The organism is Mycobacterium sp. KBS0706, from assembly GCF_005938675.2.
Taxonomy (GTDB): domain Bacteria; phylum Pseudomonadota; class Alphaproteobacteria; order DSM-16000; family Inquilinaceae; genus Inquilinus.
On sequence record NZ_VCCH02000039.1, the window covers coordinates 1 to 54531 of the forward strand.

Below are 54531 nucleotides of genomic sequence, written 5' to 3' on the forward strand. Positions count from 1 at the left end.
GTTACCGACCCGGCTTTTGCAACCTTCTTTTGGCTGCTCTCCGCTGCGTCGCTCTCTTTCGAGTTCGTCGCCGCGGCGTCGCCGTCGGTGGAGCGGTTTATAGGGGGGTGATCCGGGGCACGCAAGAGCTTTTTTGCACTTCCGTGAATTTCTTTTCCGAGCCCTCGGACGCCCCGCTCAGAGCAGCCCGAGGGCCCTGAGTTCCTGCTGCAGATGGGCCGGCAGGTCGCTCTCCGACGCCGCCCCCAGGTCGCGCGGCGCGGCGTCCGGGTCGAGATAGCGCCAGCCCTGGAAGGCGCGCAGCGGCCGGGCCTCCACCGCCGTCAGCTCCGGGTCGTAGAGCAGCCGGCAATAGGTGTCGCCGTCCTCGTCGGTCACCATGAACATGTCGAGGATCGGCTGCCGCACCAGGATGACGTGGCGGATCACCCAGAAGATCGAGCCGCCGCCGATCAGGTCGTCGCGCCGCGTCGGCATGCGCTTGGTGTAGCCGTAGACGACTTCGCGCCCGTCGACGACATGGCGCCGGCCCTGCTGGACCGTGGCGAGCTGGGCCGGCTCGGCGATGCCGACGGCGACCTTCAACAGATGGACAGGCACAGTTCCTCCATGGCCGCGCCATCGCGGCCACGCTTCGGGATGAATCAGGCGTCGCGGGCGATCAGCGCGCGGGCCGTCCTGGAGGCCGGCGGCCGGTCGAGCACGCCCGAGATGAATCGGGTGGCGTCGAGCAGCCGGTCCAGGGCGACACCGCTGGCGATGCCGAGGCCGTCGAGAAGATAGACCACATCCTCGGTCGCGACATTGCCCGTGGCACCCTTGGCATAAGGGCAGCCGCCGAGCCCCGCCACCGCGGAATCGACCACGGCGACGCCGCGCTGCAACGCCGCGTGGATGTTGGCCACGGCCATGCCGTAGGTGTCGTGGAAATGGACCGCCAGAGATTCGCGCGGAATCCGGACCGCCACGGCCTCGACCATCGCCACTGCCTCGCCCGGGGTGCCGGTGCCGATGGTGTCGCCCAGGCTGACCTCGTAGCAGCCGAGATCGAACAGCGCGGCCGAGACCTCGGCCACCTTGGCCGGCGGCACCTCGCCCTCATAAGGGCAGCCGAGCACGCAGGAGACGTAGCCGCGCACCTTGAGCCCCGCCGCCCGGGCCCGCGCCACGACCGGGGCGAATCGCGCCAGGCTCTCCGCGATCGAGCAGTTGATGTTGCGCCGGCTGAAGCTCTCCGAGGCGGCACCGAACACCGCGATCTCCGTCGCTTTGGCGGCGAGCGCGGCGTCGAGGCCGGTCTCGTTCGGCACCAGCACCGGATAGGAGATGCCGGGCGCGCGCGCGATCCGGGCCATCACCTCGGCCGAATCGGCCATCTGCGGCACCCATTTCGGGCTGACGAAGGCGCCGGCCTCGATCACCGTCAGCCCGGTGGCCGACAGGCGGTCGATCAGCCCGACCTTGGCCTCGAGCGGCACCACCGCCTTCTCGTTCTGCAGCCCGTCGCGCGGGCCGACCTCGACGATGCGGACCCGGGCCGGCAGCATCTCAGCCGGCCTCGAAGCCGATCAGGGCCACGCCCTCATCCACCTGGTCGCCGGCGGCGAAGGGCAGGCTGGTGACGGTGCCGTCCGCCGGAGCCGCGACGGTGTGCTCCATCTTCATCGCCTCCAGCACGATCAGGGGCTGGCCCTTGATCACCCTGGCGCCGGCCTCGACCAGCACGGCGATCACCCGTCCGGGCATCGGCGCGGTCAGCCGGCTGCCGCCCCCCGCCTCCTCGCCGGCATGGGCCAGCGGGTCGATGATCCCGAACACCCGGTCGGCGCCGGCACGCAGCACCGCGACACGCTCGTCAGCCACCACGATCGTCGCCCGCACGGTACGGTCGCCGAGCCGGGCGGTCAGATCCCGCCCCGCCAGCGTGCCGCCGGCCTCGACCGGCCCGTCCGGCGTGCCGATCGAGAGGCCACCATGGCGGCGGTAGCGCACCGCCACCGGAATCTCGGCGTCGCGATCGGCCAGGCGCAGTGTCTCCTCCGCCTCGTCATTCATCCGCCAGCCGTCGGCCAGGGCCCAGGGGCTGGTGCGGTCGCGCGGCCGGCCGAGCACGAGGCCGAGCGTCGCCAATGCGATATCCTCGGACGAAGCGGGTGCGGGCGGCGGCAGCAGTTCCACCGCGTGGCGGGCGATGAAGCCGGTGTCGAGCTCGGCCGCAGCGAAGGCCGGGTGGCGCGCGATCGCCCGCAGGAAGTCGAGATTGGTGGCGAACCCCGTGATCCGCGCCTGGTCCAGCGCCCGGGCCAGCCGCCGCACCGCCGCCGGCCGGTCGGTGTCCCAGACGATCAGCTTGGCGATCATCGGGTCGTAGTGGATCGAGATCGAATCGCCCTGGCGCACGCCCGAATCGACCCGGACATGCGGCGCCGCCTCGGGGAAGGCGAGATGGGCCAGCCGCCCGGTCTGCGGCAGGAACCCGGCCTGCGGATCCTCGGCATAGAGCCGGACCTCGATCGCGGCGCCGTTGATGGCGAGATCGTCCTGGCCCAGCGGCAGCGTTCCGCCGGCCGCGACCCGGAGCTGCCATTCGACCAGATCGAGCCCGGTGATCGCCTCGGTCACCGGATGCTCGACCTGCAGCCTCGTGTTCATCTCCATGAAGTAGAAGCGGCCGTCGGTGTCGAGCAGGAACTCGACCGTGCCGGCGCCGACATAGCCGATGGCCTTCGCGGCAGCGACCGCCGCCTCCCCCATCGCCTTGCGGATGGCCGGGTCGAGGCCGGGGGCCGGCGCCTCCTCCACCACCTTCTGGTGGCGGCGCTGGATCGAGCAGTCGCGCTCGAACAGGTAGACGCAGTTGCCGTGGCCGTCGGCGAAGACCTGGATCTCGACATGGCGCGGCCGCGCCAGGTAGCGCTCGACCAGCACCCGGTCGTTGCCGAAGGAGGACGCGGCCTCGCGCTGGGCGCCGGCCAGCTGGGCAGCGAAATCCTCCGCCCGGTCGACCACGCGCATGCCCTTGCCGCCGCCGCCGGCCGAGGCCTTGATCAGCACCGGGAAGCCGATCGCCGCCGCCTCCGCCGCCAGCCGGGCGGGGTCCTGGTCGGCCTCGTGATAGCCGGGCACCAGCGGCACGCCAGCCGCCGCCATCAGCGCCTTGGCCTCGCTCTTGCCGCCCATGGCGCGGATCGCGGCCGGCGGCGGGCCGACGAAGGTGAGGCCGGCCTTGGCGCAGGCCTCGGCGAACTCCGCATTCTCCGACAGGAAGCCGTAGCCGGGATGGATCGCCTGGGCGCCGGAGGCCTTGGCCGCGGCCAGGATGGCGTCGATCTTCAGATAGCTCTCGCGCGCCGGGGCGGGGCCGATGCGGATCGCGGCCTCGGCGTCGGCGACGTGGCGCGCCCCGGCATCGGCGTCGGAATGCACTGCGACGGTGCGCAGGCCGAGGCGCCGAGCCGTGCGGATCACCCGGCAGGCGATCTCACCGCGATTGGCGATCAGAAGCGTGTCGAACATTCCGGTCCCGAATCTGCCGCTGGGTTCGGGCAACAATCTAACAGGGCCGGTCCGCGGCGCACGCGGGAAATCGAAGCGCTATTTCGGCCGCCCATCGGCCAGCACCAGCCTCGCCGCCAGGCCGAGGAAGACGATGCCGGTGAAGGCGTTCAGCAGGCGCGCCACGATCGGCCGCCGGGCCAGGATCCGGCCGACGCCGCCGGAGGACATCCCGACCAGCGCGTTGATGGTCGTGCCGGAGATGTTGCCCAGCGTGCCCAATACCAGGATCTGCAGCACCGCGCTGTGCGCCGGGTCGACGAATTGGGGCAGGAAGGCGATGAAGAACAGCGCCACCTTCGGGTTCAGGACGTTGGTGACCATGCCGTCGAAGAAGATCCGGCCCGCCGGCCGCGGCGGCAGCGGCCCGACGGCGCCGAGGCCGGCGCCAGAACCGGCGGCGACGCCGCGCAGCGTCTTCACCGCCAGCCACAGCAGATAGGCGGCGCCGCCCCAGCGCAGGATCTCGAAGGCGGTCGGCGAGGCGGCGAACAGCCCGGCCAGGCCCAGTGCCGCCGCCATGGTGTGCACCGCCGCACCGCCGCCGATGCCGAGCGCCGCGGCCAGGCCGGCGCGCGGGCCGCGGGCGACGCCGTTGGCGAAGCAGAACAGCATGTCGGGCCCGGGCGTGAGGTTCAGCGCCAGGGCGGCGGCCATGTACAGCGCGAGCGTGGCCGGATCGAACATGAGGGCCTTCCGATCTTTGGCGGACGACCGATCCTAGAAGGCCGGCCGGCATCCGCCAGCCCCGCGGACGCATGGCCGCCCCGCCCTCAGAACCGGTCGGCTCGATAGGGCGACGGGTCGACCACGGTCTCGCCGCCGGTGATCATCTCGGCCAGCAGCCGGCCGGTGACCGGCCCCAGGGTGAAGCCGTGATGGGCGTGGCCGAAGGCGAGCCACAGCCCCTTGTGCCGCGGCGCCGGGCCGATCACCGGCCGCATGTCGGGCAGGCAGGGCCGCGCGCCCATCCAGGGCTGGTCGTCGACCCGGCTGTCCAGCGGGAACAGGATTTTCGCCGCCTCCTCGGCGGCCTGGAGCTGCACCGGCGTCGGCGGCGCGTCGCGCGGGCCGATCTCGACGCCGGTGGTCAGGCGGACGCCGCGCGCCATCGGCGTCAGCAGAAAGCCCTGGTCGTCGTCCAGCACCGGTCGCTTCAGCACGGCATTGCCGCGCGGCCGGTAATGCATGTGGTAGCCGCGCTTGACCGCGAGCGGCAGGCGGTAGCCGAGCGGCCGCAGCAGGTCGAGCGACCAGGGCCCGAGCGCCACCACCGCCTCGCGCGCCAGCACCGGCCCGTCCGGCCCCTGCAGGCTCCAGCCGCCCTCCGCCGGCTGCAGCGACCGGGCGTCGGCCTGCACCAGGCGGCCGCCGCGGCGCAGGAACAGCTCGGCATAGCCCTTGGTGACGGCCCCTGGGTCTGAGACCGAGACCGGATCCATCCAGTGCACGCCGCCGGCCAGCCCCTCCACCAGATGCGGCTCCAGCGCCCGGATCTGGCCTGGGTCAAGCACTCCGAAATTCAGGCCGTGGGCGGCGGCAACGGCCCTGCCAGCCTCCCCCGCCTCGAGGCTGCGGGCGCTGCGATAGACCGAGAGCCAGCCGGTGTCGCGCGCCAGATGGGTAATCCCGGCCTGCTCCAGCAGCGGCCGATGTTCGTCCAGGCAGCGCTCGATCAGCGGCAGCATCGCCCGCGCCGCCTCGGCCAGCCGGGCCGGGGAGGAATGGCGCCAGTACTGGAACAGCCAGGGCGCGATCCGCGGCAGGAAGGCCCAGTGGTAGCGGGCGTCGATCCGCCGGTTCGAGGCATAGCGCAGCAGCTCGGTCAGCGACCGCGGGAAGGCATAGGGCACGACGCTGGCCCGCTCGATCAGCCCGGCATTGCCGTGGCTGGTCTCCTCGCCCGGGCGGCGGCGGTCGACCAGCACCACCGACCGGCCGCGCGCCTGCAGATGCAGGGCGGTCGAGACCCCGATGATTCCGGCCCCGAGCACGGCGACATCGCTTCTGATCACGGTCCGAGTGCCTTTCTGGAGCCTGCCGCCCGGCCGGCCCGATGCCCGCATAGCACATCCCGCAGGGGTTGGCAGGCGACCGCCCGGACCAGTCCGCGCAAATCTACGTCGATGGTGGTATAGACCATTGCCTTCGCCCGGCAGCCGTGGGCAGCATGCCTGCAGCAGACGGCGCGTCGTCGATCGCGACGGCTTGGCAGCCGGGCTGCGGGGACCGGCCGGTCCCATTCCCACCAACCGCGAAGGCCCGACCGATGACGTCCCCGTTCCGACTCGAAACCTTCTGGCGGCCCGCCGAAGGCGGCGACTCCCTGAGCTACACGCTGCGGCTGACCAACCGGTCGGACCGGACGGTCTCGGGCTTCAAGCTCTGCGTCAGCGGGCCCGCCCGGATCGACCCCGCCGCGGTGATCGAGGGCGGCACGCTGACCGCCCGGCTGTCCAACCACTCCGAATTCACGCCGCCCCCGGATCTGCAACTGGTCCCCGGCGCCAGCTGGACGATCACGGCACGGGGCCTGAGCTATCCGCTGCGCCATTGGACCGACGGCGCCACCACCGCCTATGTCGCGCTGGCCGATGGGTCGACCGCGCCGGTCGCCACCGCGCCGACGCATTCGGCCGCCGACAATGCGCCGCTGAAGCGGGGCACCGAGCGCTTCCCCGTCCCAGCCTCGGTGACGATGTCGATCTCGGGCACGATCGCGCCGGTGCCGGTCTCGGTGATTCCCTGGCCGGAAAAGGTCGCCGTCAGCGGCCGCCGCGCGGTGCCCGCCGGGCTGGCGCCAAAGGGCCAGGACGCCGAAGCCGGGCGGGCCATCGCCGCCTTCGCCGAGGTGACCACCGCGCTGTTCCCGTCCGAAGGCATCGTGCGCCCCGAGGCGGAGGGCGGCCTGGCCGTCGATCTCGCGACCGAGCCGGGGTTCGGGCCCGAGGCCTATCGCATCGCCTTCACCCAGGACGCCGTCGCCGTCCAGGCCAGCACCCGCACCGGCCTGCTGTACGGGCTGATCACGCTCGGCCAGATCTGGCGCGGCGCCAGGCGCCACCCGGAGACCTTCTTGTTCCCCGCGGCGGGCGAGATCGAGGATTCGCCGGCGCATGGCTGGCGCGGGTCGCATCTCGACGTCGCCCGGCAGTTCTACGCCTCGGCCGAGGTCGCGCGGTTCGTACAGCTGCTGGCCTGGAGCAAGATGAACCGCTTCCACTGGCACCTGTCGGATGACGAGGCCTGGCGCGTCGAGATCGACGCCTATCCGGAGCTGACCAAGGTCGGCGCCTGGCGCGGCCACGGGCTGGCGCTGCCGCCGCTGCTCGGCTCCGGCCCCGAGCCGCAGGGCGGCTACTACAGCAAGCAGGCGATCCGCGACCTGGTCGGCCTGGCCGACCGCCTGGGCATCGTCGTGGTGCCGGAGATCGACATCCCCGGCCATTGCTACGCCGTGCTGCATGCGCTGCCGCAGTTGCGCGACCCGGGCGAGCATGGCGAGTACCAGTCGGTGCAGGGCTTTCCCAACAATTGCCTGAACCCGGCGCATGAGCCGGTCTACGGCTTCCTCGAGACGGTGTTCGACGAGCTGATCGCGCTGTTCCCGTCGAAGATCCTGCATGTCGGCGCGGACGAGGTGCCACTGGCCGCCTGGTCCGGATCGCCGCTGGCGCTCGACCGACTGCGCCAGACCGGCGGCGAGGCGCTGGCCGCGCAGCACGCCGGGCTGGTGAACACGATCGGCAACAAGCACGGCGCCGACGCCATCGAAGGCTCGGCGACGGCCGTGCTGCAGGCCGGGTTCCTGCAGCGGGTCCAGCGCTTCCTGGCCTCGCGCGGCGTGGTGACCGGCGGCTGGGAGGAGGCGGCGCATGGCGACGTGATCGCGAAGGACAAGAGCTACCTGGTCGGCTGGCGATCGGTCGAGGCCAGCGCCGAGTTGGCCGGCCGCGGCTACGGCGTCGTCGTCGCACCCGGGCAGCGCTACTACCTCGACATGTCGCAGGGCACCGCCTGGTTCGAGCCGGGCGCCGGCTGGGCCGGCTGGTCCGGGCCGCGGGAGACCTACGAGTTCGAGGCCACCCAGGGCTGGACCGAGGACCAGCTGAAGCACCTGATGGGTGTGCAGGCCTGCATCTGGTCCGAGCCGATGACCGACCGCGCCGTGTTCGACCGGCTGGTCTTCCCCCGGCTGTCGGCCATCGCCGAGGCCGGCTGGACCCGGCGGGAGGCGAAGTCGTGGGCACGCTTCAGCGCCCTGGCCGGGCTGATGCCGAATCTGTACGGGCATTGGGCGGACTGATCCGGACAATCATGGCGAGGCGCCCCTCGAACTTGATCCGGGGAGCCGTGGCCATCCAGAGGGCGGTGACACTGGATGGCCACACCCCTTCGGGCTCGCCATGACGGGTCGATGTCTCGGGCCGTCGGTATAAGATGATCCCACGGGCAACTCGACCCGACCCATCGGCCAGGTGAAGCCCGAGGGAGAACAGGGATGGGAGAGACCAGGATCGACGAGATCGCCGACGGCATCTATCGGCTGTCGACCTATGTGCCGGAGATCGCGCCGCCGGCCGGCTTCACCTTCAACCAGTTCCTGATCACGGCCGATGAGCCGCTGCTGTTCCATTGCGGGCCGCGGCGGATGTTTCCGTCCGTCGCCGCCGCCATGACCCGGGTGATGCCGGTCGACCGGCTGCGCTGGATCGGCTTCGGCCATGTCGAGGCCGATGAGTGCGGCGCCATGAACGAATGGCTGGCGGCAGCGCCGCAGGCCCAGCTGATGCAGGGCGGGATCGGCTGCATGGTGTCGATCAACGACATGGCCGACCGGCCGCCGCGGCCCCTGGCCGATGGCGAGGTGATCGACCTCGGGGGCAAGCGCCTGCGCCACCTGGACACGCCGCAGATCCCGCATGGCTGGGACGCCGGGCTGTTGTACGAGGAAACCACCGGGACGTTGCTGTGCGGCGACCTGTTCGCGCATGTCGGCGATGGCCCGGCCGTGACCGGGAACGACGTCGTCGGCCCGGCCCGCGCCGCGGAGGACATGTTCGGCCCCAGCGCCCTGACGCCCATGACGGCGCCGACGATCCGCCGGCTCGCCGGGCTGTCGCCGCATACACTCGGCATCATGCATGGATCATGCTTCCACGGCGACGGGGCGGCCGCCCTGAACGCGCTGGCCGACGACTATGCGCGCCGGCTGCAGGAGCAGTTGGACCGCCTGACGGAGTGAGTCGCTAGCCTGCGCCATCCCCTAATCCTGGGGGAGTGCGGCGGGGCCGCGTTCCGACGACACTGCGACTCGCCTGGGGGGCGGGAATGCGCCGGGCTGTCCTGTGCCATCGGTAACAGGCCGGGGGAACGGCCCGGCGCATCCTTCTCGGCGCGGCAGGCAGGATTGCGATTCCGCCGCCGTCGCCGATCAACGAGGGACCATGATGCGCAGCATCGACAGAGCGTTCTTCATCCTGGCCGTGCTGATGGGGCTGGCCGGCATGCTGCTGGGGATCCAGATGGGCATGGCCCACGATTTCCAGCTGGTGCCGGTGCACGCCCACATCAATCTGGTCGGCTGGGTATCGCTCGCCCTGTTCGGCATCGGCTACCGACTGGGCTTCGCCAAGGCCGGCGGGCTGGGCGTGCTCCATTTCTGGATCGCCGCCGCCGGCGCCATCCTGCTGCCGGTCGGCATCTACCTGGCCACGACCCGGCAGCAGGAGGCCGTGGTCATCATCGGCTCGGTGCTGGTGCTCGCCTCGATGCTGCTGTTCCTGGTCAATGTCGTGCGGGCCTGGAACACGCCGGCCGGCTGATCAGCCGAGCCAGGACGGCTTGCGCTTCTCCAGGAAGGCGGCGACGCCTTCCTTGCCCTCGCCACCGGCGCGAATTCCGGCGATGCGACGGGCACAGTCGTCCTCGACCTCGGCCGGCGCGCGGCCGGCCACCGCAGCGACAAGGTCCTTGGCCGCCCGGACCGCCGTCGGGCCGTTGCCGCGCAGCGCCGCCAGGACCTGCCGCGCCGCCTCCTCCAGCCCGTCGCTCGCCGCCAGCTCGTGCACCAGGCCGAGGCGCCGGGCCTCGACCGCATCGAAGCGCTCGGCGGTCAGGAAGTAGCGGCGGGCCGCGCGGACGCCGATGGCGCGCACGACATAGGGGCTGATCACCGCCGGGATCAGGCCGAGCTTGACCTCGGACAGCGAGAAGGCAGCCGCCTCGGTGGCGATGGCGATGTCGCAGCAGGCGACCAGCCCGACCCCGCCGCCATAGGCCGCGCCATGGACCAGGGCCACCGTCGGCTTCGGCAGCGTGTCGATGGTGCGCATCAGCGCCGCCAGGCCCTGGGCGTCGGCCAGGTTGGCGGCCTCGTCATAGGCCGCCATCCGGCGCATCCAGTCGAGATCGGCGCCGGCCGAGAAGCTCTTGCCGGCACCGCGCAGCACCACCGCGCGCACCGCATCGTCGGCGCCGAGCCTGGCGAAACCCGCCGTCAGCTCGGCGATGACATGCTCGTCGAAGGCGTTGTGGCGGTCCGGCCGGTCCATGACGACCGTGCCGATGCCGTTCCCGATCTCGACCCGGACCGCGCTCATCGCACCACCCAGCTCAGCACCAAGAGACCCAGCAGCGCCCAAACCACGCCGGCCACGATCGACCGGGCGATGAAGGCGCGGACGGCACAATACAGCAGGAACAGGCCGAGGATCAGCAGCGCGAAGGAGAAGATCGAGGCGTTCATCCCGATCGAGCGGGCCATGCCGCCGAGGAAATCGTTCACCGCACCGCCGAGGCCGTCAACCACCGCCCGGATCGCGCGGATGATGAAGCCAATCAGCCCGCCCAGCGCCTCGCCGAGCCATTCGAAGAAGTTGCTCTGAATCATTCCGCTCACATCCGGAACACACCGAAACGGGTCGGCTCGATCGGCGCGTTGAGCGCTGCCGACAGCGCAAGCGCCAGCACCCGCCGGCTGTCCGCCGGGTCGATCACCCCGTCATCCCACAGCCGGGCCGAGGCATAGTAGGGGTGGCCCTGCTTCTCGTACTGGTCGCGGATCGGCGCCTTGAACGCCTCCTCCTCCGCCTCCGGCCAGGTCTCACCCTTGGCCTCGATGCCGTCGCGCCGGACCTGGCCCAGCACGTTCGCCGCCTGCTCGCCGCCCATCACTGAGATCCGGGCGTTCGGCCACATGAACAGGAAGCGCGGCCCGTAGGCGCGGCCGCACATGCCGTAATTGCCGGCGCCGAAGCTGCCGCCGATCAGCAGGGTCAGCTTCGGCACCTGGGCCGAGGCCACGGCGGTGACAAGCTTGGCGCCGTCCTTGGCGATGCCGCCGCGTTCGTATTTCGAGCCGACCATGAAGCCGGTGATGTTCTGCAGGAACAGCAGCGGGATGCCGCGCTGGCAGCACAGCTCGACGAAATGCGCACCCTTCAGTGCACTTTCCGAGAACAGGATGCCGTTGTTGGCGACGATGCCGACCGGGATGCCCCAAAGATGGGCGAAGCCGCAGACCAGCGTGGTGCCGTACAGCGCCTTGAACTCATCGAACTCCGACCCGTCGACCAGCCGCGCGATCACCTCGCGCACGTCGAAGGGCTTCCTGAGATCGGTGCCGACGATGCCATAGAGGTCGGTGGCCGGGTACAGCGGCTCCGCCGGGTCGCGCAGCGCCACGGCCGGCCGCTTGACCCGGTTCAGGTCGGCGACGATGCGGCGGGCGATCGCCAACGCGTGGTGGTCGTCCTGGGCGTAGTGGTCGGTGACGCCGGAGATGCGGCTGTGGACGTCGGCGCCGCCGAGATCCTCGGCCGAAACTTCCTCGCCGGTCGCCGCCTTCACCAGCGGCGGCCCCCCGAGGAAGATGGTGCCCTGGCCCTTGACGATGATGGATTCGTCCGACATCGCCGGGACATAGGCGCCGCCGGCGGTGCAGGACCCCATCACCGCCGCGATCTGCGGGATGCCGGCGGCCGACATCGTCGCCTGGTTGTAGAAGATCCGGCCGAAATGGTCGCGGTCGGGGAAGACCTGGTCCTGCAGCGGCAGGAAGGCGCCGCCCGAATCGACGAGGTACAGGCAGGGCAGGTTGTTCTCGCGCGCGATCTCCTGCGCCCGCAGATGCTTCTTCACGGTCAGCGGATAATAGGTCCCGCCCTTCACCGTCGCGTCATTGGCGACGATGACGCATTCCTGGCCGGAGACCGGGCCGATGCCGGTGATGATGCCGGCGGCGGGGACGTCATCCCGGTAGACGCCGTGGCCGGCCAACTGCGACAGCTCGAGGAACGGTGCGCCGGGGTCGAGCAGCCCGCGGACGCGGTCGCGTGGCAGCAGCTTGCCGCGGGCGACGTGTCGGTCGCGGGCCGACTGGCCGCCGCCCAGCTTGATCCGGGCGACAGTCGCCTGCAGGTCGTCGACGGCTGCGCGCATGGCCGCCTCGTTGTCGCGGAAAGCGGCGGACCGGGGGTCGACCGCGCTATTCAGCACGGGCATGGGCGCTCCAGCTCAAGCCAATGGTGGTGTCGGGCACCATGCCGGGACGGAGGAGTCCCGGCAAGCACAGAAAGATTATTGCCGAAGGAGCGCCGGGCGGCCGCGACAAGAAAGGGGGCCGAAGCCCCCTTTTTATCGCTTCTCTCTCAGGCGGCCGCGCCGATCACGGGCACTGCGGATCGCCCTTGGTGCACTGCGGCCCATTGGTGATGAGCTGGTTCGGCGCCCGGTAGACGTAGCGGTTCACAACCTGCCCGTTCGGCCCAACCTCGGTGGTCGAGCTTTCGAGCGTCGAGCCCGCCGGCACGTTGGCGGGCAGCGCGCCGGGCGCCGCCGGCGTGACGACCGTGGTATCCGCCGGCTGGGCGCACGCACCAAGCGCCAGGAGCGCAGCGAAACCGGAAATCAGGGCGGTTCTACGAAGCGCGATGCGCATGGCACAATCTCCTCTTTATCATTATCGGTCGGGCCGTGGGCACGGCGTTACCCCGATAGAACACCGGAAGGGTGGTTCAGGCTCCCATCAATTTCAACCTTGAAACCTGCTAAATTGTTCCCGCTTCGAGTCGTTCGGTCATGCCCAATCCGGATTCGGGATGGCTTGGTAGGCCTGCCGCAGCGCGTCCGACCAGCGCTGCCGCAGGCCGGAGAAGTACGGATCGTCCTCGCCGACCCGCTTGCGCAAGGCCAGCTTCAGCGCGTCGCGGCGGTACAGCGCGATGTCGATCGGTAGCCCGACCGACAGGTTGCTGCGCAAGGTCGAATCCATCGACACCAGGCCGAGCTTGAGCCCGTCGATCAGCGGCGTCTCGAAGCGCGCGGCCCGGTCGAGGATCGGCTTGCCGTATTTGTGCTCGCCGATCTGGAGATAGGGCGTATCGGCCGTCGCCTCGATGAAGTTGCCGGCCTGATAAACCTCGAACAGCCGGCAGCGGCGGCCGGAAATCTGGCCGCCGAGCAGGAAGGAGGCGTTGAAGCCGCCGGCATGCTGCTCCATCGCCGGGCCGTCGCGGTTCCAGACCGCGCGCACCGCCTCGCCCACCAGCTCGGCGCAGCGGAACATCGATGGCGCCGTGGCCAGGCTCTCATGCCCGTCGCCGGCATCGACCGCCTCGGACAGCAGGGCAACAACGGATTGGGTGATGGCGAGGTTGCCGGCGGTCAGCAGCACCATCACCCGGTCGCCCAGCCGCTCCCAGACATGCATCTTGCGGAAGGTCGAGATGTTGTCGACCCCGGCATTGGTGCGGGTGTCGGCGATCATCACCAGCCCGTCTTCGAGCAGCAGGCCGAGGCAGTAGGTCATGCGAGACGGTCCGGAATCATGGTGAAGGATCAGGCCTGCGCCTGGGTCTGGGCCTGGCCGACGCGGACCACGACCTCCAGCGCCTCGGCGCCGCCGCCCTGGCGCAGGCCGCGGACCGGCGCGGTGTCGCGGTAGTCAAGCCCGATGGCGACGCGGACATAGTGCTCGGTCGGGCACACCCCGTTGGCGGCGTCGAACCCGACCCAGCCGAGCCCGTCGATGAAGGCCTCGGCCCAGGCATGGCCGGCCGCCTGCTCGACGCTGCCGTCGGCCATCAGCAGATAGCCCGAGACGTAGCGGGCGGGCAGGCCGAGATGGCGGGCGCAGGCCAGGAAGACATGGGTGTGGTCCTGGCACACGCCGATGCCGGCGGACAGCGCCTCGGCCGCAGTGGTGGCGGCATGGGTCAGGCCGGGCCGGAAGGCGATGCGGCCGTGCACCGCCAGCATCAGCGCATGGGCCAGGGCCAGCGGCTCGCGCTCGCCGGCAGCAGCCCCCTCCGCCAGCGCGATCAGTGCGGCATCCGCCCCGGCCAGCGGCGACGGGCGCAGATAGAAGGCGGGCGGGAACCGCTCCTCTGCCCCGATCACGACGCCGCCGGTGTCGCGGGTCACGACCTCGCCCTCGACCAGCAGGGTCAGCGCGCCGTGCGGCCGCTCCAGGGACAGCATCTCGACGATGTTGCCGTAGCCGTCCTCGCCGGGGGCGAGGCTGGCCCCGGCCGGCGGCAACACCCGCCAGCGCAGCACCTCCTGCCCGTCATGCGACCGGGGCGTCAGGCGCAGCGTCTGCAGGGTGCGGGTGACCGGGCTGTCGTAGCGGTAGCGGGTCTCGTGGCGGATCAGGAGGCGCATGGCCGGAACGGAACGGATCAGATCAGATCAGATAGGCCTTGCTGACCTCGAGGCCGAGGATGTTGTTCTGCTGGATGAACGCGGTCAGATATTCGTGCAATCCGGTGCGGAAGATCGTGTCGATCCGACCGTAGCGCAAGCGCGAATGCATCTCGCCGGCCAGCCGCTGGCATTCATGCTTGCGGCCATAGAGGTCGGCGAGTTGCCCGAGCAGATCGACCATCACGCCGAGGCAGCCGACCAGCGACCGCGGCATTTCCGGTCGCAGGATCAGGAGCTCGCCGACTTGCCAGGGCTTGATGCCGTCGCGATAGAGATAGGCGTAGCTGCCGAGCGCCGAGGCGCCGCGCAGCACCGCCGCCCACTGGTAGAAGTCGAGCCCGCCGCCGACCTCCTCATCCTCCGGCAGCAGCACGTGGTACTTCACGTCGAGCAGCCGGGCGGTGTTGTCGGCCCGCTCCAGCATGGTGCCGAGCTGCAGGAAGATGTGGCCGTCGTCGCGCAGCATGGTGTCGGCGACGGCGCCGTGGAACAGCAGCGCCCGTTCCCGAACCCATTCCAGCAGGTCGCGCAGGTCGCCGCCGGCGATCCGCCCCTCGCGGGAGTCGAGGTCGAGCCAGGTGGCGTTCAGCGTCTCCCACATCGGCCGGGTCAGCGCCGCGCGCACCGCCCGCCCGTTGGTCCGCGCCCGCTGCAGGCAGGAGCGGATGCTGGCCGGGTTGTCGGGGTCGCGGGCAATGTAGTCGACGACCGCGGCTGCCGTCGCTGCATCGTGCTTCTTGTAGAAGCCCTCCTCGCAGCCGGAGATGACGACCGCGGAGTGCCATTCGTCCCGGTGCGCGCCGCCGCCGCTGGGCGTCAGCGCCATGCGGTCGGCGACCTCGAGGATGCGGGCGAGGTTCTCGGCCCGCTCGACGTAGCGGCCGAGCCAGTAGAGGTTGTCGGCGGTGCGGCTCAGCATCCCGATCGTCCCGTCTTGATATCCTGCGCCGTCATGCCGTCAGCACCCAGGTGTCCTTGGTGCCGCCGCCCTGGCTGGAATTGACCACCAGCGAGCCTTCGCGCAGCGCCACCCGGGTCAGCCCGCCCGGCACGATCCGGACCTGGTCCCGGCCGGTCAGCACGAAGGGGCGCAGGTCGACATGGCGCGGCGCCACGCCCTGGTCGACGAAGGTCGGGCAGGTCGACAGCGCCAGGGTCGGCTGGGCGATGAACAGGTCAGGCTGGGCCTTGACCCGCTCGGCATAGGCCTCGCGCTCGGCCTTGCTGGCGGTCGGCCCGACCAGCATGCCGTAGCCGCCCGATCCCGCCACCTCCTTCACCACCAGCTCGTCCAGCTTGCCGAGGACATGGGCGCATTCGTCGGGCTTCGAGCAGTCCCAGGTCGGCACGTTCTTCAGGATCGGCTCCTCGCCCAGATAGAAGCGGATCATCGCCGGGACGTGGATGTACATCGCCTTGTTGTCGGCGATGCCGGTGCCCATGGCGTTGGCCAGGGCGACGTTGCCGGCGCGGTAGGCGTGGTACAGCCCGGGCACGCCGAGCACGGAATCCGGGTTGAACACCAGCGGGTCGATGAAGTCGTCGTCGATCCGCCGGTAGATCACGTCGACCCGCTTGGGCCCGCGGGTGGTGCGCATGTAGACCACGGCGTCGCGCACGAACAGGTCCGGCCCCTCGACCAGCTCGATGCCCATGCGGTCGGCCAGGAAGCTGTGCTCGAAATAGGCGCTGTTGTAGATGCCGGGGGTCAGCAGGGCGACCGTCGGCTCGCCCTCGCAGTTGCGCGGCGCCACCGACCGCAGCGTCGCCAGCAGCTCCTGCGGATAGTGCTCGACCGGCGCCACGCTATGCCGGGCGAACAGGTCCGGGAACAGCCGCATCATCATCTCGCGGCCTTCCAGCATGTAGGAGACGCCGGACGGCGTGCGGGCGTTGTCCTCCAGCACGTAGAAGTCGTTCGGCCCGACGCGGACGATGTCGATGCCGGCGATGTGGGTGTAGATGCCGCCGGGCGGCTCCAGCCCCTGCATCTCCGGCAGGTAGCCGGGGTTGTGCAGCACCAGCCGCTCCGGCACCTGGCCGGCGCGCAGGATCTCCTGCTCGTGATAGACGTCGTGCAGGAAGGCGTTGAGCGCCTTCACCCGCTGCACCAGCCCCTGCTCCAGATGCCGCCATTCGGCGGCGTCGAGCACGCGGGGCATGATGTCGAAGGGGATCAGCCGCTCCGGGTCGCCGCCCTCGCCATAGACCGCGAAGGTGATGCCGATGCGGCGGAACAGCGCCGCCGCCTCCCGGCGCTTGAAATCGAAGACCGATGCCGGCGTCGCCGCCAGCCAATCCGCCAGGGCCGCATAGGGGGACCGGACCGGATCCCCGCCCATCTCGTCGAATGCCTGCACCATCCCTCCGGCATGTCCCTGCTCGACCACAACATCAAGCAAGGCATGTGCCACCGACCGCAAGCAAAATTCTGCGGCGGCCGGCGAAGGATGCCTAAAATTCCAGCAAAGCCTGCCGGGCCAATAGGCGTCGGTGTCAGTAGGCGTAGGCGGTGAAGACCGGGTCGACCGAGCCGCCCCATTCGGTCTCGTAGCGGCGCAGCATCTCCGAGGCCTGCGTCTCGCCGCTGTCGGCGATGCGCTGCAGCTCGTTGAGGAAGCCCTCCTCGGTGCCGCCGATGGCGTCGGTCGCGGCCCGGGCGGCCAGGCCCTGGCGGGCGATCGCCAGCACCTGCAGCGCCACGTCGCGCATGGTGCCGCCGCGGAACGGGGTAGCGAGGCCGAGGCGCGGCACGTCGCGGCGCAGCGCCGCCCGCTCCTCGGTGGTCCAGTCCTTGACCAGGTCCCAGGCGGCGTCCAGCGCCGTGCCGTCATACAGCAGCCCGACCCACAGCGCCGGCAGGGCGCACAGGCGCGACCACGGCCCGCCATCGGCGCCGCGCATCTCCAGGAACTTCTTCAGCCGGACCTCGGGGAAGGCCGTGGTCAGGTGGTCGGCCCAGTCGTTCAAGGTCGGCAGATGGCCGGGATAGACCGGCAGTTCGCCCTTCAGGAAGGCGCGGAAGCTGTGGCCGGACGCGTCGATATACTGGCCGTCGCGATAGACGAAGTACATCGGCACGTCGAGCAGGTAGTCGACATAGCGCTCGAAGCCGAAGCCGTCCTCGAACACGAAGGGCAGGTCGCCGGTGCGGTCGGGATCGGTGTCGGTCCAGATATGGCTGCGCAGGCTCTGGAAGCCGTTCGGCTTGCCCTCGGTGAAGGGCGAGTTGGCGAACAGCGCCGTGGCCACCGGCTGCAGCGCCAGGCTGGCCCGGAACTTCTTCACCATGTCGGCTTCGGAGGCGAAGTCGAGATTGACCTGCACCGTGCAGGTCCGCTTCATCATGTCGAGGCCCAGCGAGCCGCGCTTCGGCATGTAGTCGCGCATGATCTTGTAGCGGCCCTTCGGCATCCAGCCGATATCCTCGCGCCGCCATTTCGGCTGGAAGCCGAGGCCGATCATGCCGATGCCGAGCTGTTCCCCGACCTTCTTCACCAGGGCCAGGTGGTCGGCCACCTCGGCACAGGTCTCGTGGATGCTGCGCAGCGGCGCGCCCGACAGCTCGACCTGCCCGCCCGGCTCCAGCGTCACCGAAGCCTTGTCACGGGCCAGCGCGATCAGGTTGCCGTTCTCCTCCACCCGCTCCCAGCCGCAGCCGGCCAGGCCTTCGAGCACGGCGCGGATGCCGTCCGGCCCGTCATAGGGCAGCGGCCTCAGGTCCGACAGGCGGAAGGCGAACTTCTCGTGCTCGGTGCCGATGCGCCAGTCCTCAGGCGGCTTCGACCCGGCGGCGAGATAGTCGACGAGCTGCGCCTTGCTTTCGATCGGGGCGGCGCTGGCGCTCTGGGGACCGGACATGGGCGGGTACTCGGGTGTCAGGATCGGTTGGGGTCAAACGCGATGCGGCGGCCGGCCGCGCCCGTCGCCGGCCAGTGCCTGCCAGACCGCGAGCGCGGCGATGGCCGCCGTGTCGGCGCGCAGGATACGAGGGCCGAGGCCGACGGGTCGAACAAATTCGTGACGAGCCAGGGCGTCCAGCTCCGCCGGCGCAAAACCGCCCTCCGGGCCGATCAGCAGCGCAGCAGGACCGGGGGTTTCAGCCGCGGCCTCGGCGATCGGGCGAGCCTCGCCGGCCTCGGCGCAGACCAGCAGGATCCGCCCTGCGGGCCAGGCGGCCAGCAGGGCGTCGAGACCGACCGGATCGCGGAGTTCGGGCACGTCCAGCCGCTCGCACTGCTCCGCCGCCGCCACGGCATGGGCGCGCAGCCGGTCGAGATTGACACGCTGGACGTCGGTGTAGCGGGTGAAGACCGGCTGCAGCACGGCGGCGCCGAGCTCGGTCCCCTTCTCCACCACCGCGTCGACCGCATCCTTCTTCACCGGGGCGAAGCAGAGCCAGAGGTCGGAGACGGGCTCGGGCGGACGGATCCGTTCATCCGCGACGGCGTGGCCTGCGTCCTTCTTGCCGAAATTCCCGAGCCGCCCCCGCCATTCCCCGTCGCGGCTGTTGAACAGGCGCACACCGGCGCCGGCCTCCAGTCGCAGCACACCACGGAGGTGGTGCGCCTGGGTGTCGGTCAGCGGCGCCGGCTGCCCGGCGGCGAGCGGGGCATCGACGAACAGGCGGGTGCGCGGCAGGGCCTCGGAAGTCATGCGCGCGACGCTAGCCGCTGCCCGATCGACCGGCAACGGATCCTTGGGAGGTGCCGGGATCAGATCCGGCGGAGCGCAGCGGCCACCTGCTCGACAATCGCCTGGCGGTCCGGCATCCGGGCGCGGTTGCGGGCCGTGACCAGCTCGACGATCTCCGGCGCCGCGGTCTCGGGGCGGCCGGAATCATAGGGCGGCGCCGGCGCGTATTCGAGCGACAGCTGGATTGCTTGCGCCACCGTTTCGTCCGCCAGCTCGGCCGCCAGGGTCAGGGCGAAATCGATGCCGGCCGTCACGCCGCCGCCGGTGAACACATTGCCGTCGCGGACCACGCGGCCGGGATCGGGAATGGCGCCGAACAGGGCCAGCTGGTCGCGGCAGGCCCAGTGGCAGGCGGCCCGCTTGCCTTCGAGCAATCCGGCGGCCGCCAGGATCAGCGACCCGGTGCAGACCGAGGTGACGTAGCGGGCCGAGACGGCCAGTCGGCGGATCTGGGAGAGGAAGGCGTCGCTGCGCATCGCGTCGACGCAGCCGAAGCCGCCGGGCACACACAGCACGTCGCAGCGCTCCACCGCCTCCAGCTTGGCGAGGTTGGCGAAGGTCAGCCCATCGACGCTGACCGCCTCGCCGCCGATCGAGGCGACAATGGTCGTGGCGCCGGGCAGCCGTGCCAGCACCTGGTGCGGGCCGGTGAAGTCGAGATGGGTGACGCCGGGATAGATCGGGAAGACGATGACGGTGTCCATGGCGGCCTCCGGGATTGACAGCCTCAGTATCACCGCGCAGGGTGATGTCTGAAACGACATAGTTCCCTCATTTCCCGTCATGACCCACGCGATCGGCTTCCTGGTCTTTCCCGGCTTCAACATCCTCGACCTGTCGGGGCCGCTGGCGGCCTTCGACACCGCGTCGCGGGACTTGTCGCCGTCGCCCTACCGGCTGCAGGTGATCTCGGAGCAAGGCGGCGCGGTCGCGAGCTCCGCCGGCCTGCCGGTGCTGACTCAGCCCTTCGGCGACGGGCCGTTGGACACGCTGGTGGTCACCGGCGGGCGCGGCGTGCCGCAGGCGCTGGAATCGGCGTCGCTGCTGGCCTTCATCCGCCAGGCCGCCACGGCGCGGCGGGTGACCAGCGTCTGCTCCGGCGCCTTCCTGCTGGCCGCTTCCGGCCTGTTGGACGGGCGGCGCGCCACCACCCATTGGCAGCAGGCGGCGGCGCTGCAGCGCCAGCACCCGCGGGTGCGGGTCGAGGCGGACCGGATCTTCGTCCAGGACGGCCCGGTCTGGTCCTCGGCCGGGATCACCGCCGGGATCGATCTGGCGCTGGCCTTGATCGAGCAGGATCTGGGCGCCGACGCCGCCCGCGCCGTGGCCCGGACCCTGGTCGTCTATCACCGTCGGCCCGGCGGCCAGTCGCAGTTCTCCGCTTTGCTCGACCTCGCCCCGGCCACCGACCGGATCCAGGCCGCGCTGAGCTTCGCGCGCGACCATCTGCGCGAGCCGCTGCCGGTCGACCGCCTGGCCGAGGCGGCGTGCCTGAGCCCGCGCCAGTTCGGCCGCGCCTTCCTGGCCGAGACCGGCCAAACCCCGGCCAAGGCGGTGGAGCGGCTGCGCGCCGAGGCCGCCCGGCCGCGGATCGAGGACGGTGCCGAGCCGATCGAAGCGGTGGCGCGCGATGTCGGCTTCGCGGACCCGGAGCGGATGCGCCGCGCCTTCCTGCGCTGCTTCGGTCAGCCGCCGCAGGCGATGCGGCGCGGCCGGCGGACCGCGGCGCCGATCCTGCAAGTCTCTTAGGAGGAACGGCGCCGTATTCTATTCTTCTGAGGATTTCAGAGACCGATTTCGAAGGGGATAGCAAATGAGATGGAGATGGATGGCCAGCGGCGTGGTCGTCATCGTCGGGGCCATATGCGGCTTCAACTGGTTCTCGGCGATGGCGCCATTGCGATCCGTCCTGTCGGGCGACGCGCGCAATGAAGGACTGTCCATTTGGGCCTATCATCGCCTGGGGGTCCTCCCGGGAGAGCTGGTCTTCGACGTGCGCGGCCTGGAATCGGGCAACAGCGGCGCCGACGTCCTGCGCGCCCTGCTGCAATATGCCCGAGAGCAGAAGGCAGCGTCGTTCGACCACGTGATCCTGGCGTATCGCGGCGAGGCGCGCTTCCAGATCGATGGCCGGTATTTCTCGAAGCTCGGCGCGGAATTCGATTACCAGAACCCGGCCTACACCCTGCGGACCATGCCTGAGAACATCTACACGCCGGCCGGGCTTCGCGTCTATGACAGCTGGACGGGCGGCATTCTCGGCGTCACCGTCCGGCAAATGGAGGACCTAAACGACTTCACACGCGACTGGTTCCTGGGCGACGAAGGGCGGCGATGATCGCCGGCTTTGTCCGGCACCGCGGCTGCGGTACTGATGGATCATGACCGACACCGCCTCCGACATCCGACCCGAGAGCCGGTTGCTGCGCTGGGCGCCGCCCGGCGTGCGGCCCTATCTGACCCTGGCCCGGCTGGATCGGCCGAAGCCGGTCATGCTGCTGCTCTACCCCTGCTGGTGGGGGCTGGCGATGGCCCCCCGGCCGGCCGGGTTCGGCTGGGCGGATCTCTGGTATGTCGTCCTGTTCGCCATCGGCGCGCTGGTGATGCGCGGCGCCGGCTGCACCGTGAACGACATCTTGGACCGCGACTTCGACGGCCGGGTGGCCCGTACCCGCACGCGGCCGATCCCGAGCGGCGCGATCAGCCCGACCCAGGCGGTGCTGTTCCTGATCGCCCAGCTGCTGCTGGGCTTCCTGATCCTGATCCAGTTCAACAGCGTCACCGTCGGGCTCGGCATCGCCTCGCTGCTGGTGGTCTTCACCTACCCGCTGATGAAGCGGATCACCTGGTGGCCGCAATTCTTCCTGGGCCTGGCCTTCAACTGGGGCGCGCTGGTCGGCTGGACCGCGGTGACCGGCGAGCTGGCCCTGCCGTCGCTGATCCTGTTCGCCGCCGGCATCTGCTGGACGCTGGGCTACGACACGATCTACGCGCTGCAGGACATCGAGGACGACGCCCGCATCGGCCTGAAATCGACCGCCCGGCTGTTCGGCGGCGCCACCCGGCGCTGGGTCGCCGGCTTCTACGCGCTGACCGTCCTCGGCATCGGCGCCGCCGGCCTCCTGGCCGGGCTGGCGCCCCTGCCCTTCCTCCTGCCGCTGGCCGTCGGCGCGGCGCAGCTGGCCTGGCAGGTGGCGGCGCTGATTCCGGACCGGCCGGCCGACTGCCTGGCCAAATTCAACTCGAACCGCTGGTTCGGCCTCATGGTCCTGGCCGGGCTCGCCGCCGGGCGCGCCTTCGCATGATCAGCCGCCGAGATACTTGGCCAGGACGACGGCGTTGTTCTGGCGCTCCTCGCGGCTGGCGTAGAGCAGCGTGACCCAGCCGTCCTTGCTCTTCTGCCGCAGGAAGGCCACCGCGTTCGGGTGGGAATCCAGCTCGGCATGGTAGCGGCGACAGAATTCCGGCCATTTCTCCGGCCCCTGATGCACCCATTGGCGCAACTCGTCGCTCGGCGCTACGGTCTTCAGCCAGAGGTCGAGTGCCGCCTGCTCCTTGGTCAGGCCGCGCGGCCACAGCCGGTCGACCAGGATGCGGTAGCCGTCGCCCTCCTCGGGCGGGTCATAGACGCGCTTCACCCGGATCATGAGCCGGCCTCGTCGCTCTTCCGAGCCTTCGGCGCGGGCTTGGCCTTCGGCGTCGGGTCCAGCCCGGAATAGGCCGGATCGATCTCGTGCAGGTAACAGGGCGGGGAACTACATTCCCCGATCTCGTCTTCGGCCGGACCATCCTTCGGTCGGGCCGGGGCATGGCGGCTCGCCATCTCGTCGTTTCCTCGCTCTGCAGCGACGGTCTGCGCCGTCGCCTTTGCTTGAATCTTCCGCATTCCGGGGTTCGACATCAAGACTTCGTGGCTCAACGCCGCCTTGCAGGATAGGAAGGGCGGCCATGGACGACATCGATGCCTTCATCCGCGCCAACACGGCGCCGACCCGACCGCCGCTGCTGCCCGAGCTGGTGCTGCATCTCGCCACCGAGGTGACGCCGCTGTGGCAGGCAACGGAGGAGACGCTGCGCCGCACCGGCCTGCCGCCGCCCTACTGGGCCTTCGCCTGGGTCGGCGGCCAGGCCGTGGCGCGGTACATCCTGGACCATCCGGGCAGCGTCGTCGGGAAGCGGGTGTTCGACTTCGCCTCGGGCTCCGGCATCGTCGCCCTGGCCGCGTCCAGGGCCGGCGCGGCCGCGGTGACCGCGGCGGAAATCGACCCGATCGCGGTGGCGGCGATCCGGCTGAACGCGGCGGCCAATGGCTGCGCGGTCGAGGTCGACGGCGGCGACCGGATCGGCGACGCGCTGGCCGGCATCGACATCGTCTGCGCCGGCGACGTCTGCTACGAAAAGCCGATGTCGGACCGGGTCCTGCCCTGGCTGCGCGCCCTGGCCGGGGCCGGCAAGGCCGTGCTGCTGGGCGACCCCGGCCGCGCCTACCGGCCACAGGACGGGCTGGAGGAGATCGCCCGCCACCAGGTGCCGACCAGCGTCGAGATCGAGGACCGCGCCGTGCGCGAGGCCGTGGTGTGGCGAGTGCTGCCGCGATAGACCAAGGTTGGGTTCGCGCGAGCGAACCCAACCTCAATTGGTGGTCGGCGCCGCCGGCGCAGTGGTCGCCGGAGCAGCCGCCGGCGGCGGCGTGACCGCGGGAGCGGCTGGAGCCGCCGGCGTCGTGGTGGCCGGGGCGGCCGGAACAGCCGGAGCGGCAGGCTCGGTCACGGCCGGAGCCGCGGGAACTGCGGGGGCCGCCGGCGCAGCGGGAGCGGCCGGCGCGGCCGGAGCCGCGGGCTCGGTCCCGGGCGCCGGCGGCATCGTGGTCACGCCCGGCGTCACCGACGGCGGCACGGTGGTCTCGCCGCCCGGCGCTGCGGGCACCGTCTGGCCCGGCGCGGTCTGGCCCGGGATGATCTCGGCCGGAGGCTGGGCCGGCGGCGCGGCCGCCTTCTTCGCCGCCGCCGCGCGGCGGCCGGCGGACCGGGCCAGATAGGCCTGCCGCGCCGCATCCTTGTCGGCGTAGACGTCCGGATGGTCCACCGGCTGGCCGAACTCGTCCGGGAAGCGGGTGTAGTAGCCGATATAGACCGGAATCTCCTCCGGCAGGCGCTCGCTGTACATGCGGCCGGTGCGGATCTTGCGGTCGATCTCGTCGACGCTGACGCCGTCGGCCCAGGCCGCCAGCTCACGGACCTGCTGGACCCGGACGCAGCCATGGCTCAACGCCCGCTTGTCGCGGCCGAAATAGCTCTTCTGCGGCGTGTCGTGCAGATAGATCGACTGGTCGTTGTCGAGCTCGAGCTTGATCCGGCCGAGCGGGCTGCGCGGCCCCGACGGGATGTACTCGCTGGCCTCGTTGCGGACGATCGACGGCGTCGGCGTCCAGTCCGGGTTGTACTTGATCGCGTACATGTTCGACATCAGCTCGGGCGTCGAGGTCCCCGCGGCCCCGACCACGACCTTGCTGCGGATCACCGGCGCGCCGTCCTGGAAGGCGATCAGCTCATAGGACGGGATATTCACCAGGATGAACTTGCCGCGCGCCGGGATGGCGACGTTGACGCCGGCGTCGCGCATCGCCTGGACGAAGGGGGACAAAGCCGGGGCCGCAGGCTGCTCCGGCGCCGACAGGCTGGCGGTCTGCTGCGTCCCGGCCGGCACGCAGGCGGCAAGCACCAGGATCGAGGCGACCGCCAGGGCGGCGCGGGCGATCGGCCCGCGGTGGAACGGTGCGCTCTTGTGGCTGGCGGTCATCACGATTTTCCCTTCCGTCGCGGACGGCCGGGCGGTCGAACCCGGGGCCGTTGCACTCATTTAGTTGCCGGTACTCGGCCCGGCAATCGAAAGACTGCAGTGGCCCCACGAGGTCTTGCATCGCCGGTCGATATGGCAAAAAAGGGGCGCTCCGAAGAGCGCCCCTCCACAATTCGACTTTTGAACAATCTGATCCGCAGATCAGAAGTCCATGTCGCCCATGCCACCCATGCCGCCCATGCCGCCGCCCGGCGCCGCGGCGGCCGGCTTGCGCTCGACATGCTCGGCAACCATCGCCTCGGTGGTGATCAGCAGGCTGGCCACCGACGACGCGTTCTGCAGCGCGGCGCGCACGACCTTGGTCGGGTCAATGACGCCGGCCTTGATCAGGTCGCCATACTCGCTGGTCTGAGCGTTGTAGCCCCAGTTCTTGTCGTTCTTGTCCTGCAGCTTGCCGACAACGATCGAGGCGTCGCCGCCCGCGTTGGTGACGATCTGCCGGATCGGCGCCTGTAGCGCGCGACGGATGATGTCGATGCCGACACGCTCGTCGTCGTTGTCCGGCTTGACCTTGTCCAGCGCCTTCGAGGCGTACAGCAGGGCGGTGCCGCCGCCCGGGACCACGCCTTCCTCGACCGCGGCGCGGGTCGCGTGCATCGCGTCGTCAACGCGATCCTTGCGCTCCTTCACCTCGACCTCGGTGGCGCCGCCGACGCGGATCACCGCGACGCCGCCCGCCAACTTGGCCAGACGCTCCTGCAGCTTCTCGCGGTCGTAATCCGAGGAGGTCTCCTCGATCTGCGCCCGGATCTGGTTGCAGCGGCCCTCGATCTCCTTCTTGGCGCCGGCGCCGTCGACGATCGTGGTCTCTTCCTTGGCGATCAGGACCTTCTTGGCCCGGCCCAGCATGTCGAGCGTGACGCTCTCGAGCTTGATGCCGAGATCCTCGGAGATCACCTGGCCGCCGGTCAGGATGGCCATGTCCTCGAGCATCGCCTTGCGACGATCGCCGAAGCCCGGGGCCTTGACCGCCGCGACCTTCAGGCCGCCGCGCAGCTTGTTGACCACGAGGGTGGCCAGGGCCTCGCCCTCGACGTCCTCGGCGATGATCAGCAGGGGCTTGCCCGACTGAACGACCGCCTCGAGCACCGGCAGCATGGCCTGCAGGTTCGACAGCTTCTTCTCATGCAGGAGGATGTACGGAGCCTCGAGGTCCGCGATCATCTTCTCGGCATTGGTGATGAAGTACGGCGACAGGTAGCCGCGGTCGAACTGCATGCCTTCGACGACTTCGAGCTCGGTGTCGAGGCTCTTGGCCTCTTCCACCGTGATCACGCCCTCGTTGCCGACGCGCTCCATGGCCTTGGCGATCATCTCGCCGATGTCGCGCTCGCCATTGGCCGAAATCGTGCCGACCTGGGCGACTTCGGCATTGGTCTTGATGACCTTCGACCGGGTCTTGAGGTCCGCGACGACGGCCTCGACCGCCTTGTCGATGCCGCGCTTCAGGTCCATCGGGTTCAGGCCGGCGGCGACGGCCTTGACGCCCTCGCGGACGACCGACTGCGCCAGCACGGTCGCGGTGGTGGTGCCGTCACCGGCCAGGTCGTTGGTCTTCGACGCGACCTCGCGCACCATCTGCGCGCCCATGTTCTCGAACTTGTCCGAGAGCTCGATCTCCTTGGCGACGGTGACGCCGTCCTTGGTGATCCGCGGCGCGCCGAACGACTTGTCGAGCACGACGTTGCGGCCCTTCGGGCCCAGGGTGACCTTGACCGCATCGGCCAGGATGTCGACGCCGCGCAGCATGCGGGAGCGGGCGTCGAGCGAGAACTTAACGTCCTTCGCTGCCATCTTTTATTCCTTTATGTGTCGGTGTTCCGGTGAAGGCGACGGGGCGGATCAGGCCGCCTTGGCCGACTTCTTCACGGTGATGATGCCGAGGATGTCGCTCTCCTTCATGATCAGGAGATCCTGACCGTCGAGCTTGACCTCGGTGCCGGACCACTTGCCGAACAGAATGCGGTCACCGGCCTTGACGTCCAGCGGCTGCAGCTTGCCGGCCTCGTCGCGGATGCCGGCGCCGACCGAGATGACCTCGCCCTCCTGGGGCTTTTCCTTGGCGGTGTCCGGGATGATGATCCCGCCCGCGGTCTTCTCGTTCTGTTCGATGCGGCGCACCAGCACACGGTCGTGCAGGGGACGGAATTGCATCGTTTGCTCTCCCACTCTCTCGTTCAGAGATTTGCGTTCAGGCCTGTCCCGGCCGGTCGTTAGCACTCTCGGCCGATGAGTGCTACGCATTTAAGGGGACGGCGGAAACGGGTCAAGGCCCATGCGCAGATTCTCTCAACGAAAGACCGCGGGCAGCCAGAGCGAGAGGGCGGGAATATAGGTCACGGCCAGCAGCACCGCGATCGAGGCGCCGAAGAACGGCCAGATGGTGCGCATCGCCTCGCGGATCGTGATCTTGCCGACGGCGCAACTGACGAACAGCACCGAACCGACCGGCGGCGTGTTCAGGCCGATGCCGGCGTTGAGGATCAGGATCACGCCGAAATGCACCGGGTCGATGCCGAAGGCCTTGACCACCGGCAGCAGGACGGGCGTGCAGATGATGATCATCGGCGCCATGTCCATGAAGGTGCCGAGGATCAGCAGCGCCACATTGATCAGCAGCAGCACCGTCAGCGGGTCGCTGGAGATGGCGTGGATCGCCTGGACCGTCGCCGTCTGCACCTGCAACAGCGCCATCAGCCAGCCGAAGGCGCCGGCGGTGCCGATCACCAGCAGCACCATCGCAGTGGTGCGCACCGCCCCCTGCACCGCCTCGACGAAGCCGCGCCAGTCGAGCTCGCGATAGACCAGCAGCGCCACCAGGAAGGCGTAGATCACCGCGATGCAGGAGCTTTCGGTCGCGGTGAAGACGCCGGAGCGGACGCCGCCGAAAATGATGCCGATCAGCAGGATGCCCGGCAGCGCCATGACCAGGTAGCGGCCGACGGCGCGCAGGCCCGGGAAAGGATCGGACGGATAGCCGCGCCGGCGGGCGACGGCATAGGCGGTGACCATCAGGGCGGCGGCCAGCAGCAGGCCGGGAATGACGCCGGCGGTGAACAGGTCGGCGATCGAGACGTTGCCGCCCGCAGCGATCGAATAGAGGATCATGTTGTTCGACGGCGGGATCATCAGCGCGATGATCGCGGAATTGGCGGTGACGTTGACCGCATAGTCCCGGGCATAGCCCCGCGCCGCCATCTGCGGGATCATCAGCCCGCCGATCGCCGAGGCGTCGGCCACCGCCGAGCCGGAGATGCCGCCGAACAGGGTCGAGGCCACGACATTGACCTGGCCCAGCCCGCCGCGCATATGGCCGACCAGGCTGGCGGCGAAGCGGATCAGCCGCGCCGCGATGCCGCCGCGGATCATCAGGTCGCCGGCGAAGATGAAGAACGGGATCGCCATCATGGCGAAGGCGTTCATGCCGGAATTGATCTGCTGGAACACCACCACCGGCGGCAGGCCCATATAAAGCACCGTCGCCAGTGCGGAGATGCCGAGGCAGAAGGCGATCGGCATGCCCATGAACATCAGCAGCGTGAAGCCGCCGAACAGGACCCAAAGCTCCATCATGCCAACTCCTGCACACCTTCGACCGCTGCCTCGTGCTCGACACCCGCGATCTGTTCGAACAGCCTTTCGGCGGCGAACAGCGCGATCAGCGCGCCGCCGACGATCAGCGGGATGAAGTCGAAGCCGCCCGGCAGGTCCAGCACCGGGATGGTCGCGGTCCAGGTGCCGATCGCGAGCTCGACCGAATACCAGACCATGGCGATGCCGAAGCCGAGGATCAGCAGCAGATTCACCGCCTCCAGCACCCGGTTGAGGCCAGCCGGCAACACCTGCTGCAGCAGGTCGAGCCCGAGATGGAAGCTCTCGCGCACCCCGACCGCGGCGCCGAGCAGGATGAACCAGCCCATCAGCTGCAGGGTCACCGGCTCGGCCCAGCTCGGCGTGTCGTTCAGGACGTAGCGGGCGAAGACCTGCCAGCCGATGGTGACGGTCATCGCCAGCATGCCGAAACCGGCCAGCCACAGGGCGCCGGCGGACAGGACGCCGAGGGTCCGGCGTGTCAGAGCCAGGACGGAAGCCATTCCGGCCGATCTCCCATGACAAAAGGACCGGCCCCGCGCGACATGGCGGGGCCGGCCGGGTGGCGCAGCCTCACTGGGTCACGCGGATGCGCTCCACCAGCGACTTCATTGCGTCGGTGGTGACGAACTTGTCGTAGACCGGGCCCATCGCGGCCGAGAACGAGGCCTTGTCGACGGTGATGATCTCGGCGCCGCCGGCGCGGACCTTCTCCTCCGACTGCTTCTCGCGCGCGGTCCACAGCTCGCGCATCTTGACCACCGACTCCTTGGCCGCCTGGCGCAGCAGCGCCTGGTCGTCGGGCGACAGCCTGTCCCAGGCGATCTTCGAGATCACCAGAACCTCGGGCGTCAGCGAATGCTCGGTCAGGGTGTAGTGCTTCGCCACCTCGAAATGGCGCGAGGATTCATAGGACGGCCAGTTGTTCTCGGCGCCGTCGACCACGCCGGTCTCCAGCGACGAATAGACCTCGCCGAACGCCATCGGCGTCGGGTTGGCGCCGAAGGCCTGCATCATCGCGATCCACAGGTCGGATTGCTGGACCCGCAGCTTCAGGCCCTTCATGTCGTCGATCGACCGGATCGCCGTCTTGGTGGTGTAGAAGGACCGCGCACCGGAATCGTAGAAGGCGAGGCCGACCAGGCCGTGCGGCTCGAACGCCTTCAGGATCTCGTCGCCGATCGGGCCGTCCACCACCTTGTGCATGTGGTCGACCGAGCGGAACAGGAAGGGCAGGCCCAGCACCTGCGTCTCCGGCACCAGGTTGTTGAACGGCGCCGTGTTCACCCGGTTCATGTCGATCACGCCGAACCGGGTCTGCTCGATCGTGTCCTTCTCGGCGCCGAGCTGGGCGTTGTTGAACACCTGGATCTTGATCCGGCCACCGGTGCGCTGGTCCATCAGCTCGCCGAGATACTTGACCGCCTCGACCGTCGGATAGCCGTCGGGATGGATGTCGGCCGAGCGCAGCGTCTGCGCCGAAGCCGGAAGGGCCGCCAGCGACAGAGCCGCCCCCAGGATCAATGCCCCAATAGATTTCACGAACGCCTCCCCCTGGTTCCCGAACCTGGTATGATCAGGCCCGTCTCTAGTATGGTAACCAGAAGCCTAGTATGGTACTTGACCTGATGCAATATCCCTTGCGAGCTTGACCCGCATGGCGCCGCTCGATCTCCTCGACCAAACCACCAGCATCGCCCGGCTGATCGAGCTGGAGATCCGCAAGGCCATCGTCACACTGGCGATGAAACCCGGCGCGCCGCTGTCGGAGCAGGAGATCGCGGTCCGCTTCGGCGTGTCGCGGCAGCCGGTGCGAGAGGCCTTCATCGCCCTCGCCCGCTCCGGCCTGGTCGAGGTGCTGCCGCGGCGCGGCACCTTCGTGGTCAAGATCTCGGTCGAACGGATGCTGGAGGCCCGCTTCGTCCGCGAATCGTTGGAGAGCGCGGTGGTGCGGCGCGCCTGCGAGCGCTTCGACGCCCGGGTCCGCACCCGCATCGACTTCCATCTCGAGGCCCAGGAGCTGGCGGCGGCGGCCGGCGAGCATTACGAGTTCCAGCGCGCCGACGAGGCGTTTCACGCGGCGATCGCCGAAGGGGCCGGCTGCCCGTCGGCCTGGACCGTGATCGAGGATCTGAAGGCGCATATGGACCGCGTCTGCCACCTGACACTGCCCTCGGCTTCGTCGCTGCCGGGGCTGATCACGCAGCACCGCACCATCCTGGCGGCGATCGACCGGCGCGATCCGGACGGCGCCGAGGCGGCGCTGCGGGCGCATCTGTCGGAGATCCTGCGGGCCCTGCCGACGGTGCAGCGGGAGCACCGCGACCTGTTCGCCTGAGAAGGCAGACGATTTGGCAGCACTCCTGCCAGACTGCTGCTAATACATTGATTTTATTACATATACCCTTGTCCGGATCGAAAATCCACATCACATTTCCTTCATAGACCGGCTCGTCAAAGCCGGCCTGCGGAAAGGGATGGTGACGGAATGACCGATCTGGAACGCCAGCTGCAGGGCTACCGCCTGACCACGGCGGAGATTCTCTACCACCTGCCCGATCACCCCGGGCTGCTGCAGACATTCGTGTGGCAGAAGCTGGATCTCGCCCCGCGCTTCCCGGAGCTGCACCGTTTCCTCGACTTCTGGAGCCACAACATCGAGGGCAGGCTGCATTCGGTGCGGCTCGCCTCGGCCGGCGTGATCAAGCCGGCCGATCTGCGGCTCTGCACCGCTGAGTTCCAACTGCATTGACCCCTCTGGCCTCGAGACCGTCTCCAGTCCCTGTCCTCGTCATGGCGAGGAGGCGAAGCCGACGGTAGCCATCCAGGGGTCGGTACGAGCGGCCCTGGATGGCCACGCCCCTTCGGGGCTCGCCATGACGGGTGAATGTTTTGGACCGCTGGTACGGCTTCCTGGAGAAGGGGCAGGTCGGCGGCGGAGCCTAAATGCCCCGCCGCCGCCCGTGACCTGGAGGGGGGATCCGGTCACGGGGTCCTGCATCGCACGGCTTCGGCGGGGAGGGATTCCGCCGGGCCGCCGAGGCCCGCCGCCGGTGGGCGACCGAAGCCGCTCACGACCCAGCGCCGTTGGGGCCTCACCCCTCCTAACAACGCGGTCCCGGATCGGTTCCCGGGAAATGTCGCTCCCCGCTCGCATCGCGCGACGCCCATGCGCCGGCCGCGGATGACGCTTGCCGCCCCGTCTTGCTACCCTCCGCCACGAATGAGGGAGAGGTCAGCGTGGACGGACATATGGCGGCGGGTCTTCTGGGCGGCATCCGCCGCGACATCGCGCAGCTGCCGGAGAGCGGCATCGTCGAGGTGGTCAACGCCGGGCGCGGCAAGCCCGGCCTGATCCCGCTCTGGGTCGGCGAGGGCGACCAGCCGACGCCGGCCTTCATCGGCGAGGCGGCGAACCGGGCCCTGCTCGAAGGCCAGACCTTCTACACCTGGCAGCGCGGCATCCCGCCGCTGCGCGAGGCCCTGGCCGGCTATGTCGGCCGGATCGCCGGGACCACCGTGTCGCCCAGCCGGATCTACGTCACGATCGGCGGCATGCAGGCGATCATGATGACCATGCAGGCGCTGGTCGGGCCGGGCGACGAGGTGGTCCTGCCGGCCCCGGTCTGGCCGAACATCTTCAGCGCCGTCGAGATCGCCGGCGGCCGCACCGTGCCGGTGCCGATCGGGGTCGAGAACGGCCATTGGCGGCTGGACCTCGACCGGCTGTTCGCCGCCTGCGGGCCGCGCGCCCGCGCCCTGTTCCTGAACAGCCCGGGCAACCCCACCGGCTGGACCCTGACGGCGGAGGAGCAGAAGGCGATCCTCGATTTCTGCCGCCCCCGCGGCATCTGGATCGTGGCCGACGAGGTCTATGCCCGCTTCGTCTACGATCGGCCCATCGCGCCGTCCTTCCTGTCGATCGCCGCGCCGGAGGACCGGCTGGTGGTGGTCAACACCTTCTCCAAGAACTGGGCGATGACCGGCTGGCGCATCGGCTGGGTGGTGGCGTCGGAGGAGTTGGGGCAGGTCTATGAGAACCTGCAGCAGTTCAACACCTCCGGCGTGCCGACCTTCCTGCAGCATGGGGCGGTGGCCGCCATCGAGCAGGGCGAGCCGTTCATCCACAGCCAGGTGGACCGCTGCCGCACCGCGCGCGACCTGGTGATCGGCCGTCTGTCGGAGTCGCCGCGGGTCCGGCTGACCCGCCCGGACGGCGCCTTCTACCTGTTCTTCCGGGTCGAGGGCGAGCCCGACAGCCGGGCCCTGGCGCTGCGCCTGCTGCACGAGGCCAATGTCGGCCTCGCCCCCGGCTCGGCCTTCGGGCCCGGCGGCGAGGGCCATCTGCGGCTGTGCTTCGCCGGGTCGGTCGAGCGGCTGCAGACCGCGATGGACCGGCTGCTCCCCGCCCTGTCGTGACCCGCGGCATTCAACCATTTCATCTGCACACTCGCCGGGCATTGTTCGTTGCCTCTCCCGCTTGCGGGAGAGGTCGGAGACGCGAAGCGGCTCCGGGTGAGGGCGGCTCGGCCACGGCGCCCGGATCACCATTTCAGGATCGGGCAGATCGGGCGCTCACCGGCGGCGAAGCTGTGCCTGCGCCAAGGCCGCCATCCCCTCACCCGGACATCTTCCGGATGTCCGGCCGCTCCCGCAAGCGGGAGAGGCAATCCGTTTGTGCGCCCGCCATCAGTGTCGCCGATCGAAGCTTGAATCTCGTGGCTGCCGCGGCCGGGGGAAAGCCGTGAACCGGGCGCTGCTGCAGCGCCTGGTCCCCAACACCCTCGCGGCCGCGACCGAGGGGCGGCAGCGTGCCGATATCGGCCCCTTCGCGCTGTTCGTCTCCGCCGCCAGCGACGACCCGATCCAGAGCTTCGCCGTGCCGGTCATGCCGACGCCGGACTGGCGGCCGGCGGTGGCCGAGCTGCAGCAGGCCTTCGACGCCGCCGGCCGGCGCTTCCGCATCGAGTTCTTCCGCGAGCTGCATCCCGCCTTGTCGCCGACGCTCTACGCCATGGGCTATGAGCGCGAGATGGAGGCGCCGCTGATGGTGCTGCATCGCGACGCCTGGCGGCCCGCCCCGGACGGCCCGGCGCGGCTGCTGGCGGCGGCGGACGAGGCGGCGATCGACGGGCTGATGCTGGTCCAGCGCGAGGCCTTCGACCAGCCGCTGGACGCGGCCGGGGAGGCGGATTTCCGCGCCAGGCTGCGCCAGGGCCTGGCCCGCGGCAGCCGGCGGGCAGCCCTCGCCCGGGTCGACAGCACTCCGGCCGCCAGCGGGCTGCTGCTGATCGGCGGCGACACGGCCGAACTGGCGGCGGTCGGCACCCGGCCGGCCTTCCGCCGCCTCGGCCTGGCCGAGGCGGTGTGCCGCCGGCTGCTGGCCGCCTATTTCGACGGCGGCGACCTGGTCTGGCTGTCCGCCGCGGCGGGGGCCGAGCCGCTTTACGCCAAGCTCGGGTTCCACCCTGTCGGCACCCAGCTGAATTTCGGCAACGCAGGGACGAGATGAGCAGGAAGAGAACGACGCGGCGCCGCCGGCCGGCCGATCCCCTGACGCGGATGGTCGAGATGACCGTCGCGGCCGGACAGACGATCGGCCACCGCAGCCTGATGCTGGCGCAGGCCGCTGGCGATCCCGTGGCGCTGGGCCGTCCCGAATTCACCCGCATGGTGACCGAGAAGATGGCGGTGGCGGCCGAGACCGGGGTTCAGGTGGCGGGTCAGCTGGCCGCGGCGCAGTGGGGATGGGCCGGCTGGTTCGGCGCCCAGGCGCAGCTCGGCGCCGCCGCGCTGGCGGCCAATCCGGTGACCGCCTGGCAGCATTGGCTGACGGCGAGCACGGGTCAGGCCGCGGAGATCGGCGAGCGGCTGATGGCGGATGCGACGGCCCTGGCCGATGCCAGCTTGGCCCCGGCCCATCGCGTCGTCTCGGCCAATGCGAAGCGGCTGGGCCGCAGAAAGCGATAGCGGCCACCACTGAAAATGGAATCTTGGAGCTCTGCACAAGCTCTGCGAGAAACGGTTTTCCGGCCGCCGGATTCGTCACCAAATCTTCACGGGAGCGGTCCGCGAAGGCTGATACGAGCGTCCTGATTTCGCCAATTCCATCCGGCGAAACCCTTCCATATCGAAACTGGGGGACAGGATGCTTCGCTCAAGAATGCGGCGTGCGGGCTATGCCGTGGGACTGGTTTCAGCCCTGGTTCTCGCCGCGGTCGCCACCGAGAACCGGGCCTGGGCCTGGGGTCATACCGGCCATGTCGAGATCGGCGCCGTGGTCGCCGACAGCCTGCCCTGGCAGATCAAGGCCATGCTGGACTGGCGGTCGGCGGATTCGGCCATCGCCGAATGGAACGCCGAGCTCGACGTCTCCAAGGGCGCCGGCCAGACCCATGACTTCGAGCGCGACCCGGGCCACTACATCGACATCGACGATGCCGGCAAGGTGCTGGGCGGCGTCGACTTCAACGCGATGCCGGTGTCGCGCCGCGACTACGACACCGCGCTGCGCGCCGGCGGCCAGACCCAGTACGGCGCCGGGTATCTGTATTACAGCATGATCGACGGCTGGCAGCAGATCCGCATGGATTTCGCCTGGATGCGGGCGCTGACCGTGGGCCTGCGCACCGCCTCGAACCGCGCCGACCGCGAGTTCTTCCAGGAGCAGCTGGACCTGCGCCGCCGGCTGCTGCTGCGCGACATCGGCGTCTGGGGGCATTACGTGGCCGACGGCAGCCAGCCGATGCATGTCTCGGTGCATTTCAACGGCTGGGGCAACTATCCGAACCCGAACAACTACACCAACGCCCCGATCCACGCGCCGTTCGAGGGCAGCTTCGTCAAGAGCTTCGTCGGCGAGCGGGCGGTCCGCGCCGCCCTGCCGCGCTATCGCGACTGCGGCTGCCAGATCGAGCAGCGCGTGCACGACTATCTGCTGACCACGCTGGGCACGGTCGAGCGGGCCTATCAGCTGGCGCCCTCGACCAGCAACTACACCACCCCGACCCCGGCGGCGGTCGGCTTCGTCACCCAGCGCGTCGCGGCCGGGGCGGCCGAGATGCGCGACATGGTGATCGACGCCTGGACGGCCAGCGGCGACTGGACCGTCGGCTATCCGGCGATCAAGGTCTCGGACATCGAATCCGGCAAGGTGAAGGTGACCCGCGACTCGTTCTGGCACGACTGAACCAGGGGTCCGGCGGCGCGGTCGCCGCGCCGCTGGACAAATCCTTGGCGCCATGGATTGCTGGCCGCTCGAATAAGGAGCCGTCGCCATGTCGCTCGATCTGTGGTTCGCCTTCCTGCTCGCCGCCTTCGTCGTCCTGATCATTCCGGGCCCGACCGTCACCCTGGTGCTGTCCTACGCGCTCGGTCGCGGCCGGTCCCATGCCTGGTGGATCGTCGCCGGCGTCGCGCTCGGCGACCTGACGGCGATGACCCTGTCGATGCTGGGGCTCGGCGCACTGCTGGCCGCCTCGGCCACCGCCTTCACCGTGCTGAAATGGATCGGCGCCGCCTATCTGGTCTATCTCGGCGTCAAGCTGTGGCGCGCCGCGCCCAAGGCGGACGGCCTGGTGGCGCCGGACGCCGGGCGTTCGCCCCGCGCCATGCTGCTGCACGCCTTCGCGGTGACCGCGCTGAACCCGAAGAGCATCGTCTTCTTCGTCGCCTTCCTGCCGCAATTCGTGCATCCGGAGGCGCCGCTGCTGCCGCAGATGGCGGTGCTTGAGGGCACCTTCGTCACCCTCGCCGCGCTGAACGCCGCGGCCTATGCCTGGATCGGGGCAAGGCTGCGCGACACCATCGGCAAGCCCTCGGTGCTGCGCCTGATCAACCGGGCCGGCGCCGGCGTTCTGGTCGCCGCCGGATTCGCCACCGCCGCCTGGAACCGGGCGAGCTAGCCGGCCAGCCCTTCGGCGCCGCGCACCGCGCCGACGGTCACGCCGCGCCGGGTCTTGATCTCCGGCGCCAGCCAGCGGCCGGCGATCTCCGGGTCGGCGTCGTCGAGCGCGCCGATCCGCTTCAGGATCGCGGCCATGGCGACATTCGCCGCCCGCTCCGCCCCGTCCTCGATCTTCAGCGCGACGCCCAGGCCGTATTCCGGCAGCGCGGCGCAGAACACGCCCTCGGCCCCGACCTTGGTCATCACCCGGCCGCGGCAGGCCTGCATGATCTCGGTGTCGAAGCGGCCGGTGCCTGCCACCAGGAAGGGCTGCGCAGCCCAGGCCTTGCGGATGCGCAGCACCGCGTCGCGCCGCTGCTCCGGCAGGTCGGCGGGGTCGGCGATCCGGGCCATGGCGAAGGCCAGGCCCTCCAGCGGGATCGCGATGGTCGGGATCGAGCAGCCGTCGCCCGCCCAGGGCGCGTCGCCCAGGCCGCAGCCGGTCATCTGCTCGAGCACGCCGAGGATGCGCTGCTGCACCGGGTGGTCGTAGCGGATGTAGCCCTTGGTCTTCTCGCCGAGATGGACCGCGGTGCTCAGGAAGCCGGTGTGCTTGCCGGAGCAGTTGTTGTGCAGCCCCGAGGGATGCTGGTGGCTGCACACCAGCGCATGGGCCGAACCCTCGTGGAACGGCAGATGGGTGCCGCATTCGAGGTCGGATTCGGACAGGCCGATCCTCGCCAGCCACGCCGCCACCCGCTCGACATGCCCCGGCTCGCCGCCATGCGAGGCGCAGGCCAGCGCCAGCTCCTCGTCGCCCAGGCCGAAGGCGTCGGCGGCACCGCTCTCGACCAGCGGGATCGCCTGCAGCGACTTGATCGCCGAGCGGGCATAGACCGGCCGGCCGATATCGCCCCAATGACCCTGCACCCCGCCCTGGCGGTCGACGATCAGGGCGCTGCCGCGATGCCGGCTTTCGACCACCGATCCGCGGGTGACCTCGACCAGGATCGGCGCCCCCCCGCCGGCAAGGTCGGCGGTTCCGGCAACGTGATCGTGAGTATGATGATGGTCGGTCATGATCGTCTCGGCGGGATGGCGGCAAGGGCCGTTCTGGCCCGCACCTTGCCCCCGCGCCCCGCGCGGGGCAAGTTCGGAGCCGGACGACACGGATGGGATCGGATGAAGGGCTATTTCGCGATCGGCTGCGAGGGCATCAGCAAGCCGATGAATATCGGCGCCCTGCTGCGCACCGGCCATGCCTTCGGCGCGGCCTTCTGCTTCACCGTGGCGCCGGTGGCCGAGACGGTGGATTTCGGCTGGAGCGATACCTCGAGCGCTGCCGGCACCGTGCCGCTCTACACCTATCCCGACGTCGCCTCCCTCACCCTGCCGCAGGGCTGCGCGCTGGTCGGCATCGAGCTGATGGCCGACTCCGTCGCGTTGCCGAGCTTCCGCCACCCGCGCCGGGCGGTCTATGTGCTGGGGTCGGAGCGCGGCGGCTTGTCGCCGGAGATGGTGGCGCGCTGCGACCACATCGTGCAGATCCCGACCCGCTTCTCGCTGAACCTGTCGCTGGCCGGCGCGCTGGTGATGTACGACCGGCTGATCTCGCTCGGCCGCTTCGCGCCGCGGCCGATCATGCCCGGCGGCCCGACCGAGGAGCTGCCGCCGCATGTCCATGGCGGCCCGAAGGTGGCGGAGGGCTGAGGCGGACCGGCCGGTCAGCCGCCCGCATCGGCGAGCGGCCGGATGCGGACGGCCATCCGCAGCGGCGATCGCGGATACAGCAGCAACAACAGGGTCACGGTCATCGCCACGATGCTGAGCAGAACGCTGACGGCGATCTCATGGAGGCTCCAGTCCCGCGCCGACAGCGGCTCGCCGACGAACAGGCTGAGATCGGCATACCGGGCCTCCGACGAGACGAACAGCATGGCCACCAGGTTATTGCCGAAGTGCAGCCCCATCGATGCGCCGAGATTCCCGGTCGTATAGACCAGCAGCGTCGCACCGAGGGCGAAGATGGTGATCGATCCCAGGATGATGGCGTTCGCCCCGCCGGTCGCGGCGGGATCCCAATGCAGCAGCGCGAAGATGACGGTCGGCAGCCCGGCCCATACCAGGGGGCTGCGGAACCTCGCCGCCAGGGTCTGCATCACATAGCCCCGGAACACCAGCTCCTCCGCCGAGGTCTGGGCCAGGATCAAGGCCACGAACGGCAGCGACGCCAGCAGCCATGTGCCGATCTCGACATCCCTGCGCGGCGGCGCCGGGTCGAAGAATGACAACGCCCATCCGTCGAGCACGCTGACGATCACGACCGCCGCCGCGGCCTTGGCGAAGTCGTCCCACGCCACGCCACGCTCGGCCCCGAGCACGCTCGGGATCGTGCGCCGATGCAGCAGACGCACGATCAGCCAGATGCATCCCCAGCCGGTCGCGACCGCCGCCAGCTGCACTGCGGCCCCGGACGGCGAGGTCACGAACTGCTGGATGATATCCCCGATCTGGGCTTCGGTCGGCCTCGGCCCGCGATTGTGCAGCCCCAGCCCGATGACCACGCCGACGACGAGCATGACCAGGAGGATCACGGCCGGGGACAGGATGAGAGCAAGGCCGACGCCGAGACAGACCCGCCAGAGGCTCAGTCGACCGGTGCGAGCCTGCTCGACATAGGCCCGGAAGGCATCGCTGGACAAAGACATCATGAAAACACGGCTGCAATCGGAGAATGCAGCGAAGCGTAGCTGGCCGGCCCAGCGCCGTCCAGCGGCCCTCTCAGGCCGGAGGCATCATCGAAGGGTGGATCGCGCGGCGCCTACGCGCCGGTCGCCAGCAGCGACCGTACGGTCGAGGCCAGGGCGTCGGCGGCGTAGGGCTTGCGCAGGGTGGGCAGGTCGGCCGGCACCCCATCCTCGATGCCGTAGCCGGTGGTGAACAGCACCTTGAGCGCCGGCCGCTCGCGCCGCACCTGGACGGCCAGCTCGGCGCCCGACATGCCGGGCAGGCCGACATCGGTGACCATCAGGTCGAACTCGCCACCATCGAGCAGGCGCAGCGCCTCGGGCCCGTCCGCCGCCTCGGCGACGTCGAACCCGTCATCGACCAGGGCCTCCACGGCGAGGAGACGCACCAGCACGTCATCCTCGACCAGCAACACACGTCCGCCACGCATCGGATAGCTGTTCACTTCTTTCAGTCCCGATCCAATTCTTGGCGGCAAACCGGTCCGGGGGCAACCCTTGATGCCCGACGGCCGCGTTAGTGGATCGTCGCCCCGGCCGGGACCACATGGGCGGCGGCCTCCGGCGGCGGCACCTGGCCGGCGACCGGCGGCAGCACGATCCCGCCATCCTGCAGGGCGTCCGCCACCGCGGCGAAGATCGGGCCGCACATCCGGGCGGCGGCCGGCGTCAGGATGGCGCGGGCCAGGAACGGCACCCACAGCGTCTCGCCCTGCTGGTGCAGCGCCACGACATCAAGCAGCAGCCGCTCATCCTCCGTCACCTGCCGGCAGCGCGGGCAGTTCACCTGGATGGTGCGGCCGGCGCCGTTGGCGATGAAGCCCATCAGGTCGTCCACCGCCTCGGCCGCCGCCGGGGCGCCCTCGTTGCGGAAGGCGGTGCGGAGATTGGCGAGCACGGGAATGCCGTGGCGGTGGCCGGCGACCCAGGCGCGCATCGCCCACAGCACCAGTGTCTCCGCCCGGGTCAAGGGCGGCGCGCCGGCATCGTCGCAATCATGCGCCTCGTCGCTCATGGCAGCGCCGCCCGGACCAGGCCGAAAGCGGGGAGATTGGCCGGTATCCGCAGCGGCCGCGGCGGCGCGGCCGGCCGCTGCAGCATCACCCCCGCCTCGGCCAGCAGGCCGGCGAGCTCGGCGCACAGGCCGGCGGCGGCGCGGCAGGCGGCCGGCGACAGCATGCCGCGCAGCATCAGCGTGCCGGACACGCCCGCCTGGCCGATCGCGACCAGGTCCAGGATCCGGCGCTCATCCTCGGTGACGGTGAAGGCGCAGGGCACGCCGATCTGCACCCGCCGCTCGGCGCCGAAGCCGATGATGCGGGTCAGCAGGCCGACCCGCTCGGCCGCCGCCTCGGCGCCGACCTTGCGGAAGGCCAGCACCACCGGATGGTCGGTCGGCGCCCCGGTCTTCAGCCCGACGACGCTGAGCCGCAGCGCCCACAGCACCAGCTGTTCGGCGAAAGGCAGGCTGCGGCGGTCGCTTGGCTCGGTGATCTGGTCCTCGTCCATTCTGGACTCTCCGTGTGAACGGTCAGCGCATTTGAGAACGATTATCAATCGCGAATCAAGCCCTCTCGTAACCCGTCACCCAACCGGGCCGAACCGAAGGCAGGTTTCCGCTTCAGGGATAGACCATGATCCGACCGCTTCTCGCCGGCCTGTTCGCCCTCGCAGCCCTGCCCGGCCTTCCGGCGATGGCGGCCGAACGGCCCGTGGTGGTGGAGCTGTTCACCTCCCAGGGCTGCTCCTCCTGTCCGCCTGCCGACGCGCTGCTGGCGACGCTGGCGGACCGGCCGGAGGTGCTGGCGCTGGCCTTCCATGTCGACTACTGGAACCGGCTGGGCTGGGTGGACCCGTTCTCCAGCGCCTGGGCGACGGCGCGGCAGAGCGCCTATGCCACGCAGATGGGGTCGAGCCAGGTCTACACGCCGCAGGCGGTGGTCGATGGCGGCCGCGACGTCGTCGGTTCCGACCGCGCGGCGCTGGACTCGGCGATTGCCGATGCGCGCTCCGACCCGTCGGTGCCGCTGACGCTGACCGCGTCGGATGCGGCGCTGCAGGTGGCGGTGGACCCCGCCGCCCCGGCGGATGCGGTGCTGTGGCTGGTCGGCTTCGACGACCGGCACGAGACGCCGGTGCGGCGGGGCGAGAATGCCGGCCGGACCCTGGTCGACCGCAACGTCGTGCGCAGCCTGGCCCGGCTGGACGGCTGGTCGCCCGGCGGCACGATCGCCGCGGCCAGGCCCGAGGGCGACCGGGCGGCCGTGCTGCTGCAGGCCGCGGACGGCCGGATCCTGGGGGCGGCCCGGCTGTAGCCGGGCCCTCCTCTCAGCCCGCCTGGCCGGCCGGCCGCGGGCCGAACAGGCCGAACAGGCGGCGATTGAGCAACGTGCCCAGCCCGACCAGCAGCGCCACGGCGCCGCCATGCCAGATCAGCACCATCAGCGTCGCCTCGTCGCCATGGAACATGGAGACGCCGCAGGCCGACAGCGCCGCCGCGGCCAGCGTGCCGCTGGCGATCGTCGCCACCGGGCGCACCGGCCCGGCGAGACGCAGCATCGCCAGAAGCACCAGCGACAGCGGAAGGCTGATCAGCAGGATCGAACGGAAGCAGAAGAAGCTGACCCCGAACGCGAAGCCCTGCGGCCCGAGGCGAACCCAGTCCGTCATGCAGCCGTAGCCGATCGAGAACAGCCAGAACGCCAGGCCGGGCAGCGGCAGCAACGCCCAGGCGCGCGGCCGGTCCGGCAGGCTGACATGGAAGGCGGCAACGGCCGCGAGGATGCCGGTCAGCAGCGAGCCCGCCCATTCCAGCTGGTAATGGGTCTCGCCCATTTCCGTCATGAAATCGGGCCGGATCCCGAAGGCCGCCACGACGGTTCCGATCACCAGGACGGCGACGGCCAGCCACAGCAGAGCCCGCAGCATCGGAGGCCGCAGCGGCCGGACCGGCCGCACATCGGCAGCCAGCTGCGCGATCAGGTCCGTGGTGCGAGTGTGCCCCGTCTCCGTCATTTCGGTCCCAACGCCCCCTTCAGCGCCTTCAGCGCGCGATGCATCGCGACCTTCAGCGCCGGCACCGACGCGCCGCTGGCCGCCGATGCCTCCTTCAGCGACATGTCTTTCAGCTTCAGAAGCTCCACCGCCTGGCGCTGGCCCGGCGGCAGCTCCGCGATCGCGCGTCGCAGCACGATCGAATCGGCCTCCATCCCCATCTCGTTCGTTTCGGGGGCGGCAAAGGTTTCCTGGAACGGGTCGATCGCCGTCTCGCGGCCGGTGGTGCGGATCTGGATGCGGACGCGATCGACGATCCTCCGCCGGGCAATCGCCACCAGCCAGGGCTGGAACGGCCGGGTCGGATCATAGGTCTGGCGGATGCTGTGCAGGGTCAGCAGCACGTCCTGCACCGCGTCCTCGGCATCGGCCGGGCGGCGCAGCGACCGGCGGGCCAGCGCCCGCAGATAGGGGGTGATCTCGGTCAGCAGCCGGTGATAGGCGGCCCGGTCGCCGGCCTGGGTCGCGACCATCAGCGCCGACCAGCCGACATCCGGCGCCGCGCCGGACGGGCTGTTCTCGTCGGGCGGGCTCATGGCAGCGGGCGGCAGGGCAATCCGGACATCGGCGCGAGACTAGGGCCGCGCCCGATGGCAGGCGAGCGAATTTTCCGTCATGTTTGCCCCGCGCTAGCGGCTGCAGGAGGCGGCCAGCCCCAGCAGGCGGTCCTTGAGCTCGGGCGTCGCATCCGGCCGCAGCGCCGGCCACAGGCTCTGGGCCTGGACGCCATCGACCATGCAGCTGCAATAGGCGTGGCACTGCTCCATGCCGCCGCCCCGCTGCTCGCATTGCACCTGGCAGTCGATCAGTTCCCTGGCCTGATCCGGCCCTGGCGACAGCATCGCCTGCGGGTCGCGGCCGAGGGCCATGCCGACCAGCAGCAGGACGCCGATCAGCACCGGCTGGTGGATCAGATAGACGGCCAGGCTGTGCCGCCCGACCCAGCGCAGCGGCCGGCCTGGGGCACCGCCGTCGATCGTGCCACCGGGGGTGCGGGCGCGCAGCCACCAGCGGGCCGTGGCAAAGCCCAGCAGCACCGGGCCGAACCAGGGGAACAGCGGCTCGTAGTCGTTGCTGTGCGGCGCCTGGGTGCCGAGCCCGGTCCACAGCAGCCAGGCATGATCGAACAGGGGCGAGCGCCACAGGATCGGCAGCGCGATCACGGCAAGGCCGAGGACGAAATTCACGAGCGGCCGCAGCCGCAGAAACAGCAGGCCGAGGACGCTGGCGACGGCGATGCTGTGCAGGATGCCGAAGAAGATGAACTCGTCCGGCATCGCGAACCAGGTGGCGACCGTGACTGCCACCGCGCCGGCCGCCACCTTGTTCAGCCGGATGGCCCAGCGCCGCCAGTCGCGCCCCTGCACATGCCACAGCACCAGGCCGACGCCGACCAGGGCCAGGAAGCTGCCGGCGATCAGGTACCGCGCCGCGATCCAGCCGGCGCCGCCCTGCAGGTCCCAGTCGACGAAGCCGAAGTACCTCAGGTCCCAGGACAGGTGGTAAAGCGCCATCGCCAGCAGCGCCAGGCCGCGGAGCAGGTCGATGACCGGCAGGCGGCCGGCAGGCGCTGGGGTCGGCATCGAACTCGTGGCTAACCCGGCCGCACGAACACGCCGTCCATGCCGATCAGCCGGGCGGTGCGGCGGTTGAAATAGCCGGCGATGAACAGCGCCGGGACGAAGCCGAGCTCGGCCATGTGCCGGATGCTGTCGAGATAGGATGGCTCGCCGTCATAGACCGGCACGACCGACAGCTCCATCTGCACCGCGGCGATGCGCGGCAGCACGCCGCGCGCGCCGTCCAGCACCCGGCGCTCGGTGCCCTGGGTGTCGATCTTCAGCAGCACCCGGTCGTCCGGCCGGGCGTGGCGGGGAAAGATCCGCTCCAGCCGCGCCTGCGACGCCACCTCGGTGCCGACATAGGCCGAGCCGTCGAGCAGGTCCGCCATCTCGGCGGTGAAGTCGAGCACCGAGCTCATGTCGCTCTCGCCCGAGACCTGCAGCGTGACCGGCGCATCGTTGTCGCCCAGCGCCAGCCGCGACTCGACCGCCCAGTCTGGATCGCCGGCGGCCGCCGCGGTCAGCGCGGCATGGGCGGCCGACAGCGGCTCGACCGAGACGATCCGCCCGGCATAGCCGCCGCGCCGCAGCCTTTGCGCGTACTGGCCGATATTGGCGCCGATATCGAATACCAGGGTGATGCCCTGGTGTTCGAGCACCCGGATCAGGTTGCGCGTGTCCTTGGAGACCGGCTCGGGCGGAACGGCGTCGCTCATCGGGCCTGCTCGGGGTCAGGAATGCGCCCACTCCCAGTACAGCTTGCGGGCCTTGGCATAGAGGGGCCCGGGCTGCAGGTGCCGGTCCTCGAGCCGGGTGCAGGGCAGCACCTTAGCGAAGTTGCCGGTCTGGAAGATCTCGTCGGCGTCGGCCAGCTCGCCCGGCCGGATCGCGCGCTCGACCACCTCGACCCCGTCATGGCGCAAGAGCTCGATCACCCGGCGGCGGGTGATGCCGGCCAGGAAGGTGCCGTTCGCCGCCGGCGTGTGCACGGCGCCGTCCTTGGCCATGAAGATGTTGGCAGTGGCGAATTCGGCGACGTTGCCGATCGGGTCCAGCATCACCGCATTGGTGAAGCCGCGCTGCTTGGCCTGGCGCATGGCGAAGCCGGATTGCGGGTACAGGCAGGCGGCCTTGGCCATGGTCGGCGCCATCTCCGGCGATGGCCGGCGCAGCCCCTGGGCGAAGCAGGCGCTGTCCTCGCCCGGCTGCGGCAGCGGCGAATCATAGATCGACAGGCAGAAGCGCGTCGCCGCCGGGTCGGGCTCGATCCAGCCGTCCTCGGCCCAGAACATCGGCCGGATATAGACCGCGGCATCGGCCGGGAAGCGGCGCAGCCCCTCGCGGGCCAGCGCCTCGATCTCCTCGGCCGGCAGGGTCGCCTGCAGTCCCATGGACTTCGCCGAGGCGACGGCCCGGACGCAATGGCGGTCGAGATCCGGCGCCACGCCTTCGAAGCCGCGGGCGCCGTCGAAGATGATCGAGGCCATCCAGGCGGCATGGGTCAACGGCCCCATGATCGGCGGATTGCCCTCCTGCCAGGAGCCGTCGAGGAAGGTCCACGCTTGTCTCGCCATGTCGTCCGTCCGATCCCGCATCGTGTGACGGCGAAGCATAGGCGAGCCGCCGGGCGGCGCCAACACCGCCCGGCAGCTGGTGGCCCAGCCCTGCGCCGGACGCAGGGTCCGGCCAGCCGCGGCTACTGGCTCGACCAGACGATGCGGGCCTTCCAGGCCACGTCGGACAGCTTCAGCGACTGCGGTTCCTGGTCACCCGACAACGGCTTCAGGTCGATCCGATTGGCGCTGATCCGCACCAGCTCGCCGACCAGGAGATCCCCGCCGACCGTCCGCGCCACCACCCGGTCGCCGCGCCGCAGCCCGGCCGCTGGCGAGACGACGATGACGTCGCCGTCCCGGTAGATCGGCGCCATGTCGGTGCCGGCGATCTCAAGCGCATAGGCGGTGGGGTCGGACAGGTTGGGGAAATCCACCTCGTCCCATCCCTTGCCGGCCGGGCGGCCCGCTTCGTCGAACAGCCCGTTGGCGGCGGCCTGGGCACGGCTGACGATGGGAATGCGCCGGGCCGGCAGGCCCGACCCGTCGTCGATCAGCCGCACGAAGGCGGCCATCGAGCTGCCGGTCGCGTCGAGGATCTTGGAGATGCTCTCGGTGGACGGCCAGCGCAGCTTGCCGTCGCTCGACTGGCGCTTGCTAGGATTGAAGGTCGTCGGGTCGAGCCCCGAGCGGCGCGCGAGGCCGGAGGCGGACAACCCGTTGAGCTTGGCGAGACGATCGATCGCCGCCCAGATGTCGGCGTGCTTCAGCATGGGAACTATATCTCCCGGGGGCGTTGTGCCACGTGTAAGAGCGTGTCCATTCATGCGCGTAATCATTCATAAAACTTGCATAAAAATGAATATGTTTGTTTTCCTAGAGACTTGTGCTCCCCCATGTTGCATCTCGCCTATTCGACAGACGTGGCCCCCACCACGCTTGGCATTGTACAAGCGGCGCGCCCTTTGCGCTATGACCCGAAAGGGATAGGAGAGCGAGTAAGGAGGTAGGTTCAGGTTTCCTATGCATGCCCTCTCACCGGTGTGACCATGCGCCTGCGCGTTTCGCCGCGGGACGGTTGTGACAGGCTTATGTTGGCAGCGGCCTCAGTTGACGCTATCCCTGCGGTCCATGCTCCGTCCCATGATCAAGATCGCGATGCCGGCCTCCCTCATCCGCGCCACCGTTCTGTTCGCCAGCCTCGCCGCGCTGCCCGGCCACGCGGCCACCGTCGACACCATCGCCAAGCAGGCGATCCTGATCGACACCACCACCGACACGGTGCTGATGGAGAAGGCCGCGGACGACCGCATGCCGACATCGTCGATGAGCAAGATGATGACGGCCTATCTGGTCTACGACGCGCTGCGGGACGGCCGGATCACGCTCGACACCAAGTTCCCGGTCAGCAAGAAGGCCTGGCAGACCAGCGGGTCGAAGATGTTCGTCCAGATCAACGACACCATCCGCGTCGAGGATCTGCTGCGCGGCCTGCTGATCCAGTCCGGCAACGACGCCGCCGTGGTGCTGGCCGAAGGCCTGGCGGGGTCGGAGACCGCCTTTGCCGACCGCATGAACGCGATGGCGAAGACGCTGGGCATGAACAGCAGCCACTTCGTCACGTCCAACGGCCTGCCGGACCCGGAGCATTATTCGACCGCGCGCGACCTGGCGATCCTGGCCGAGCGGATGATCTCGGACTTCCCGCAATACTACCGCTACGACAGCGAGCGGGAGTTCACCTGGAACAAGATCAAGCAGGGCAACCGCAACCCGCTCTTGTACCGCGACATGGGCGTGGACGGCATCAAGACCGGCCACACCGATTCCGGCGGCTACGGCCTGACCGCCTCGGGCGTTCGCGACGACCGGCGGCTGGTGCTGGTGGTCAACGGGCTGCCCAGCATGCAGTCGCGCGCCGACGAAGGCGCCCGGCTGCTGGAATGGGGCTGGAACCAGTTCCGCCTGTACCCGCTGTTCAAGGCCGGCGCCACGGTCGACGAGGCGACGGTCTGGCTCGGCGCCGAGGACAAGGTGCCGGTCACGGTGGCGCACGACCTGGCCATGACCATGCAGCCCGCCGATTTCGACAAGATGACGGTCACCGCCCGGTTCCAGGAGCCGATCGAGGCGCCGATCACCAAGGGCCAGGTGCTGGGCGAGATCGACATCGCGCCGCCGGACGGGCCGGTGCGCAAGGTGCCGCTGGTCGCCGCCCAGGACATGCCGGAGGCGTCGATCTTCCGGGCCTTCGGCATGAAGCTCGGCCTGCTGCTGGGGCTCTGAGCCGCCCGGGCGAGAGGACTGCGGCGCTTTCGATCAGGCCGGCGTCGCCTTTCATCAATCGGACCGGCCGCCGCCGCGTAGCATCGCCTGCATTCGAGCCCGTCCGACGAGAGACGGGCCGCAGGCGAGGACCAACCGGCGGATGCCAGCGACCGCGGCCAACCCGACATCCCCGTCCGACCGGACGATCGCCGCGCCGCTGCGGCTGCATCGCGAGGCGGTGCGGGCGGAATGGACCGACTACAACGGCCATCTGAACGACGGCTACTATGCCGTCATCTTCAGCCATGCCACCGACGCCTTCCTGGAATTCGCCGGCATCGACGCCGCCTACCGGGCGCGCAGTCGCCGCACCGTCTTCACCGGCGAGATGAAGATCCGCTACCGGCGCGAGGCCCATGCCGGCGACGAGGTGGCGGTCGAGACCCGGCTGGGCGTGCTGGATGCCAAGCGCTTCACCCTGCACCACGTCATGCGCGACGCCGCGGACGGGGCCGTGCTGGCCGAGAGCGAGGTGCTGAACCTGTCGATCGATGCGACCATCCCGAAGGTCGCGCCGTTCGAGGCCGAGATCCATGACCGCTTGAGCGAGATCCGCGCCGCCCACGAGGCCGCCGCGGAGGACGAGAAGGGCTGACAACGCCCCGTTCCCATGAGGACAAACAGGAGGCAATGATGAACGCGAGACGTTTCCTTTTCGCCGCCGCGGCGATCGCCGCGCTGGCCCCGGCCGCCGCCCTGGCCGACGACGCGGCCTGCAAGACCGTGAAGCTGTCGGATGTCGGCTGGACCGACATCACCTCGACCACCGCCCTGGCCCAGACCGTGCTGACCGGCCTGGGCTACGAGCCGAAGGTCGACATGCTCTCGGTCGCGGTCACCTTCGAATCGCTCAAGAACAACCAGGTGAACCTGTTCCTCGGCAACTGGATGCCGTCGCAGACCGAAATGGTCGGCCCCTATCTGAAGCAGGGTGTCGAGCTGGTCGGCACCAATCTCGACGACGCCAAGGTGACGCTGGCGGTCAACCACGAGGCGTTCGAGGCCGGGGTCAAGGACTTCGCCGACCTGCAGAAGTTCGCCGACAAGTTCGGCAAGTCGATCTACTCGATCGAGCCCGGCTCCTCCGCCAACAAGAACCTGTCGACCATCATCGAGAAGAACGAGTTCGGCCTCGGCGGCTGGAACCTGGTCGAGGCCAGCGAGCAGGCGATGCTGGCCCAGGTCGACCGGGCCACGCGCCGCGGTGAATGGGTGGTGTTCCTGGGATGGGCGCCGCATCCGATGAACATCAAGTACAAGATCGACTACCTGACCGGCGGCGATGCCTATTTCGGCCCGAATTATGGCGGCGCCACGGTGCGCACCCTGGCCAACCAGAAATGGCTGGCTGGCTGCCCCAACGTGCAGAAATTCGCCAAGCAGCTGGTGTTCGACCTGAACACCGAGAACCAGATGATGTCGATGATCCTGGACGGCGGCATGGACCAGAACGCCGCGGCCCGGAAGTGGCTGACCGACAATCCCGAGCTGCTGACCAAGTGGCTCGACGGCGTCACCACCATCGACGGCAAGCCTGGCATCGATGCGGTCAAGGCCTCGCTGAAGAGCAGCTGATCCCACCGGCGCGGACCGGGGCCGCCCTGCGGCTGCCCCGGCCGCCCGCTCAGTACACCCGCTCTTTCGGCGGGATCGGCGCCACCTCGTTGGACAGCGGCTGCATGTGGACCGGGCGGTGGTCCAGCCGGACGCCGCCCGCCTCGTCCAGCCAAGCCAGGCTGTGCTTCAGCCAGACCGCGTCGTCCCGCTTCGGATAGTCCTCACGGGCATGGGCGCCGCGGCTCTCGGTGCGGCCGATCGCCGAATGCAGGCTGACCACCGCCTGCTGCAGCATGTTGTCCAGCTCCAGCGCCTCGGCCAGGTCGGTGTTGAACACCATCGACCGGTCAGCCAGGCCGAGATCGGCCCGCATCGGGCCGGCCGCCTCCTCCAGCTTCCCGAGACCCTCCTGCATCAGCGGACCGTCGCGGAACACGGCGCAGTGCCGCTGCATGATCCGCTGCATCGCCAGCCGGATCTCGCCGGCGCTGGTGCCGCCCTTGGCCCGGCGCACGCGGTCCAGCCGCGCGATCGCCTTGTCCGTCGCCGCCGCCGGCAGCGGCGCATGCGTCTCGCCCGGCCGCACCGTCGCCACGGCCCGCTGCGCCGCCGCCCGGCCGAACACGATGATGTCGAGCAGCGAGTTCGACCCCAGCCGGTTGGCGCCGTGCACCGACACGCAGGCGGCCTCGCCGATCGCCATCAGCCCGGGCACCACCGTTTCCGGGTCGCCGCCGCGCAGCGTCGTCGCCTCGCCATGCAGGTTGGTCGGCACGCCGCCCATGTTGTAATGCACGGTCGGCAGGACCGGGATCGGCTCCCTGGTCACGTCGACGCCGGCGAAGATCTTCGCCGTCTCGCTGATGCCGGGCAGCCGCTCGTGCAGCACGTCGGCGCCGAGATGCTCGAGATGCAGCAGGATGTGGTCCTTCTGCGGGCCGCAGCCGCGACCCTCGTTGATCTCGATCGTCATCGAGCGGCAGACCACGTCGCGCCCGGCCAGGTCCCGCGCCGTCGGGGCGTAGCGCTCCATGAAGCGCTCACCTTCGGCATTGGTCAGGTAGCCGCCCTCGCCGCGGGAGCCTTCGGTGATCAGGCAGCCAGACCCGTAGATGCCGGTCGGGTGGAACTGGGTGAATTCCATGTCGGCCAGCGGCAGCCCGGCGCGCAGCGCCATGGCGTTGCCGTCGCCGGTGCAGCTATGCGCCGCGGTGCAGGAGAAGTACACGCGGCCATAGCCGCCGGTCGCCAGCACCGTGCGATGGGCGCGGAACCGGTGCAGCGTGCCGTCCTCGACATTCCAGGCCAGGAGGCCGCGGCAGGCGCCGTCGTCATCCGTCAGCAGGTCGAGCGCGACGTATTCGACGAAGAACTCGGTCCGGTGCTCCAGACATTGCTGATAGAGCGTGTGCAGGATGGCGTGGCCGGTGCGGTCCGCCGCGGCGCAGGTCCGCCGCGCCATCTGCTTGCCGTAGTCCAGGGTCTGGCCGCCGAAGGGGCGCTGGTAGATCAGGCCGTCGGGCGTGCGCGAGAACGGCACGCCGAACCGCTCCAGCTCCAGCACCGCCGGCCCGGCCTCGCGGCACATGTATTCGATCGCGTCCTGGTCGCCGAGCCAGTCGGAGCCCTTGACGGTGTCGTACATGTGGAAGCGCCAGTTGTCGCCGTCGCCCATGTTGCCGAGCGACGCCGCCATGCCGCCCTGGGCCGCCACGGTGTGGCTGCGGGTCGGGAACACCTTGGTGACGCAGGCCGTCTTCAGCCCGGACGAGGCCATGCCGAGCGCCGCGCGCAGCCCGGCCCCGCCGGCGCCGACGATCACCACGTCGTAGCTGTGGTCGATGATGGTGTAGGACTCGGTCATGACGATGCTCCGGAAGCCTTGGCCCTGACCGTCAGCGCCAGGACGAGGTCGATGGCGAGCGCCAGGGCCGCGGCGGCGCTGCCGACGACGAACAGGATGCGGTAGTCGCCGCCGGTGCGGTCGAACAGGGCGGCCAGACCGTAGGCCGCCCCGGCCTGGAACAGCGCGAACATCGTGGTCGCCCGGCCCCAGGCGGCGCGCTGCGCCTCGGCGCCATGCGGGATCAGTTCGTGGATGCGGCCCAGCACCAGCGGCACGATACCGGGGGTGAAGCCGCCGATGACGAGGCAGGAGACGATCAGGACCGCCGGGGCCGTGCTGACGGCCGGCAGGGCCGCCGCCACCGCCTGGATCAGGAAGGCCGCCCGCAGCGCCGGCCGAAAGCCGGCCCGGTCGGCCAGATGACCGGTCAGCAGCGGCCCGACCACCGCGCCCAGCCCGTACAGCACCCAGTATTGCGACCCGGCGGCGATGCCCTGGCCCAGGCCGCGGGCGATGAAATCGACGACGAAGACCATGTGCGGCACCAGGGCGACCGCGTTGAGGCCGTATTGCAGCGTCAGCGCCGGAACGGCGGCGGACAGCCGCGGCCGCGTGGCGACCGCCCCGGAGTGGGACGCCGCGGCAGGATCGCCCTTCGGCCAGTTCGGCCAGGCGACCAGGGTCAGCACGCCGGACAGCGCCGCCAGCCCGAGCCAGCTCTCGCGCAGGCCCTGCTGCAGCAGCAGCGGCACCAGCGTGCCCGAGGCGGCAATGCCCAGGCCGACGCCGGCGAAGATCACGCCGCCGACCAGGCCGCGCTTGCCCGCCGCCGTGTGCGGCAGGATGGCGGAGGCCGCGAGCACCATGATGACACCGCCGCTGAGTCCGGCCAGGAACCGCCAGGCGAAGAACCAGGCGAAGGCGACCGGCATGGCGCAGGCGAGGCAGGACAGGGTCGCCAGCACCATGGTGCCGCGCAGCGCCCGGACCGAGCCGGTGCGGGCGGCCAATGGTCGTGCCGCCAGGGCGCCGGCGAGATAGCCGGCCAGGTTGGCGGCGCCGAGATAGATCACGTCCGAGGGGCTGAACCATTCGGCGGCGATCAGTGCCGGGATCAGCGGGGTATAGGCGAAGCGGGCCAGGCCGAGCCCGACCAGCGAGGCGCAGAGCCCCGCAGCGGCGAAGCGCCAGGCCTGACCGGGCTCCCGCGCGGGGGATTGGCCGTGGCCGTGGGAACCGGGCCGGTGGGGTGTCGCGCTCATGACCAAAAGCTAGGCGCGCCGCCCCAGCAGCGGGAGTGATTAGTTCAGATGGAAGCCATCATGCGCGGCGATGGCTTTGCACCAGCGCCAGCGGCTCCGCCGTCCGCGCCACGGGGGATGGCCGCGCGATCCGCAGGAAGGCGGACAGGGCGCTGGAGGGATGCGCATCGATGCGCCGGACGAACACGGTGTCGACCCGCTCGGTCCAGGCCGGCGGGCGGAAGGCCTTGATCCGCCGGTCGCGCAGCGCCTGGGTGACCACGCCCTTCGGCAGCAGCGAGATTCCCATGCCGGCGGCGACGCAGCCGATGATGCCGTCCAGCGTGCCGATCTCGATCGCCTTCACCTTGACGATGCCCTGGGCCGCCAGGACGCTCTCCAGCCGCTGCCGGTAGGCGCAGTCAGAGCGGAAGGCGACGAGCTTCAGCCCGGCCAGGGTCGCGAGATCGTCGAGATCCGTCACCGACGGCGCGGTGATGATCGCCATCTCCTCCGCGAAGATGGTCTCGGCCTCCAGCTCCGGGTGGTCGACCGGGCCGGCGACGAAGGCGCCGTCCAGCTCGCGGGCGATCACCGCCCGGGTCAGCCAGGGTGTGGTGCCGGTGGTCAGCGACAGGTCGACATCGGGATGGGCCTGGGTGAAGGCGGCCAGCACATCCGGCAGCCGCAGCCCGGCCGTGGTCTCCATGCTGCCGATCGACAACGGCCCGCGCGGCGTGCCGTCATCCTGCGCCGCCCGCTTGGCCTGGCGGATCAGGTCCGCGATCTGCACCGCAAAGGGGCGCAGGCGCTGCCCGGCCGCGGTCAGAACGACGCCGCGGCTGTGCCGCTCGAACAGCGCCAGGCCCAGCTCCTCCTCCAGCGCCCGGATCCGGGCGGTGACGTTGGACTGGACGGTGTTGAGCTCGGCTGCTGCCCGGCCGATGCCGCCGGTGCGGGCCACCGCCTCGAACACCCTGAGATCCTTGTCGTTCACGATGCGCGCCCCATGCGAGCCGTCCGGGAAGGCCGCGCCGATTGTAGCGGAGGATCCGGCCGTCCGGCGACATGGACTGGTGATTACCAAAACGTAAGTACGCCGCCACCGGCCTTGCTTCTACTCTCTCGGCCGGGTCAAACGCCCGCGGCACCGTCTCGGCGTGCAACGGTCCGGCGGGAGCAAAGCTCTCTCGGCGTGGTCCAGCCTGTCACGCCAGCGATCCGCTGCCCGAGAGCCTGCCCATGCAGATCCATCTGATCGAAGACGACACCGAGACGGCCCAGCACATCATCGGCGCCCTGCACGAAGCCGACCACACGGTCGAGCACAGCGTGACCGGGGCCGACGGGCTGGCCCGCGCCGCGGCGGCCCGCCAGGGCTGCGGCCCGCGACTGCTGATCATCGACCGCATGCTGCCGGACATCGACGGCATCACCCTGGCCCGCCGGCTGCGCGGCGAAGGCAACACGGTGCCGATCCTGTTCCTGACCACGCTGGGCGGCGTCAGCGACCGGGTCGAGGGGCTGAATGCCGGCGGCGACGACTATCTGGTCAAGCCCTTCGCCCTGGCCGAGCTGCTGGCCCGCATCGAGGCCCTGACCCGCCGCGCCGGCACCGTCGCGGTCGAGACCGGGCTGCGCGTCGCCGATCTCGAGATCGATCTGCTGAAGCGCACCGCCACCCGGGCCGGCCAGGCGATCGACCTGCAGCCGCGCGAGTTCAAGCTGCTGGAGTATCTGATGCGGCACTCGGGCCAGATCGTCACCCGTAGTATGCTGCTCGAGCATGTCTGGGAGTTCCATTTCGAGCCGCAGACGACGGTGGTGGAAACGCATATCAGCCGTCTGCGCGGCAAGATCGATCGCGGCTTCGATGCGCCCCTGCTCGACACCGTCCGCGGCGTTGGGTACTGCCTCCGTGATCCTGGCTAGGCTCGTCAGAACCGCGACGTTCCGGCTGGCGGCCGGCTTCGCCGCCCTGTTCAGCGTCTCGATCATCGTCGTGTCCAGCATCGTCTATGTGGCGATGACGCGCTATTCCGACCAGCAGATCGACCTCTCGATCAGCGCGGAGGTGAAGACCGTCCGGGATGCGCTGGCCGGCGCCTCCGCCCCCGAGATCGTCAAGGCGATCAACGACCGTCTCACCGACATCGACCCGGACTATTTCTACTACGCGCTGCAGGATGCCGACGGCGGCGTGCTGGCCGGCAACCTGCGGCCACTGCCGGCCGTGACCGGCTGGGCCGACATCCCGCTGAGGACGACCGACGGCGACGGCAACCGCCAGCGCCACACCGTCCGCGGCCTCGGCGTCGACCTGACGCCGGAGCTGCGCCTGTTCATCGGCC

The 54531-nt window shown here is 70.0% G+C and carries 59 protein-coding genes (1 of these 59 only partly in view); 21 read left to right on the top strand and 38 right to left on the bottom strand.

The window, feature by feature from the left end:
• Positions 1-177 precede the first annotated feature (177 nt).
• From FFK22_RS20975 to FFK22_RS20995, 5 genes are all read right to left on the bottom strand, one after another.
• Complete coding sequence (locus tag FFK22_RS20975) at positions 178-600, bottom strand: DUF1489 family protein (protein ID WP_138892617.1); 423 nt, start codon at positions 598-600, stop codon at positions 178-180.
• 44 nt (positions 601-644) lie between these two features.
• The gene (locus tag FFK22_RS20980) at positions 645-1547 is read right to left on the bottom strand and encodes a hydroxymethylglutaryl-CoA lyase (RefSeq protein ID WP_138892618.1); all 903 of its coding nucleotides are present in this window, start codon (positions 1545-1547) and stop codon (positions 645-647) included.
• A 1-nt stretch (position 1548) separates the two neighbouring features.
• On the bottom strand, positions 1549-3516 hold the full coding sequence (locus tag FFK22_RS20985) for an acetyl/propionyl/methylcrotonyl-CoA carboxylase subunit alpha (RefSeq protein ID WP_138892619.1): 1968 nt from the start codon (positions 3514-3516) through the stop codon (positions 1549-1551).
• Positions 3517-3594: 78 nt separating this feature from the next.
• Positions 3595-4242 carry a LysE family translocator gene (locus FFK22_RS20990; protein WP_138892620.1) on the bottom strand — a complete coding sequence of 216 codons (648 nt, stop codon included), beginning with the start codon at positions 4240-4242 and terminating at the stop codon, positions 3595-3597.
• A gap of 86 nt (positions 4243-4328) precedes the next feature.
• Positions 4329-5570 carry an FAD-binding oxidoreductase gene (locus FFK22_RS20995; protein WP_221938746.1) on the bottom strand — a complete coding sequence of 414 codons (1242 nt, stop codon included), beginning with the start codon at positions 5568-5570 and terminating at the stop codon, positions 4329-4331.
• Between the two features lie 254 nt (positions 5571-5824).
• Here FFK22_RS20995 and FFK22_RS21000 point away from each other — a divergent pair, with 254 nt between their 5' ends.
• The 3 genes from FFK22_RS21000 to FFK22_RS21010 all read left to right on the top strand — a co-directional run bounded on the left by FFK22_RS21000 (position 5825) and on the right by FFK22_RS21010 (position 9380).
• Positions 5825-7861 carry a beta-N-acetylhexosaminidase gene (locus FFK22_RS21000; RefSeq protein ID WP_138892621.1) on the top strand — a complete coding sequence of 679 codons (2037 nt, stop codon included), beginning with the start codon at positions 5825-5827 and terminating at the stop codon, positions 7859-7861.
• Between the two features lie 195 nt (positions 7862-8056).
• On the top strand, positions 8057-8800 hold the full coding sequence (locus FFK22_RS21005) for an MBL fold metallo-hydrolase (protein ID WP_138892622.1): 744 nt from the start codon (positions 8057-8059) through the stop codon (positions 8798-8800).
• Positions 8801-9002: 202 nt separating this feature from the next.
• Positions 9003-9380 (top strand): cbb3-type cytochrome c oxidase subunit I, encoded by a 378-nt coding sequence (locus FFK22_RS21010; protein WP_138892623.1) that lies wholly within the window; start codon positions 9003-9005, stop codon positions 9378-9380.
• On the opposite strand, the gene FFK22_RS21015 is transcribed toward FFK22_RS21010, so the two are convergent.
• From FFK22_RS21015 to FFK22_RS21065, 11 genes are all read right to left on the bottom strand, one after another.
• A complete protein-coding gene (locus FFK22_RS21015) occupies positions 9381-10157 on the bottom strand; it encodes an enoyl-CoA hydratase/isomerase family protein (protein ID WP_138892624.1) in 777 nt (258 codons plus the stop codon).
• On the bottom strand, positions 10154-10447 hold the full coding sequence (locus tag FFK22_RS21020; protein ID WP_138892625.1) for a hypothetical protein: 294 nt from the start codon (positions 10445-10447) through the stop codon (positions 10154-10156). Before FFK22_RS21020 ends, FFK22_RS21015 begins: the two co-directional genes overlap by 4 nt.
• 5 nt (positions 10448-10452) lie before the next feature.
• On the bottom strand, positions 10453-11997 hold the full coding sequence (locus FFK22_RS21025; RefSeq protein WP_306770146.1) for a carboxyl transferase domain-containing protein: 1545 nt from the start codon (positions 11995-11997) through the stop codon (positions 10453-10455).
• A 226-nt stretch (positions 11998-12223) separates the two neighbouring features.
• Positions 12224-12496: a hypothetical protein gene (locus FFK22_RS21030; RefSeq protein WP_138892627.1), complete on the bottom strand. Its 273-nt coding sequence runs from the start codon at positions 12494-12496 to the stop codon at positions 12224-12226.
• A gap of 138 nt (positions 12497-12634) precedes the next feature.
• On the bottom strand, positions 12635-13366 hold the full coding sequence (locus FFK22_RS21035) for a proteasome-type protease (RefSeq protein ID WP_138892628.1): 732 nt from the start codon (positions 13364-13366) through the stop codon (positions 12635-12637).
• Between the two features lie 29 nt (positions 13367-13395).
• Entirely contained in the window at positions 13396-14220 is an 825-nt protein-coding gene (locus FFK22_RS21040) for a transglutaminase family protein (RefSeq protein ID WP_138892629.1), read from the bottom strand.
• A gap of 22 nt (positions 14221-14242) precedes the next feature.
• The gene (locus FFK22_RS21045; protein ID WP_138892630.1) at positions 14243-15181 is read right to left on the bottom strand and encodes an alpha-E domain-containing protein; all 939 of its coding nucleotides are present in this window, start codon (positions 15179-15181) and stop codon (positions 14243-14245) included.
• Between the two features lie 31 nt (positions 15182-15212).
• Complete coding sequence (locus FFK22_RS21050) at positions 15213-16625, bottom strand: circularly permuted type 2 ATP-grasp protein (protein ID WP_138892631.1); 1413 nt, start codon at positions 16623-16625, stop codon at positions 15213-15215.
• Positions 16626-16758: 133 nt separating this feature from the next.
• Entirely contained in the window at positions 16759-18123 is a 1365-nt protein-coding gene (locus tag FFK22_RS21055; RefSeq protein ID WP_138892632.1) for a glutamate--cysteine ligase, read from the bottom strand.
• A gap of 33 nt (positions 18124-18156) precedes the next feature.
• Positions 18157-18918: a 16S rRNA (uracil(1498)-N(3))-methyltransferase gene (locus FFK22_RS21060; RefSeq protein ID WP_138892633.1), complete on the bottom strand. Its 762-nt coding sequence runs from the start codon at positions 18916-18918 to the stop codon at positions 18157-18159.
• A gap of 59 nt (positions 18919-18977) precedes the next feature.
• Complete coding sequence (locus tag FFK22_RS21065; protein ID WP_138892634.1) at positions 18978-19661, bottom strand: DJ-1/PfpI family protein; 684 nt, start codon at positions 19659-19661, stop codon at positions 18978-18980.
• 79 nt (positions 19662-19740) lie between these two features.
• On the opposite strand from FFK22_RS21065, the gene FFK22_RS21070 reads away from it, so the two are divergent.
• From FFK22_RS21070 to ubiA, 3 genes are all read left to right on the top strand, one after another.
• On the top strand, positions 19741-20706 hold the full coding sequence (locus FFK22_RS21070) for a GlxA family transcriptional regulator (RefSeq protein ID WP_138892635.1): 966 nt from the start codon (positions 19741-19743) through the stop codon (positions 20704-20706).
• A 79-nt stretch (positions 20707-20785) separates the two neighbouring features.
• The gene (locus tag FFK22_RS21075) at positions 20786-21295 is read left to right on the top strand and encodes a hypothetical protein (protein ID WP_138892636.1); all 510 of its coding nucleotides are present in this window, start codon (positions 20786-20788) and stop codon (positions 21293-21295) included.
• A gap of 43 nt (positions 21296-21338) precedes the next feature.
• Positions 21339-22262, top strand: coding sequence for a 4-hydroxybenzoate octaprenyltransferase (gene ubiA / locus FFK22_RS21080; protein ID WP_138892637.1), 924 nt, complete (start codon positions 21339-21341; stop codon positions 22260-22262).
• On the opposite strand, the gene FFK22_RS21085 is transcribed toward ubiA, so the two are convergent.
• Together FFK22_RS21085 and FFK22_RS21090 are read right to left on the bottom strand one after the other, a co-directional pair.
• Entirely contained in the window at positions 22263-22604 is a 342-nt protein-coding gene (locus FFK22_RS21085) for a DUF488 domain-containing protein (protein ID WP_138892638.1), read from the bottom strand. It lies immediately after the preceding gene.
• A complete protein-coding gene (locus tag FFK22_RS21090) occupies positions 22601-22876 on the bottom strand; it encodes a hypothetical protein (RefSeq protein WP_138892639.1) in 276 nt (91 codons plus the stop codon). Before FFK22_RS21090 ends, FFK22_RS21085 begins: the two co-directional genes overlap by 4 nt.
• Positions 22877-22905: 29 nt before the next feature.
• On the opposite strand from FFK22_RS21090, the gene FFK22_RS21095 reads away from it, so the two are divergent.
• The gene (locus FFK22_RS21095) at positions 22906-23556 is read left to right on the top strand and encodes a methyltransferase (protein ID WP_138892640.1); all 651 of its coding nucleotides are present in this window, start codon (positions 22906-22908) and stop codon (positions 23554-23556) included.
• A gap of 33 nt (positions 23557-23589) precedes the next feature.
• On the opposite strand, the gene FFK22_RS21100 is transcribed toward FFK22_RS21095, so the two are convergent.
• From FFK22_RS21100 to FFK22_RS21125, 6 genes are all read right to left on the bottom strand, one after another.
• On the bottom strand, positions 23590-24756 hold the full coding sequence (locus tag FFK22_RS21100) for a L,D-transpeptidase family protein (protein WP_186002566.1): 1167 nt from the start codon (positions 24754-24756) through the stop codon (positions 23590-23592).
• 201 nt (positions 24757-24957) lie between these two features.
• Complete coding sequence (groL, locus tag FFK22_RS21105; protein WP_138891019.1) at positions 24958-26610, bottom strand: chaperonin GroEL; 1653 nt, start codon at positions 26608-26610, stop codon at positions 24958-24960.
• Between the two features lie 48 nt (positions 26611-26658).
• A complete protein-coding gene (gene groES, locus FFK22_RS21110; RefSeq protein WP_034840379.1) occupies positions 26659-26970 on the bottom strand; it encodes a co-chaperone GroES in 312 nt (103 codons plus the stop codon).
• A gap of 135 nt (positions 26971-27105) precedes the next feature.
• Complete coding sequence (locus tag FFK22_RS21115) at positions 27106-28389, bottom strand: TRAP transporter large permease (RefSeq protein WP_221938747.1); 1284 nt, start codon at positions 28387-28389, stop codon at positions 27106-27108.
• Positions 28386-28910 carry a TRAP transporter small permease gene (locus FFK22_RS21120; protein ID WP_138891020.1) on the bottom strand — a complete coding sequence of 175 codons (525 nt, stop codon included), beginning with the start codon at positions 28908-28910 and terminating at the stop codon, positions 28386-28388. Before FFK22_RS21120 ends, FFK22_RS21115 begins: the two co-directional genes overlap by 4 nt.
• Before the next feature lie 70 nt (positions 28911-28980).
• Complete coding sequence (locus FFK22_RS21125; protein WP_138891021.1) at positions 28981-29949, bottom strand: TRAP transporter substrate-binding protein; 969 nt, start codon at positions 29947-29949, stop codon at positions 28981-28983.
• Positions 29950-30064: 115 nt separating this feature from the next.
• On the opposite strand from FFK22_RS21125, the gene FFK22_RS21130 reads away from it, so the two are divergent.
• The 7 genes from FFK22_RS21130 to FFK22_RS21160 all read left to right on the top strand — a co-directional run bounded on the left by FFK22_RS21130 (position 30065) and on the right by FFK22_RS21160 (position 36311).
• On the top strand, positions 30065-30745 hold the full coding sequence (locus tag FFK22_RS21130) for a GntR family transcriptional regulator (RefSeq protein WP_138891022.1): 681 nt from the start codon (positions 30065-30067) through the stop codon (positions 30743-30745).
• A gap of 150 nt (positions 30746-30895) precedes the next feature.
• On the top strand, positions 30896-31159 hold the full coding sequence (locus tag FFK22_RS21135; protein ID WP_138891023.1) for an usg protein: 264 nt from the start codon (positions 30896-30898) through the stop codon (positions 31157-31159).
• A 500-nt stretch (positions 31160-31659) separates the two neighbouring features.
• Positions 31660-32826, top strand: a complete 1167-nt coding sequence (locus tag FFK22_RS21140) for a pyridoxal phosphate-dependent aminotransferase (RefSeq protein WP_138891024.1) — start codon at positions 31660-31662, stop codon at positions 32824-32826.
• A 325-nt stretch (positions 32827-33151) separates the two neighbouring features.
• Positions 33152-33919 (top strand): GNAT family N-acetyltransferase, encoded by a 768-nt coding sequence (locus FFK22_RS21145; protein ID WP_138891025.1) that lies wholly within the window; start codon positions 33152-33154, stop codon positions 33917-33919.
• On the top strand, positions 33916-34377 hold the full coding sequence (locus FFK22_RS21150) for a hypothetical protein (protein WP_138891026.1): 462 nt from the start codon (positions 33916-33918) through the stop codon (positions 34375-34377). Before FFK22_RS21145 ends, FFK22_RS21150 begins: the two co-directional genes overlap by 4 nt.
• A gap of 214 nt (positions 34378-34591) precedes the next feature.
• Positions 34592-35596 carry a S1/P1 Nuclease gene (locus tag FFK22_RS21155; RefSeq protein WP_138891027.1) on the top strand — a complete coding sequence of 335 codons (1005 nt, stop codon included), beginning with the start codon at positions 34592-34594 and terminating at the stop codon, positions 35594-35596.
• An 88-nt stretch (positions 35597-35684) separates the two neighbouring features.
• Positions 35685-36311 carry a LysE family translocator gene (locus FFK22_RS21160; RefSeq protein WP_138891028.1) on the top strand — a complete coding sequence of 209 codons (627 nt, stop codon included), beginning with the start codon at positions 35685-35687 and terminating at the stop codon, positions 36309-36311.
• Here the strand turns inward: FFK22_RS21160 and FFK22_RS21165 are convergent.
• Positions 36308-37372 (bottom strand): asparaginase, encoded by a 1065-nt coding sequence (locus FFK22_RS21165; RefSeq protein WP_138891029.1) that lies wholly within the window; start codon positions 37370-37372, stop codon positions 36308-36310. The two genes, FFK22_RS21160 and FFK22_RS21165, sit on opposite strands and share 4 nt — an antisense overlap.
• A gap of 102 nt (positions 37373-37474) precedes the next feature.
• On the opposite strand from FFK22_RS21165, the gene FFK22_RS21170 reads away from it, so the two are divergent.
• A complete protein-coding gene (locus FFK22_RS21170; RefSeq protein ID WP_138891030.1) occupies positions 37475-38002 on the top strand; it encodes an RNA methyltransferase in 528 nt (175 codons plus the stop codon).
• 14 nt (positions 38003-38016) lie between these two features.
• Here the strand turns inward: FFK22_RS21170 and FFK22_RS21175 are convergent, their stop codons facing one another.
• The 4 genes from FFK22_RS21175 to FFK22_RS21190 form a co-directional block, all read right to left on the bottom strand.
• Positions 38017-39003 (bottom strand): CPBP family intramembrane glutamic endopeptidase, encoded by a 987-nt coding sequence (locus FFK22_RS21175; protein ID WP_138891031.1) that lies wholly within the window; start codon positions 39001-39003, stop codon positions 38017-38019.
• A gap of 110 nt (positions 39004-39113) precedes the next feature.
• A complete protein-coding gene (locus FFK22_RS21180; RefSeq protein ID WP_138891032.1) occupies positions 39114-39485 on the bottom strand; it encodes a response regulator in 372 nt (123 codons plus the stop codon).
• Positions 39486-39556: 71 nt separating this feature from the next.
• On the bottom strand, positions 39557-40054 hold the full coding sequence (locus tag FFK22_RS21185) for a hypothetical protein (protein ID WP_138891033.1): 498 nt from the start codon (positions 40052-40054) through the stop codon (positions 39557-39559).
• Positions 40051-40548, bottom strand: coding sequence for a hypothetical protein (locus FFK22_RS21190; RefSeq protein WP_138891034.1), 498 nt, complete (start codon positions 40546-40548; stop codon positions 40051-40053). The genes FFK22_RS21185 and FFK22_RS21190 overlap by 4 nt, the downstream gene beginning before the upstream one ends.
• Before the next feature lie 125 nt (positions 40549-40673).
• Between FFK22_RS21190 and FFK22_RS21195 the strand changes: the two genes are divergently transcribed.
• The gene (locus FFK22_RS21195; RefSeq protein ID WP_138891035.1) at positions 40674-41354 is read left to right on the top strand and encodes a thioredoxin family protein; all 681 of its coding nucleotides are present in this window, start codon (positions 40674-40676) and stop codon (positions 41352-41354) included.
• 13 nt (positions 41355-41367) lie between these two features.
• On the opposite strand, the gene FFK22_RS21200 is transcribed toward FFK22_RS21195, so the two are convergent.
• The 6 genes from FFK22_RS21200 to FFK22_RS21225 all read right to left on the bottom strand — a co-directional run bounded on the left by FFK22_RS21200 (position 41368) and on the right by FFK22_RS21225 (position 45981).
• Positions 41368-42054: an NrsF family protein gene (locus FFK22_RS21200; RefSeq protein ID WP_138891036.1), complete on the bottom strand. Its 687-nt coding sequence runs from the start codon at positions 42052-42054 to the stop codon at positions 41368-41370.
• Entirely contained in the window at positions 42051-42629 is a 579-nt protein-coding gene (locus FFK22_RS21205) for a sigma-70 family RNA polymerase sigma factor (protein ID WP_138891037.1), read from the bottom strand. Before FFK22_RS21205 ends, FFK22_RS21200 begins: the two co-directional genes overlap by 4 nt.
• 93 nt (positions 42630-42722) lie before the next feature.
• Positions 42723-43676: a DUF1624 domain-containing protein gene (locus tag FFK22_RS21210; RefSeq protein WP_138891038.1), complete on the bottom strand. Its 954-nt coding sequence runs from the start codon at positions 43674-43676 to the stop codon at positions 42723-42725.
• Positions 43677-43687: 11 nt separating this feature from the next.
• On the bottom strand, positions 43688-44371 hold the full coding sequence (locus FFK22_RS21215; protein WP_138891039.1) for an FkbM family methyltransferase: 684 nt from the start codon (positions 44369-44371) through the stop codon (positions 43688-43690).
• Between the two features lie 15 nt (positions 44372-44386).
• On the bottom strand, positions 44387-45229 hold the full coding sequence (locus FFK22_RS21220; protein WP_138891040.1) for a branched-chain amino acid aminotransferase: 843 nt from the start codon (positions 45227-45229) through the stop codon (positions 44387-44389).
• 122 nt (positions 45230-45351) lie between these two features.
• Positions 45352-45981, bottom strand: a complete 630-nt coding sequence (locus FFK22_RS21225) for a helix-turn-helix transcriptional regulator (protein WP_138891041.1) — start codon at positions 45979-45981, stop codon at positions 45352-45354.
• A gap of 385 nt (positions 45982-46366) precedes the next feature.
• Here FFK22_RS21225 and FFK22_RS21230 point away from each other — a divergent pair, with 385 nt between their 5' ends.
• The 3 genes from FFK22_RS21230 (at position 46367) to choX (ending at position 49111) form a co-directional block, all read left to right on the top strand.
• Positions 46367-47494 carry a D-alanyl-D-alanine carboxypeptidase family protein gene (locus tag FFK22_RS21230; protein WP_221938748.1) on the top strand — a complete coding sequence of 376 codons (1128 nt, stop codon included), beginning with the start codon at positions 46367-46369 and terminating at the stop codon, positions 47492-47494.
• A gap of 142 nt (positions 47495-47636) precedes the next feature.
• Positions 47637-48131 (top strand): thioesterase family protein, encoded by a 495-nt coding sequence (locus tag FFK22_RS21235; RefSeq protein ID WP_138891043.1) that lies wholly within the window; start codon positions 47637-47639, stop codon positions 48129-48131.
• A gap of 38 nt (positions 48132-48169) precedes the next feature.
• Positions 48170-49111 (top strand): choline ABC transporter substrate-binding protein, encoded by a 942-nt coding sequence (choX, locus tag FFK22_RS21240; protein WP_221938749.1) that lies wholly within the window; start codon positions 48170-48172, stop codon positions 49109-49111.
• Positions 49112-49160: 49 nt separating this feature from the next.
• Here the strand turns inward: choX and sdhA are convergent, their stop codons facing one another.
• From sdhA to FFK22_RS21255, 3 genes are read right to left on the bottom strand one after another with little or no spacing between them, the layout of a single operon-like run.
• Entirely contained in the window at positions 49161-50957 is a 1797-nt protein-coding gene (gene sdhA / locus FFK22_RS21245) for a succinate dehydrogenase flavoprotein subunit (RefSeq protein WP_138891045.1), read from the bottom strand.
• Complete coding sequence (locus tag FFK22_RS21250) at positions 50954-52201, bottom strand: YbfB/YjiJ family MFS transporter (RefSeq protein ID WP_138891046.1); 1248 nt, start codon at positions 52199-52201, stop codon at positions 50954-50956. Before FFK22_RS21250 ends, sdhA begins: the two co-directional genes overlap by 4 nt.
• 58 nt (positions 52202-52259) lie before the next feature.
• Positions 52260-53177 carry a LysR family transcriptional regulator gene (locus FFK22_RS21255; protein WP_138891047.1) on the bottom strand — a complete coding sequence of 306 codons (918 nt, stop codon included), beginning with the start codon at positions 53175-53177 and terminating at the stop codon, positions 52260-52262.
• Positions 53178-53422: 245 nt separating this feature from the next.
• Here FFK22_RS21255 and FFK22_RS21260 point away from each other — a divergent pair, with 245 nt between their 5' ends.
• Positions 53423-54112, top strand: a complete 690-nt coding sequence (locus FFK22_RS21260) for a response regulator transcription factor (RefSeq protein ID WP_138891048.1) — start codon at positions 53423-53425, stop codon at positions 54110-54112.
• On the top strand, positions 54099-54531 hold the 5' portion of the coding sequence (locus FFK22_RS21265; RefSeq protein ID WP_186002567.1) for a HAMP domain-containing sensor histidine kinase. 1031 nt of this gene lie beyond the right edge of the window; the window shows 433 of its 1464 coding nt (coding positions 1-433); its start codon is at positions 54099-54101; its stop codon lies beyond the right edge, outside the window. Before FFK22_RS21260 ends, FFK22_RS21265 begins: the two co-directional genes overlap by 14 nt.

Coding starts and splice junctions, on each gene's coding strand:
- FFK22_RS20980 (WP_138892618.1), bottom strand. CDS start 1,547: ATGCTGCCGGCCCGGGTCCGCATCGTCGAGGTCGGCCCGCGCGACGGG.
- FFK22_RS20985 (WP_138892619.1), bottom strand. CDS start 3,516: ATGTTCGACACGCTTCTGATCGCCAATCGCGGTGAGATCGCCTGCCGG.
- FFK22_RS20990 (WP_138892620.1), bottom strand. CDS start 4,242: ATGTTCGATCCGGCCACGCTCGCGCTGTACATGGCCGCCGCCCTGGCG.
- FFK22_RS21000 (WP_138892621.1), top strand. CDS start 5,825: ATGACGTCCCCGTTCCGACTCGAAACCTTCTGGCGGCCCGCCGAAGGC.
- FFK22_RS21005 (WP_138892622.1), top strand. CDS start 8,057: ATGGGAGAGACCAGGATCGACGAGATCGCCGACGGCATCTATCGGCTG.
- FFK22_RS21010 (WP_138892623.1), top strand. CDS start 9,003: ATGATGCGCAGCATCGACAGAGCGTTCTTCATCCTGGCCGTGCTGATG.
- FFK22_RS21015 (WP_138892624.1), bottom strand. CDS start 10,157: ATGAGCGCGGTCCGGGTCGAGATCGGGAACGGCATCGGCACGGTCGTC.
- FFK22_RS21020 (WP_138892625.1), bottom strand. CDS start 10,447: ATGATTCAGAGCAACTTCTTCGAATGGCTCGGCGAGGCGCTGGGCGGG.
- FFK22_RS21025 (WP_306770146.1), bottom strand. CDS start 11,997: ATGCGCGCAGCCGTCGACGACCTGCAGGCGACTGTCGCCCGGATCAAG.
- FFK22_RS21030 (WP_138892627.1), bottom strand. CDS start 12,496: ATGCGCATCGCGCTTCGTAGAACCGCCCTGATTTCCGGTTTCGCTGCG.
- FFK22_RS21035 (WP_138892628.1), bottom strand. CDS start 13,366: ATGACCTACTGCCTCGGCCTGCTGCTCGAAGACGGGCTGGTGATGATC.
- FFK22_RS21040 (WP_138892629.1), bottom strand. CDS start 14,220: ATGCGCCTCCTGATCCGCCACGAGACCCGCTACCGCTACGACAGCCCG.
- FFK22_RS21045 (WP_138892630.1), bottom strand. CDS start 15,181: ATGCTGAGCCGCACCGCCGACAACCTCTACTGGCTCGGCCGCTACGTC.
- FFK22_RS21050 (WP_138892631.1), bottom strand. CDS start 16,625: ATGGTGCAGGCATTCGACGAGATGGGCGGGGATCCGGTCCGGTCCCCC.
- FFK22_RS21055 (WP_138892632.1), bottom strand. CDS start 18,123: ATGTCCGGTCCCCAGAGCGCCAGCGCCGCCCCGATCGAAAGCAAGGCG.
- FFK22_RS21060 (WP_138892633.1), bottom strand. CDS start 18,918: ATGACTTCCGAGGCCCTGCCGCGCACCCGCCTGTTCGTCGATGCCCCG.
- FFK22_RS21065 (WP_138892634.1), bottom strand. CDS start 19,661: ATGGACACCGTCATCGTCTTCCCGATCTATCCCGGCGTCACCCATCTC.
- FFK22_RS21070 (WP_138892635.1), top strand. CDS start 19,741: ATGACCCACGCGATCGGCTTCCTGGTCTTTCCCGGCTTCAACATCCTC.
- FFK22_RS21075 (WP_138892636.1), top strand. CDS start 20,786: ATGGCCAGCGGCGTGGTCGTCATCGTCGGGGCCATATGCGGCTTCAAC.
- ubiA (WP_138892637.1), top strand. CDS start 21,339: ATGACCGACACCGCCTCCGACATCCGACCCGAGAGCCGGTTGCTGCGC.
- FFK22_RS21085 (WP_138892638.1), bottom strand. CDS start 22,604: ATGATCCGGGTGAAGCGCGTCTATGACCCGCCCGAGGAGGGCGACGGC.
- FFK22_RS21095 (WP_138892640.1), top strand. CDS start 22,906: ATGGACGACATCGATGCCTTCATCCGCGCCAACACGGCGCCGACCCGA.
- FFK22_RS21100 (WP_186002566.1), bottom strand. CDS start 24,756: ATGACCGCCAGCCACAAGAGCGCACCGTTCCACCGCGGGCCGATCGCC.
- groL (WP_138891019.1), bottom strand. CDS start 26,610: ATGGCAGCGAAGGACGTTAAGTTCTCGCTCGACGCCCGCTCCCGCATG.
- groES (WP_034840379.1), bottom strand. CDS start 26,970: ATGCAATTCCGTCCCCTGCACGACCGTGTGCTGGTGCGCCGCATCGAA.
- FFK22_RS21115 (WP_221938747.1), bottom strand. CDS start 28,389: ATGATGGAGCTTTGGGTCCTGTTCGGCGGCTTCACGCTGCTGATGTTC.
- FFK22_RS21120 (WP_138891020.1), bottom strand. CDS start 28,910: ATGGCTTCCGTCCTGGCTCTGACACGCCGGACCCTCGGCGTCCTGTCC.
- FFK22_RS21130 (WP_138891022.1), top strand. CDS start 30,065: ATGGCGCCGCTCGATCTCCTCGACCAAACCACCAGCATCGCCCGGCTG.
- FFK22_RS21135 (WP_138891023.1), top strand. CDS start 30,896: ATGACCGATCTGGAACGCCAGCTGCAGGGCTACCGCCTGACCACGGCG.
- FFK22_RS21140 (WP_138891024.1), top strand. CDS start 31,660: ATGGCGGCGGGTCTTCTGGGCGGCATCCGCCGCGACATCGCGCAGCTG.
- FFK22_RS21150 (WP_138891026.1), top strand. CDS start 33,916: ATGAGCAGGAAGAGAACGACGCGGCGCCGCCGGCCGGCCGATCCCCTG.
- FFK22_RS21160 (WP_138891028.1), top strand. CDS start 35,685: ATGTCGCTCGATCTGTGGTTCGCCTTCCTGCTCGCCGCCTTCGTCGTC.
- FFK22_RS21165 (WP_138891029.1), bottom strand. CDS start 37,372: ATGACCGACCATCATCATACTCACGATCACGTTGCCGGAACCGCCGAC.
- FFK22_RS21170 (WP_138891030.1), top strand. CDS start 37,475: ATGAAGGGCTATTTCGCGATCGGCTGCGAGGGCATCAGCAAGCCGATG.
- FFK22_RS21175 (WP_138891031.1), bottom strand. CDS start 39,003: ATGATGTCTTTGTCCAGCGATGCCTTCCGGGCCTATGTCGAGCAGGCT.
- FFK22_RS21185 (WP_138891033.1), bottom strand. CDS start 40,054: ATGAGCGACGAGGCGCATGATTGCGACGATGCCGGCGCGCCGCCCTTG.
- FFK22_RS21190 (WP_138891034.1), bottom strand. CDS start 40,548: ATGGACGAGGACCAGATCACCGAGCCAAGCGACCGCCGCAGCCTGCCT.
- FFK22_RS21195 (WP_138891035.1), top strand. CDS start 40,674: ATGATCCGACCGCTTCTCGCCGGCCTGTTCGCCCTCGCAGCCCTGCCC.
- FFK22_RS21200 (WP_138891036.1), bottom strand. CDS start 42,054: ATGACGGAGACGGGGCACACTCGCACCACGGACCTGATCGCGCAGCTG.
- FFK22_RS21205 (WP_138891037.1), bottom strand. CDS start 42,629: ATGAGCCCGCCCGACGAGAACAGCCCGTCCGGCGCGGCGCCGGATGTC.
- FFK22_RS21210 (WP_138891038.1), bottom strand. CDS start 43,676: ATGCCGACCCCAGCGCCTGCCGGCCGCCTGCCGGTCATCGACCTGCTC.
- FFK22_RS21215 (WP_138891039.1), bottom strand. CDS start 44,371: ATGAGCGACGCCGTTCCGCCCGAGCCGGTCTCCAAGGACACGCGCAAC.
- FFK22_RS21220 (WP_138891040.1), bottom strand. CDS start 45,229: ATGGCGAGACAAGCGTGGACCTTCCTCGACGGCTCCTGGCAGGAGGGC.
- FFK22_RS21225 (WP_138891041.1), bottom strand. CDS start 45,981: ATGCTGAAGCACGCCGACATCTGGGCGGCGATCGATCGTCTCGCCAAG.
- FFK22_RS21230 (WP_221938748.1), top strand. CDS start 46,367: ATGCCGGCCTCCCTCATCCGCGCCACCGTTCTGTTCGCCAGCCTCGCC.
- FFK22_RS21235 (WP_138891043.1), top strand. CDS start 47,637: ATGCCAGCGACCGCGGCCAACCCGACATCCCCGTCCGACCGGACGATC.
- choX (WP_221938749.1), top strand. CDS start 48,170: ATGAACGCGAGACGTTTCCTTTTCGCCGCCGCGGCGATCGCCGCGCTG.
- sdhA (WP_138891045.1), bottom strand. CDS start 50,957: ATGACCGAGTCCTACACCATCATCGACCACAGCTACGACGTGGTGATC.
- FFK22_RS21250 (WP_138891046.1), bottom strand. CDS start 52,201: ATGAGCGCGACACCCCACCGGCCCGGTTCCCACGGCCACGGCCAATCC.
- FFK22_RS21260 (WP_138891048.1), top strand. CDS start 53,423: ATGCAGATCCATCTGATCGAAGACGACACCGAGACGGCCCAGCACATC.